The organism is Phytoactinopolyspora halotolerans, from assembly GCF_010550675.1.
Taxonomy (GTDB): Bacteria; Actinomycetota; Actinomycetes; order Jiangellales; family Jiangellaceae; genus Phytoactinopolyspora; species Phytoactinopolyspora halotolerans.
The window spans coordinates 1-56,825 of sequence record NZ_JAAGOA010000010.1 but is presented as its reverse complement, the minus strand read 5'-3'; the positions used below and the strand labels follow the sequence as shown (position 1 = coordinate 56,825).

Genomic DNA, 56,825 nt, shown 5'->3' with positions numbered 1-56,825 from the left:
GATCCCAGCCGACGGGGGTGACGTCGATCTGGATGCTCGGGTATTCCTGGTTGAACTCGTCCGCGACGTCCTGCAGGCGCTTGCCCTCCTCGCCCATGGCCCAGACGGTCAAGGTCTGCTCGTCCTCGGCGGACAGCTCATCACCGCCGTCGCTGCCACAGGCGGCGAAGGTCAGCGCGGGCAGGGTGCAAGCTGCCGCGACGGTACGGGCGCTACGAGACATCGGCTCCTCCTCGAGTCACGCGCTCGTGATGTAAGCGCATACATTCACACCTTGGTCGAGTAGCGCCGACCCTTCAAGGTCATCGCAGGTAACGGTTAGATAACGCCGCGCGCGGCCATGGCGAGACGGTCGGCTGTGCTATGACCCGTTCAAAGGCTGATGGTCATGCGAGACGCGGCAGCCGCAACTGGCCCGGCGAACCATGCTGACCTGGAGTAACCGCGACACCGGAGCCCGGTCGCGGTCGGCCACCCGGGCGAGTAGGAGATCGACGGCGTGCCGGCCCAGCTCCTGCATCGGCTGACGCACCGTGGTCAGCGCCGGGCGCACGAGGCGGCTGACCGAGATGTCGTCGAAGCCGGTCACCGCGATGTCCGCGGGCACGCGTAACCCTCGATGCTCCAGTTCCGGCAGTGCGCCGACGGCCATCTGATCGTTGGCGAACATCACCGCCTGCGGCCGCTCCGGGAGGGTCGCCAGCAATTCACCGATGGCGTGTCGCCCACTCGATGTCGTCAGGCCCGCGCGTATCCGCGGCTCGGCGGGGATGTCCAGACCGGCCTCGAGGTGCGCGGCCTGGAAGCCACGGAAACGGGCCTCGCCGTCGGGAGAATTCGGTGGTCCGCCGACGAACGCCAGCTTGGTGAGGCCGTGGTCGACGATGAGATGCCGGGTCATCGCGAGCTGCCCGTCGAAGTTCGCGACCTCCACGTGGTCGAGGTGATCCAGGGCGGGGTTCTCGCGCGGACCGGCCAGCATCACCACCGGCAGCCGTCGCGAGATCACCTCCAGCTCCGCGGTCGAGACGGTACCCGCAAGTACGGCTACGCCATCGACCCGGCCGGCGACATCGGCGACGGTGCTGGCCGGATCTCCGGCCACCGTGGCGGCGATGAGTAACCCGTACCCTCGCTCCCGTGCCGCGCGCTCCATGCCGCGGATCACCTCGTCGGAGTAGATCATGAGGTCCGCCTCGTCGTGGTGCGCCTCGTGGCCCAGCTCCTGCGTCTCTTCCCGATGCTCGTCGTACTGGAGGTTGTCCGGGAAGCAGAGCCCGAGGACGCCGGTGGCTCGGCTGGCCAGTCCGCGCGCGTTGCCGCTGGGTACGTAGCCGAGCGTCCGGGCCGCCGCCAGTACGCGATCGCGGGTCTCGGCGCGGACCGTGTCCGGGTTGCGGTAGACGCGGGACACGGTGGCGATGGAGACGCCCGCGTGGTTCGCGACGTCGTACACCGTCGGAGTGCTCAAGGAACCGCCTTCACATCGAGTGCTCGGTACCAGCGTAAGCGCATTCATTCGAAGACGCCGCCGGTGCTGGCCGATCGTGTCGAGGTGGGAGAAGGCCGGCGCCGTGCCGTATGGGCGGCCCCCGTAAGGTCGAGCACATGGTCGATCGGTTCCGCGTCGTCCCCGCGGCGTATGTGCTGCTCCGTCGTGAGCGAGGCGGGGCGGAGCAGGTGTGGCTGGAACTCCGGAGGAACACCGGCTACATGGATGGCTACTGGGCCGTGCCCGCCGGTCATGTCGAACACCGGGAGTCGGTGTTCGCTGCCGCGTGCCGGGAGGTGGCGGAGGAACTCGGCGTCACCGTCGCAGCGGAAGACTTGCGGCCGCTATGTGTCATGCATCGCACCGGCGGTAACGGCCTGGCGATCGATGAGCGCGTCGACTTCTTCTTCGAGTGCCGGCGCTGGGCCGGCGAACCGCACGTGGCCGAGCCGGAGAAGGCCGCCGACATGCGGTGGTTCCCGCTTGACGCACTGCCGGAGCCGATCGTGCCACATGAGTATCTGGTGATCGACCGTCTCCGCAAGGGCGATCTCCCGGCCGTGGTCAGCTTCGGCTTCGACGAGTCAGACGCGGGATGAAGATCTGGGCCCGGCCGATGCGGGCCGGGCCCAGCCTCCAGACTTCGAAGCGCTACTTGTTGCCGCGCCGACCGCGATACTTGGGTTGCGCGACCACCTGGCTGCTCCGACGCTGATCCTTCTGGAACAGTGTCGGCGCGGAGGCGTTGCCGGCCTTGCCCTTGCGCTTCGCGCGACGCTCCGCGCGATTCAGCGGCGCAGGGGCTGGCGCAGCGTCATCGGGCGTGGGCGAGTCGTTTTCGTGGGAGACAGTCATGGGGACCTCCTGAGGGTGCTCGTGAGCACTGGCCAGACCGCTACGTCTGCCATGAGCTGCGGCGAACCAGCCGATGCTCGATGGACGGCGGAATTGGCGTGGGCGCGTGACGCCGCGCGGAGACAGCGTGTGCGCGCTCAGGAGAGAATCACATGCTTGAACGTTAGCACCGTGGCCCAGTATGCGCCATGGGTTTCCGTCGCGCCTGCGCTAACACGCTCCGCGTTGCGCCGTGAGATCACACAGACCCGGCCCTCGCGCCCAGGTCAGTCCAGTCCGCGCGTTCGCACCGAACGGCCGGCGCGCCTGGACATCGGTGCTGGCGCCGGAGTCCGCCGCCAGCCAGTAGCGAAGCTCGACGGTTGCCGATCCGTCCAGGCGGATCACGTAGAACGGCGCCGCCACCGGTGAGCGCCCGCCGCCGGGCGCCGCCCACCAGGAAGCGCCCTGCGCATTCGCGGGATCGACGTAGAAGCAATCGTGCGCGGCGCCCTGATACCAGCAGCGGCGCGGCTTGGCCCCGCCATACCGTCCGATACCGTCGACGGGGGTCACCCCGTTCAGAGCCCGCTGAAACGTGTTCTCGCAGGCGCCTTGCCGGCACGCCACCCACGCTGTCCAGGCGTAGGCCCGCGCCTCTTTCCGCGTGTCGCCGCGGTTGATGGCGGTGCAGTACCGATGCACGACGTACGGCGCCAACCGGTTGGCCGCACCCTTGGTGTCCATCGCCTCGGCGGCCGTGAAGTTGGTGCCAAGCCCGGCCGAGTCCAGCTGCCACATGCCGATGCCCGGATGGAACCACAGGCCCGGTGCTCGATTCTGTGGATCGGCGAGGGTGGGCTGGGTGTCGTAGCGAGAGAGCGTCATCGGCGACGGCGCGGCTCCGGACGGCGACACCTCCGGCCACGTCATGGCGATGAGCAGGGCCGTCGCAGCCTGCGCGGAGATGTTGCAGTCGGCGTCCGCGGCCTCCGCGGCGGCGGCCTCCCGCGCGAATTCCAGCGGTTTCGCGCCGAATCGAAGCTCCTGGTCGGCCGGTACCCAGGCGTTGGCGAGCTTGAGATCCTCGGCGCTCTCCTCAGGCGACGCGGTGTCCGCGAACGTGTGGTCGACGCCTGCCGAGCCGACGGCCGCGGCGTCCGGCGACGGTGCGGCGGGCAACGTCGTCATGGCCGCCGTCGCGGCGGTGATCAGCAGGCACAGCAGCGGGCGCGGAATCTGGCGGGTCAACTGAACCCCTCCTCCTGCCAACAGGACCCTGGCACGGCGATCATGGCACAAGAGGTACTCCTCTACCAGCGGTTTCGTAGAAAGCACGGGGCAGAGGAGGTGCGGCCGCACGCGTCCGGAGCGCCCCGCCGCGAGATACGCTCGAGCCGATGACGTGGAAAGGTGCGGACGTGCCCGGACTTGGCGAGCTGTTACGTGACTGCCGGGCGGCGGGCGAGTCGTTACAGGAACTGGTGGAGAAGCTGGATGAGGCGTCGCTGCGCGCTCCGTCGATCCTCCCCGGCTGGACCCGCGGTCACGTGCTGGCGCACATCACCAACGTGGCGGACGGCGCGGCCCGCCAGGCGGAGTTCGCGGATCGGAACGAGCTCATCGAGTTCTACGACGGTGGCCGCGACGGGCGGGACGCCGCCATCGAAGCCGACGCGCACCGCTCCGTCGCCGGGCACGCCGTGGCGATCGACCAGGCGCTGGACCGTCTCGGCCGAGCGTGGCCGGCCATCGGCTCGCCCGTGTGGGACCGGCCGGTGACCTACCGTGACGGCACCTTGACGCACGTGGCGATGATGTGGTGGCGGGAGATCCGGATCCATCTGGTCGATCTGGACCTGGGCGTCGCGGCCGACAGCTGGAGCGACGGCCTCTGCCGGCACCTGCTGGACTTCCTCGCGCCGCGGTTGCCGGCGGATCGCCCGGTTGAGCTGCGGTTCGACGACGGATCCGGCTGGTCCGCGCCGGCGCGGCCGCCTACCGGAATCCCGCTGGTGATCGAGGGCGCGCTGCGAGACGTGACGCAATGGCTGGCCGGTCGGTCACCGGAACGGACGCCAGTGGCGTCCTGGGACGGGGATGCCATCACGTTGCCCGACCTGGAGCCGTGGCCGGCCGCTCGTCGGTGATCCGTGTCGTCAGCCGCCATCTTCCGAATGGCTGCCCGGCCGGAACGTCCACGGGACGCCGGCCCTCAGCGAGCAGGAGAAACGATCGGAACCGTGCTGGATCACGACGTCGGTGGCTTCCGGTGCCCGCAGGCGTGCCCACCGGAGCCGGCCGGCTGCCCAGGAGAGGTCTACATGGATACCCGGCCTGGCGACCAAGCCACGCACGGAGCCGGTGTGTAGCGCCGGCGGCAGAGCGGGGAGCAGCACGATGGCGTCGCCGTGACTGTGCAGCAGGACCTCGGCCAACGCACCGACGAAGCCCAGATTCCCATCGATCTGGAACGGCGGGTGTGCGGCGAAGAAGTTCGGATACAACCCGCCTCTTTCGCCGGCTTCCGCGCCGTCGGCCGGCCGGAACATGAGCTCCAGGAGATCCTCGACCTTTCCCGGCTGCTCGAGGCGTGCCCGCAGGGCGAGCTTCCACACCAGCGACCAGCCGGTCGAGTCGTCCCCTCGGTCGTCGAGGCTTGCGCTGATCGCGGACCTGAGGTGTGGATCCACCGGGGTGCGGCCGGGAAAAGCGAAGTACAGATGTGACAGGTGCCGGTGACCCGGTAGAGCTTGGGGAGGGTCGGCGGCCCACTCCTTGATCAGGCCGCCGGCGCCGACGGACGGGCCGGGAATGCGGTCGGCGATCCTGCGGGCGGCTTCGACGACGGGGTCAGTGGACGCGCCGACCCGTCGCGCCAGCCGATCAAGTGACGAGAACAGCTCCGCGATCAGCGAGAGGTCCATCGTCGAGGAGATGCCGGCGGAGAATCGGCCGCCGTCGGCGAGGAAGTCATTCTCGGGTGATGTCGACGGGAGCGTGGCGATCTCGCCGTTCACCTCCTGTACCCAGTCCAGATAGAACTCGGCCGCGGATCGCAGAAGCGGCCATACTCGTCGCTTCAGGACGTCCGTGTCGGCGCCGAACTCGAGCCGCTCCACCATGTGCCGCAGCAGCCACGGTCCGGCCATCGGCCAGAAACTCCATCGCGGCGGATGGAGACCGAGTCCTTCGGGCTGGGCGTATCCCCACGCGTCGGTGTTGTGGTGGACTACCCAGCCACGAGCCTGGTAAAGGTCCCGGGCCACCTGACGTCCGGTACGGGACAGCGCCTCGATCAGGTCGAACAGGGGCTCGGAACACTCCGCGAGGTCCGCGGTCTCGGCACCCCAGTAATTCATCTCGAGGTTGATGTTCGTCGTGTACTTCGAGCTCCATGGAGGTAGCAGGTCGGCGTTCCAGATCCCCTGCAGGGTGGCCGGCAGCCGCGCGCCGTACGAGCTGGTGATCAACAAGTAGCGTCCATAGTGGAACAACAGAGACACCAGATCAGGCGCACGTTCGAGCACACCGCCCGGGTGCGCCGCCGCCTCGAGCAGGCGATCATACGGCGGATCGCCGGCTGTGGTGTCCGGCACGGATTCGGCGTCCGGCACGGATTCGGTGAGATCCATCTCGACCCGGTCGTACAGCCGGCGGTGGTCTGCCTCATGCCGCCGCCAGACCTCGTCCACCTGCGACGACGCCACGCCATCGAGAATCGTCCGTGCGCGGCGCGCGGCGTCGTCGTCGGTTCCGGCGGGCGGCTCGGCGATGCCGGCGAATGTGGTGGACGCCGCTAGCGCGAGCACGACCGACCCGGATCCGCTGACGGCGATCGCGTCGCCGTCCTGTGCGCCCCGAATTCCGCCTGGCCCGGTGGGGCCGTCGAGGCCCGGTTCGAGGGCGCGCACGGCCACTGCCCCGCGCAACGCCTCGCCGGCGTGGTCGCTGTATTCGATGGCGTGGTCGCGGGTGTCCGGACGGCGGCAGATGTCGGACGGCATCGCCGTGCGCAACTCCGCATGCCCCGGCGCCGGCGAAGCGGCGATCGTCCGCAGCTGCGTGGTCAACTCGGCCCGGACCTGCACCGGGCACACCGGGTCGCAGTCCACACGGATGACAAGGACCTGGTCCGGCCGCGAGACGAAGGACCGGATGCGGACCGTCACGTCGCCCCGCCGGTAGGTCAGTGTGTGGGTCGCGCTCCGGAGGTCCAACTCGCGGCGGATGCCGGTGGCGCGTTCATGTCCGTCGAGGTGTGGGAGCTGAACGTCGAGGAGGAGATCGGCGAGCGGCAGATACGTCTGCGCGAAGCGGTGCTGGAGAACCGTGAGGCGTTTCTCCGCCGTCGCGTAGTCGCCCGAGCGCAACGCACGCCGCGCATCGGTCAGCGCCCGTGCAGCCGTCGCGCTCGATGGCCGTGGCTCTCGCGTATTGCTCGCCACCGAACCCGACCATGCGGTCTCGTGGTTGATCTGGATGAGCTCTCGGCCGGGGCGCCCGAATACCATCGCGCCCAGGCTCCCGTTGCCGAGCGGAAGTGCCTCCGTCCAGAGCTGAGCGGGCCGGCGTGACCATATGAGGTGACTCATGTCGCCGCCTGGTTCGTCCGCCACATCCGGTCGCCGACGAACCGGACGTTGTCGAATGTCACCCGGTCGCCGGTACTGCGCGCCGCGATCGCGTCGCCGTCGCCGTCATATGTGTTCTCGATGGTGAGGTCGGCGATGGTGACATCGTCGGCGAGGACCCAGAACGTGGGGCTTCCGTTCACGCCGTGCGTCCCGCCGTAGAACGTCTCCTGATCGACGCCGAAGCCGTAGCTGATCACCACGTCGTCGGGGTCTGAGGATGTACCACGGATGGTGACGTTGGACATATCCGTCCAGACACGGACCTGCTCGTCGTAGCGACCTGGTTCGACTTCGATCGTGATGTGGTCCGGGTGGTTCGGCGGCAGGGCCCCAAGAGCACCCTGGAGGCTGGCGTAGTCTCCGTCGCCGTCCAGGGAGACCGTGATGACGTCGGGCACTCGTGGCGGACGCTTTCCTCTCGGCCCGGCATGTCGGGCGACGACGCTCGGCACTGTCTCGGCGGGGTCGGCGGCGTATTCGTAGAACGAGGCCGGCTCGAACGCGTCTCCGGCCGAGTCGATGCGTCCCCACACGCCGTCGAAGACGTTGCCGCGCTCGACCAGCTCCGATTCTGGTTCCTTGGTCACGAGCGGATCAACGACGTCGGAGAAGTAATTGTGCTCGGCGACGACTTTCGCGGCGTTGCGGCTCATCGCTCCGTATTGGCTGATGCCGTCGAAGTAGTTGTTGTACAGGTGGGCGGCCGCGGTGTTGTCGATGCTGGGATTGCGCTGGTGAGTGTTCCGGAACCAGTTGTGGTGGATCGTCACCTTGGTCACGACGTTGTCTGTCCAGCCGATCCCGAACGTCTTGTTGTGGTCGGCGATGACGTTCCAGGAGACCGTGACGTAATCACTGTCCTTTCGAAGGTCGACGATGCCGTCACCGTGCCGACGGAACTCATTGTGGTCGATCCAGACGTGGTGCGAGGTGTCCACCCGGATCGCGTCGTTGTCGTTGTCCGGGAGCTTGCCGTCCCAGTCACCGGGGACGTAAGAGTCACGAAAAGTGAGGTTGCGGATGATCACGTTCTCGACGTGGTCCAAGAAGAACCCGCCCCCGACGATCTCCGCCCGGGGCCCGATGCCGATGATCGACTTGTCGGACCGAACCTTGACCAGGTGGCCGAGCGGCTCCAGATCGACCGTGCCGGCTACCTGGATGATGTACGGTTCCTCGGCCTCCGCGTAACGCACCAGTTCCTCTTGATTTCGCACGGTGACTCGTTCGCCGCCCGCGCCTCCGGTGGTTCCGTCCTGGCCGAGCGCTTCCAGCGAGGCGAATCCGACCGGTCCCTCGGCCCATGGTTCGGCCGTGGTAGGGGGTGATGCGGCGCTGTCCGCACCTGGGCGTGCGGATGTGTCGACGGTCGCCGTGGCGGTGGCCAGGGCTGACAGGGTGAGTGCTGAGGCTGTGAGGGCGGCGAGAGCTGATCGGTGGCGGGCGAGGGTCATCCTTGGGCCTCCATGCCTTCCTGGTTCCGCTGCGGCTGGCTCTGCGTGGAGATCGGGGAAGGGGCATTACGGGAAAGCGGTTCCCAGGATCGTGCCAAGATCTTTTATCGCTGTCAAACATGTGTGCATCACTTGAGCTTCATGGCAGTGACGAAACTGCAGGCAGGCCCCTTGTAATGTGAATCTCGGGGTTGCGTGACGTTGCGCCGAACGGCGGGAATCGGTTTCTCGCCGCTTCGCGCCACCGCTCCAGAACGGGCGCGGATCCCATGCCGGAGAACGCGTGGGGAGCAGGGACCTCGCTAGAGTGGACGCCATGCCGTCGCTCGAGCACCTGCTGGCGTTTGCTGTCGCCTCGTTCGTGATCATCATCATCCCAGGGCCGAGTGTGTTGTTCGTGGTCAGCCGCGCGTTGGCCTATGGCCGGCGGGCCGCCCTGATCTCTGTGGCCGGCGGCACGACGGGCTCATTCGTCCTCGCCATGACGGTGGCGCTCGGCGTTGGCGCGATCGTTCAGGCGTCGGCCGTGGCGTTCACGACGATGAAGCTCGTCGGGGCCGCGTACCTGGTCTACCTGGGCGTTCGGGCCGTCCAGCAGCGTCACCGGCTCAGGGCCGCGTTCGAAGCCCGGATCAGCGTGGTCGGCGATCGTCGAACCTGGTGGGAGGGGTTCGTCGTCGGCGTGACGAACCCCAAGACGGCGGTCTTCTTCGCCGCCGTGCTGCCGCAGTTCGTCGATCGCTCGGCGGGGCATGCGGGGTTGCAGATGGTGGCTCTGAGCGTGGTTTTCGCGGTGATCGCCCTGACCTTGGATTCGGTCTGGGGGCTGGCGGCGGGCACGGTTCGGACCTGGTTCGCCCGATCCGCACGCAGGCTGGATCTGGTCGGTGGTGCGGCCGGACTGACGATGGTCGGGCTCGGCGTCGGTGTCGCTCTGACCGGACGCAAGGACTGACCCACCGCGGTTCGCGGGCGGTGCTCAGGTCGAGAGCCGAGTTCGCAGTCTCAGGGCAAGCTGATCGCGATCATCCGCGCTGACCTGGTCATCGTCCTGCCGTCCGAGCAAGCCGAAGATGCCGGGGCCACGTCTCTCCACGGCCAGGTCGCGCGGACGTGGTACGACGTGGAAGTGCAGGTGAAAGCCGGGCGCTTCGCCGAACTCCGCGACGTACACCTTGGACACCCTGAGCTCTTCCGTCAGAGCCCGGGCCAGCCGCGCCTGCCAGATGCCAAGGTCGGCCGATTCGGCGTCGCTCAGCTCGGCCATTTCCATGACGTGCCGTCGTGGTGTCAGGATGAGCCAACCTAGCAGGGCGCTACCGGTCGCGTGGACGACGCGCCACTGCTCGTCGTACGAGATCAGCTCGCGCGGCGGCAGCTGGTCGAGCTCGGCCTCACGATTGCAGCTGTAGCAGTCGATCACCGTCATGGAGGTGACCATACGTGCCGTGCAGAGGACCGGCGCCGACCAGCCGGGTTGACCTCGACTTTGGTTGAGGTTGCATGCTGATCTCGATATCGGGACGAGAGACCTGGAGACAGCGATGCATGCGATCCGCCAGTACGAGTTCGGGCCGGCCGAGAACCTGCGATACGAAGAGGTCGAGGATCCGTCGCCGGGGCCGGGTCAGGTACGGATCGCGGTCCGTTCCGCCGGAGTGCATTTCATCGACACAGCGCTGCGGAGCGGGCAGGTCGGAGGCTCGTTTCCGTTGCCGGAGCTGCCGATGACGCCTGGCCGGGAGGTGGCGGGCGTCATCGACGACCTCGGCGACGGGGTGGACGCCGACTGGCTCGGTGCCCGGGTCGTGGCGCATCTCGGACCGGCCAGCGGTGGCTACGCGGAGCTGGCGGTCCGCGACGTGAGTGCCATCCATGCCCTGCCCGACGGACTCGGCTTCGACGTGGCGGTGGCGATGATCGGCACCGGCCGGACCACGATGGGGATCCTGGATGTGGCGCAGCTCTCGCCGGACGACGTGGTCCTCGTGATGGCGGCGGCCGGCGGGATCGGCAACCTGCTCGTGCAGACCGGGCGGAACCTCTCCGCGACCGTCGTCGGCGCCGCGGGCGGACCGGATAAGGTGCGGCTGGTGCGGCAGGCCGGCGCCACCATCGCCGTCGACTACAACCAGCCCGGGTGGACGGAACGGGTACGGGAGGAGCTCGAGGGCCGCGAGGTGACCGTCGTGCTGGAGGGACTCGGCGGCGAACTCGGGCGGCAGGCGATGGAGCTGCTCGGCCCCGGTGGGCGACTGATCATGTACGGGTGGGCCGCCGGCGCCGGGCAACCCACCCGCGTCACCACGGAGGACCTGACCGGACGGTCGCTGACCGCTTCGTGGGCCCTCGGACCGGCGATGTTCCGGCGGCGCGACATGCCGGCCCTGGAGGCGGCGTCGCTCGCCGAAGCGGCTGAGGGTCGGCTGATCCCGGCGGTACAGGCGTTCCCGCTCAAGGATGCGGCCGCCGCGCATGCCGCGCTGGAGACCCGCGCCACCACCGGCAAGGTCGTCCTTCACCCGTGATCATCAACCGCCGGCCGGACCATGACCGGTCTAGCCGTTGACGATCACGAGCGGCGGAGGGAGGGACGCAGTGGGCGTTCCCGGTAACCACCGTCGGCCAGGCCGGCGTGCCGCTCGAACGGGTTCCGGGCGGCGATATGGCCGGTGAGCAGCCAGGACCAGGCCGCGGCGAGCAGGTAGAGGACGAGCATGACCGGCCCCAGGCACCACGCGTACTGGGTGGCGTGCCGGGCCTCGTGCGCCAGCAGACGCGGGCGGCGGGCGAGTCTCGCGTCATCGATCCGGAGCAGCACGACGTTTCCGACGGTGAAGGCCGGAGCCGGTGGCAACGGGAAGCGGTAACCGCGGCCCAGGATCAGCCCGTCGTCGCCGTGGGAGAAACGGCTACGGCCGACCACACCGATCAGCAGACCCAGCAGAGTCGACAGGTTCACCCAGTTGACGATCTGCCGGAGGCGGTATCGGGTGGGCACACGGCTATTCTCGCCGATGCTGCAGCCGTTCTCGATGCCGATTCGGGTAATCCACGGGCGCGAACGCGCGTTCTTCTTTACCTTGATGCTGGGCGCACCTTTGCGCCATGACCGACCGTTCGTCTGGAGTCTGATGTGGCCGCATTCCTCTACCGGCTAGGCCGGCTCGCCTACCGACGGCGCTGGTTCGTCGCGCCTGCCTGGCTGTTGCTACTCGTTCTCACCGGCATCGGTTCGGCGACCCTCGCCGAGGACAACGTCGAGTCGTTCGAGATTCCGGGGACCGAGTCTCAGCAGACCATGGACCTGCTCGAGGAACGTAACCCTGGGATGGCCGCCGGCGGAGCCACCGGCCGCGTCGTCTTCGCCGCGCCCGATGGCGAGGCTCTCACCGATCCCGGCAACCGGTCGGCGGTCGAGGCCGTCGTCGCGGAGGTGGCCGAAACCCCAGGCCTGGTGAGCGTGGCGGACCCGTTCGAGGCCGGCACCGTATCCGAGGACGGCACCATCGCCTACGCCGAGGTCACCTACTCCGACTCCATCATCAGCGACGAGTCGCAAGAGGCCCTGTTCGAAGCCGCCGAGAGCGGACGCGATGCCGGTCTGACCGTGGAGATCGGCGGGGATGTGGCGTTCGAGGAAGAAGCCGGGGGCGGCAGTGAGCTGATCGGTCTGGCGGTAGCGGCCGTCGTCCTGGTCATCACCTTCGGCTCGTTCACCGCCGCTGGCATGCCGCTGCTGAACGCGATCATCGGTGTCGGCGTGACGCTGTCGGTGATCACCATCTCCACCCGGTTCTTCGACCTGTCCCAGGACTCCACCATCCTGGCGATGATGCTCGGCATCGCGCTGGCCATCGACTACTCGCTGTTCATCGCCTCACGCTATCGGCACGAACTGTCCATCGGGCACGACGGTGAGGAGGCGACCGGACGCGCGGTGGGCACGGCGGGGAACGCCGTGGTGTTCGCGGGGATGACGGTCATGATCGCCTTGATCGGTCTCTGGGTGGTCGGCATTCCGATGCTGACCCAGATGGGCCTCGCCGCGGCGTTCGCCGTCGCCATGGCCGTCATCATCGCGCTGACGATGCTGCCCGCACTCTTCGGTTTCGCTAAGCACCGGATCCTCGGCGGGCGCATACCCGGCCTGAAGATGCGCGACCCGGAGGCCGAGGAGGAGACCCTGGGGCTGCGATGGGTGCGGATGGTCACCAACCATCCGATCCGCGTCCTGGTGGTCGTCCTCGCCGCGGTGGGCTTGCTGGCCGTCCCGACGACGCGCCTGGAGCTCGGTCTCCCCGACGAAGGCAGCTACAGCGAGGAGATGACGCAGCGGCGAGCCTATGACCTTCTCGCCGAGGGTTTCGGCCCCGGGTTCAACGGGCCGCTGACCGTCGTCGTGGATGCGGCGGACAGCCCCGATCCCGAGGGCGCCGTCGCGGAGGTCCTGGCCGCCGTCGGTGAGCTGGACAACGTCGTCGCGGCCGCCCCGGCCACGCCGGACGGCACCGGTCTGAACGAGGCGGGCGACACGGGCATGGTGATCGTCATTCCGGCGACCGGGCCCAGCTCCGCCGATACCGAAGACCTGGTCCACGACATCCGCGACATGTCGTCGGAGTTCGAGTCGCAGGCCGGGGCCAGTGTGCTGGTGACCGGCCCCACAGCCGTGATCATCGATTTCAACGAGAAGATGGCCGATGCGCTGGCACCCTACCTCGCCGTCGTGGTGGGGCTGTCGTTCCTGATCCTGATCCTCGTCTTCCGGTCGATCCTGGTTCCGTTGAAGGCGGCACTCGGCTTCCTGGTCACGATGGCCGCCACCTTCGGTGCCACCGTGGCCGTGTTCCAGTGGGGGTGGCTGGCGGATGTGATCGGCCTGCAGCAGACCGGGCCGATCATGAGCATGCTTCCGATCATCCTGATCGGGCTCGTGTTCGGGTTGGCCATGGACTACCAGGTGTTCCTGGTCACGCGCATGCACGAGGAGCACGTACATGGCATGGCCGCCACACCGTCGATCGTGACCGGATTCCAGCACGGCGCCAGGGTCGTGGCGGCCGCCGCGATCATCATGATCAGCGTGTTCGGTGCGTTCATCCTTGGCGAGGATTTCATCAAGCAGGTCGGTTTCGCCCTGGCCTTCGCGGTCTTCATCGACGCGTTCGTCGTCCGGATGACCATCGTCCCTGCGGTGCTCCGTCTGCTCGGCGAGCGGGCCTGGTGGATTCCGCGCTGGCTCGACCGCGTGTTGCCGGACGTCGACGTCGAGGGCGAGAAGCTGCGCCGCATGCTCGATGAGGAAGCCGCGCAGCCTCCGACGGAACGCGCGTCACTGCCGTGATGGCCCGGGCGCGTGCCGGTGGTGTGGACCGTGCTCGCGCCCCGTACATCTGTGCTGGTCACGTAGGATTCCCCGTATGGGTTGGTACCGGCCGGTGGCCACATCACCGGATCTCGGCCACACACTGGTATGCAGTTGGACGGCGCACGTCGAAGGTCGACATCATCTGGTGCCCGACGGTTGCGTCGACATGTTGTGGCTCGCGGACGGCCGCATCGTGGTGTGCGGACCGGAGACGGCGGCGTGGTCGTTCGTGTTGCCGCCCGGAACGGAAGCGGCCGGTGTGCGGTTCCGCCCGGGCATGGCCGCGGGTGTCCTGCGCACGCCGGCGTCGGCCGTCGTCAATCAGCGAGTCGGCCTGGACGATGTGCTGGGTTCCGGGCCGGCTCGCCGGCTCGGGCAGCGCATGGGCGAGGCAGGAGACGCGTTCGTCAGGCTCAAGATCCTCGAGGATGCGGTCCGGCGGTGGATGGATGGGGGAGCCGAACCCGACCCCGTAGCGGCCCACGTGGTCCACGAACTGGCCCAGCGATCACACACAGTGCGCGATCTGGCTGATGCGGCCGGGCTGACCGAACGACAGCTGCAGCGGCGGTGCCGGGCGGCTTTCGGGTATCCGATCACGACGTTGCGGCGCATCCTGCGTCTGCAGCGATTCATGGCGGCGGCCCGCAGCCCGAGGTGGAGACAGGCCGGTCTCGCGGGCCTGGCGCACGCGGCCGGGTATACCGACCAGGCCCACCTGTCCCACGAATGCCGCCGGATCGCGGGTCTGACGCCGGCGGAGCTGCTGCTCAGCGAGGCGCCCGACTGGCACGGCGAGTCGGCGGTGGCGCCGCCACCGGCGGACGGCGCCGATGTCGGGTCCGTACAAGACGGGACGGGGAGCGACGGCCAGGCTATGCGGTATGTCTGATGTCGCCGATCGATACCGCCGCCTTGCCGCCCAGCTGACCGAGAAGGTGGAGGCCGTTCCTGCCGAGGCCTGGAACGCACCGTCGCCGTGCGAAGGGTGGACCGCTCGGGACGTTCTCCGCCATGTGCTGGATGTTCACGCCATGATGGCCGGTTACGCGGACCTCAGCCTCCCCGAGGGCCCCTCCGTCGACGATGATCCGGTGGCGGCGTGGCGGCATGTCCGTGACGCCATGCAGGACCTCCTCGACGACCCGGCTCGTGCCGGGCGGGAGTACGAGGGCTACCTGGGGCGCACGACAATCGAGCAGACGGCCGGGCAATTCCTCTGTTTCGACCTGGTCATCCACGGCTGGGACATCGCGCGTGCGACGGGCGGCGACGAGACCATTCCCACGGCTGACGTCGAAGACATGTTCGTATTCGCCCAGTCCATGGGGGAAAACCTCCGCCTGTCGGGAGTGTGCGGCCCGCCGGTGGCGGTCCCGGAGGATGCGGACCGGCAGACCAAGCTCCTCGCGTTCCTCGGACGTCACCCCGTCTGACCGCCGGCGACAGTGGACGACGGCGCACGCCGGTGGCGTGACCGAGAGTCGGCCGTCGTCCGGCAGCGGTGGGCAGCGATCTACCTGCCGATGTCAGGCGCGCCCACCGCTGGGCTGTGAGGCATCGACCGTCGCCAGGAAACCGGCCAGCACGTCGGCGACCGCGCCCGGCTTTTCAAGCGGAAGGAAATGGGTCGCGTCGACGTCCGCGTCCGTGCAGCCAGGGAACCACGAATGCAGGAGTTCCCGGCCTTCGGCGAAAAACGGTCCACTCGCCGAGCCGACGACGGAGAGTACCGGGGCGGTGATGTTCGACGCCCGTTCAGCATCGAACGACCACTGGGCCAACGCGGCGCTCTCGGCGCCGAAGAACGTCGGCGAGTCGCGGACCGCATCGTCGTAGGCGCTCGGCACCGACGCCACCACGCGGGGCCACTCCGGCCCGGCTACCGTCTCGAACATGATCCGTGCGGCGTCGGCCACGCGGCCTTCCTGGTAGGCCTCCATCGCGGGGGCGATGCCACCGAGGAAGGCCGGTGCACTCGGCACGTCTTGCAGGAGCGGTTCCATCAGCGTGAGCGAGCGGATCCGGTCGGGTGCTGTCGCCGCCAGCTCGAGGGCGATCTGCCCGCCCAGGGAGTGGCCGATGAGGTGAATTCCGTCCAGCTCGAGGTGATCGATCAGCTGCAGCGCATCCACGGCCTGCTCCGCGATGCTGGTCGACCCGGTGACCGGCGAGCTACCTGCATATCCACGCCGGCAATACCAGACCACCTGGTAACGGTCGACGAGCTCCGGCTGCCGTGCCAATGGCTCGAAGCCGCGTGCGGTGTTGCCTCCGTGGATCAGTAAGACAGGCGGGCCCTGACCCGCGGAGTGGAACTCGAGTTCTACGTCGGGCAGATTCACGTGCTGCATGGTGCTCTCCCGGCCAGCGCAATGAAGATCATCAAGCAGCCTAAACCATGGCATTCGTGCGACGACGCCGCGCCCCCGGCCGTAGGGCGGGCCACGTCGCAGCGCCGGCCGGGTCGCTCCGGGGCGTCAGCCGGCGAGGAACGAGAGGCGTAGATTCCGGTCTTTGTTGTCGGCATTCGAGTCCACGATCACCACGCTTTGCCAGGTGCCGAGGGCCGGCGTGCCGGAGAGCACCGGAATCGTCAGCGACGACGAGATGAAAGCCGGGAGCACGTGGTCGCGCCCATGTCCGGGACTCCCGTGCCGATGCCGGTAGATGTCCTCCTTGGGGAGCAGCCGGTCGACGGCGTCGGCCAGGTCCGGCTCGCTCCGCGCGCCCGTCTCGATCAACGCGAGTCCTGCGGTCGCGTGGGGCACGAATACGTGGCACAGGCCGTCGCCTCGGCCACGGCAGAACTGGGCCACCACGGATGTGACATCCGTGACCATGTCGGTTCCGGTATGCACGTCGAAGATCTCACTGTCCATCCCACCCATTGTGGCCCGTACGGTCGGCCCGGTGCAGCGTCGTCCACGCAGGACCGATCCTCCGTCGTGCCGCGCCGACAACTGGTCAGACCAGGGCGCTTTGCATCTTCTGGCCGTGCCACCTGTGACCTGACCAGTGTGGACGCTTGAGCGGAAGGCCGGGCTGGGGCAGGCCGCGTCGGCGCCCGCCGGCATTCTCGGCGTTTGCCTGAGCAAGAGGGTGGAAATGATGTTGCACGAACTCAATAGCCAAAGACGAGCATCGGCATCGTCGCCAGTGTGCCCCCGGGCCACGCGCCGGACGAACGGGCCGGATGGAGGACTTGATCATGATAGTGCTCGCCATAATTCTGCTTGCGGCCGCGATCGCGCTGGTCGCCGTCGTTGTCCTGGAAGGCGGAGAAACGGTGACGATGGACGTCTTCGACACCGCCTTCGACATCCCCGCGTGGGGCGTGTTCCTCGCCGGCGCCGGAGCGGGATTCGTCGCTCTGGCCGGTGTCGCCATGCTCCTCTTCGGCATCCGCCAGGTTCAGGAGCGCCGTCGGGAGCTGGAGTACCTGCGAAAGAAGGTCAGGGAGCAGGAGCGTTCGGAGCCTGACATCGCCGATGACGAGCCGTCCGGTCCGGACACCACCGGGAGCTGGTCCGCGTACGGCCGACGTGGCCGTCCAGTGGACATCTCCTAGCCGGCCAGTGCCGTCACCGCAGTGATCACCGGACCGTAGGGCACGAGGGCGGCCGGGTCAGGCCCGTCGACCCCTGCCAGTGCGTCGTCTGTTGCGATCCGGTAGATCAGTGCACGGATCAACATCTGCTTCCACCCAGCGAGGTGCGACCAGCGCCGCACGAGATCCGCCGGCGCTGCATGCCAGGTCAGTGCGTCGCAGACGGCGACGGCAGCCGCCCATGTGGTCGGCCGGTAGTACACGACCCAGTCGATGATCGCCGGGGGCAATCCCGGGGCGAACAGGACGTTGCCGAGAAGGTCACCGTGGACGGGTTGGGAGCGCAGGTCGACGGAGCGGCGATGTGCGACCAGTTCCTCCAGCAACGGCATGACCGTGTCGCTGCCCGTCAGCGGAAACTCATCGAAAGCCATGCGGTCGCCGCGCGTCCACGGATCATCGCGGGTGTCCAGGAAGGCCGGCCGTGGAATGTCCGACAGAGCCGCGTGGAATGCGGCGCCGGCGCGCAGCACGTCGTCGGGCCGGCGGTGATCCTCGCGCCCTTCGACGACATGCCAGGCTTCCCACCCGTCGACGATCCAGCCGCCGTCGGCTGTCCCGACGGGTCTGGCGACGCGGAACTCAGCGGAGTCGGCGAGTGACGCCAGGACGTCGGCGCGCCATTCGGTCTCGCGCGGGTCGCCGGTCGGTTTGACGACGATGTCACCGGCACGCCAGGTGTGTCCCTGGCCGCCGTCAAGGAGACGTGGCGTGGCCGTGGGGGCGCCGAACGCAGCAAGAACCTCTGTGGTGGGTGCTGTGGTCACCGCGCCACCCTGGCATGCGGTGGCGGCCGCCGACGAGCCATTTTGCGCGCAGACGACGCCGACGCACGGCGGCTTACGCCACCGGCGAGCCGGTGATTCAGCGCGGCTGACCTGATGGGCGGATGTTGCCTAGCCAGCCTCGGATGTTGCCGGCCGCCCACCCGCCGGCGAAGGCCGCGGCGGCGACGATGGGCGCGAGCAGGATCACGGCGCGGAACAGCAGGACGACCGGGAACGCCTCGCTGAAGGAGACTCCGGCGACGACGAGCCCGGCCACCAGCGCAGCCTCGGATGAGCCGATCCCCGCGGGCGTCGGTGTCGTGGCCGACACGGCTGTGCCGGCCATGTAGATGGCCATGGCGGTGCCCACGGTTACCGGGACGGCGAAGGCGGTCACCGCCGTTGCGAAGCCGATGGCCAGGCACAGCATCGACGCGAGCTGGGCGAGCAGTGCTCCGATGGCTATCGCCGGGCGCGCGCGGACACTGGATGCGAGTTGCCGGGCCGTGTCCGCCACGTCAAGCGCGCGGCGGCGAACTGCACGTTGTACCGCGGTGCGCGGACGCCGCTGTGCCGAGCGGCGGCGTCGCCGACGGAGCCGCTCGAGAACCGCCGTCGAACGTGCTCGCCTCAGCATCGTGGGAGTCAGCAAGGCGAGCGAGGCGGCGACCGCGGCAACGACGACCAGGCCGGCCGTCCCGTAACGCAGCCAGCCCAGACCGAACGCGAGGCCGGACGCATGGATAACGCCTCCGGCGGCGGCCCACAGCGCGACGATGCTGGATGCGAGGCACGTCGATGCGCCTCCGCGGCGAAGAGCGGCGATGAAGACGCCGGCAGAGCCGACGCCGGCGGGTACGACGCGGTTCGCGACGGTGCCGCTGACGTGACATGTGGTCGTGTCCAGCCAGCCCAGATGGCCGACGGCGATCAGCCGTTTGCCGGCGACGGACGCGACGGTGGCGGCAGCCCAGCACCCGGCGACCAAGAGCAGCGCGACCGGCTGTTGCCGGGTTGCGTCGACCGCGTCGGGCAGGGCCGACGGGAAGACCGTCAAGCCGGCGACGACCATCACGCCGACGAAACACAGCGTGCCGATGAAACGGCACACCCTACGGACGCTCAGCGTCCGCCGAGCCTCCGAGGCAACGTCCTCAACCGCCCCGTGGGCCATCCGGCCGGGCGAATCCGTGTAGATGCTGATCGCTTAGGATAGGGGTGGAAATACGCGGAAACGCAAATGCGGATTCGATCTTGGCTTGTCGGTGTGTTAATGAACCGGCGCACGCGGCGGTAGGCGCGTGCCGAAAATATGTGACTTTCGCGACATTTGGCCGGGTTTTGGTCGATCCATGTGACGTTTTGCCAGCGTTGCTTATGGAGAAACGCGGCCCTGAACGCGCTCCTGTCGGCCGTTCGTTCGGCTGAACCCTGTGCCGACGAGGTCGCCGTAGGTCTGGAACAGCCGGCGAGACTCGGCGAGCAGATCGCCTACCGGTTCCGGTGACGGGTCGCATCCGTCGCGGATGAACAGCTCACTGTGTGTGCGCAACGCTGCCGTCAGGCGCTCGTCCTGGCTACCGGGACGGGAGATCGCCGCGTCCAGACCGTCCGCCCACAGTCTCCACCGCGACTTGTAGTAGCCGCCGACCATGCCCCCCCAGATACGTCCGGCGTAGTCGTCGAGCAGCGGGCTCTCTGCGGAACCCCACACGGTCAGCATGCGTCGCGCGTTGTCGGCCAGGACCGCGTGATCGTCCGCGCAGGTCGACCATGCCAGAGCCTGCGACTCCCAGTGCTGGAAGGTGAACTCCGCACGTGTGGAAAGCAGACGGTCGAGATCGTCGAAGAGCCGTAAGAAACGTTCGACCGACGGACGGTCCGCGTGGCGATGCCGGACCGACCGTTCCACGGCGTCCAGGTAGAGAATGTCCGCCGCCCTCGACATGGCCGCGACCGCGACGTCGATCAGGTCCCGTCCGAACGGGCCGTGGACGAGCGAGCCGTCCTGCTCGGCACTGGCGATCATCCGGCGCCACGCATCGGTCAGCGTGGCCGGCGGATACCACAGCGCCCCCTCGACCTCGGCTCGGAGTTCGGCGAGGTGGTGCGGAATCCGTGCGTACGACGGTTTCGCGGTCAGCACACCATTGAATTGCTCGGGAAAGATGCGCACGTCAGCAGCGTTGTACACGGTCTGGACGAGGTTCCGCCAGGCACGCAACAGCTCGATGCCGGGCACGCAGCCGTACCTCTGTGCGACGAATCCGCGCAGCCATTCGTCCAGGTCGCCGACCCGGCCCCACAAGTGATCGGCAATCAACGCGAAGAAGACCGGATTGTTCCGGGTACCTTCCATCGCCAGGCCGATGCCGGCCGGCGGGTTCTCGCCGGACAATGCTTCGTCCACGGCAGGTGGTACGGCATGCAGATCCGCGATCGGGTCGGTGCGGCCGCCGAAGTTGAGCAGCGCACACCACAGCCACCGCTTGCCGGCGAACCGGCCGAGACGCTTCCACTGCGGATCGTGCTCCGCCCAGAGATCGGCGATCATCATGCCGTCGTCGGGTGCGGCGTCGAGAAAGGCGGCGACCCGATCGGCGGTCCAGAACTCGCGCTGATATGAGAACGGCCATGCCTGCAGCACCCACGTGGCCTGTGGGTCCGCAGCACGCAGACCGTCGATGGTGGCCGCCGCGACGGCCGCCGGGTAGCCGGGATCGGTGTCGACCGGCGCCATCTCGATGAACGGATCCGCCGCATACAGGTGGTCGGTCCCGAATATCTCGGACTGTGCGTGGACGAACTCCGCGACGATCCGCCGGTACAGCGGATCGAGCGGGTCGATGACGTAGGTCTCGAATCCCTGCCACAGCCGCGACCGCACGCGTTCCGGCGCGAGCTGTCGTGGCACGTGCCCGGTGAAAGCGGGCAGAACCGGGGTCATGCCGAGCGCTCGCTGTCTCTGCAGAATTCGCCGGCCCAGCTCCCGGTGGCTGCTCAGCCAGCTGGCCGGCAGCGGCCCCGCGAATCCGTCGACACAGCCCATGAAGCCGAACGGCAGGTAGCCGGGTCCGCCCAGGAAGCGTCGGATCTCTCGATCGTCGAGCCCTAACCGGGAGTAGACGGCGTGCACGGCGGCTTCGTGTCCGGTGACGGCGAGCGGCATCGTGATGCCGTGCAGGGCCATCCAGTCGATCTCGCGCTCCCAGTCGGCCCAGTCCCAGTACGGCATCGTGTAGCTGAACGTGCAGAAGTTGAGGTAGTAGCCGTCGGCGACGGCCGGTCGACCGCTGCGCACCGGCGTGTCCGGGAGTGAACGGACCGGCAACGGGAGCGTGGTGTCCCAGTGCACCGCCAGCCCGCACTGTTCGCGTAGATAGTGATGGAGACCGACGCAGGCTGCGACGGCGTCGGTCGCGGCGATGGTCAGTGTGCCGCCGGCGGCGCGGTACTCATAGCGGCGCCCGGCGGAGCGATCACGCGTGCGCAGCACGACCGACGCGCCAGCGGGTCCCATGACCCGCCCCGCGAGATCTCGTACGGCGAAGCTCCACGGAGCCTCGCCGCAACCTGCGTCGTCCGTCACCCGTGTCCTTGCTTGCTCGGGGCGTGCCTCAGCCGCCTGGCGGGCACCCGACGACGGTAGTACGCCCAGGTGAGGACGAGCAGCAGCGGCCCCCAGAGGTTCAGGGGCGCGTAGCACGCGATCATCAACGCCGCCCACCCGTCACTGCTGAACGGTAGCGGCAGTCCTTGGAAGTTGAAGAACACGTCACGGAATCCGTAGGTCCAGATGGCGATCAGCGCCAGCGATCCGAGAGTGGCCGGAATGACCGCCGCCATGGGCGGCACGCGGCGCCCGCCGATCACGGGGATCCACCGTGGAAAGACCTCACCCCAGGCTCTCACCAGGCCGAAGGCGGTCAAGGCCACGACCTCGGCGAAGACGCTGAGGCCGAGGATGTAGACGGATTCCCAGCCCTCGACCTGGATCGGACGTCCGTCATCATCGGTCGTGCCCATGGAGTGCCCGAACGCGAACGGCACCCGCCATAGACCGGACGGAAGCGTCAACAGCGGGATGATGTGCGCGATGACGTTCGCCCAGTGGGGTACCGGACGTTCGGTCCGTCCGCGGTGGCGCGTCGGCGACGCGGGGCCACGGACGGTGCCGGTACCGGTCTGTGCTGTTGTGTGCACGCTCGCTCCTCGGTCACTCAGTGCTGTTGCACCGAGCATCCGTCCAGGAGCTGAGCCGAGGCCTCACCTGCGTCGGTGAACCCGCTCCCTCGCGTGGGGGATAGCGGTTCGCGAGGCCGTCACATGGCATGGGGCGTGATCTTCGATTTCGGTTGTGCGATGCAAGAATGCCTGTGAGAGTAGCTTTCAGAACATCATGGGTGATCTTCGTCGAAGCAGTGGTTGATATGGAGGACGGACATGCGGGTGGGCCGTGATGTCCACGACAAGCTCAAGAGCCGGGTGCAGAGCGGGTTGAAGCTTGCGCCAGGTGAGCGGATCGAGTTGATGGTCCGCCTCAACGGGAGGAAGCCGGAGGCGGACTGCCTGGTGATCACCAACGCCCGGGTGATCGCCTTGGAGTCGGTCGTCGAGCCCTTGACCTGGGTGCGTCGGCAGGCGCTCGCCGACGAGATCCGGACGTGGCGGCTGTCGCGCAAGTTCCGCAGCCGCCTGACGATCACCACCGGCTACGGCCGGACCGACGTCTTCGGCTCGAGCCTGAGCCTCTACGACGACGACCTCGTCGACGAGCAGATGGCTGCCCTGGTCAGCGGCCGGAGCACGGCGGACACGATCAGCGTGATCAAGGCCCTGCGCGCCGAGGCACATTGGATGTCCAGTGTGTACGGCCGGTCGGTGTACGTGCTTGACCGTGCGGCGGTGCCGTCCGCGACGGCCGAGGCGATCGATCTCGACATGGTGGAACGGCAGCTGAGCCACTTCGACTACTGGCCGAGTAGCGAGGTGCGCCGTCATCTGGCGGTCTGCCTGCTGGTCGGCGGGTGCTGGTTCGCCAACACCGAGGTCGCCGCCGGCGAGATGACAGGCCCGGCGCCTATCGAGAAGGCACACGTCAAGGCGGTCTCGGACGCGCTGATCACGGTGGACACGGCGAAGATCAAGAAGGGCGGCGGCCGGGAGGGCGAGGTCCTGACTCAGCTGATGTCCGTGGTGGCGCACATCCGCGCGACGCCCGGGTGGCGCTCGCCGCATCTGGACGAGAACGAGCTCCGCATCGACCTCGACGACGAAGTCCGCCACATCGCCCTGGGTTGCTACCGGGTGGCGGAGCTGCGCATGGAGATCGGCGGTAAACCGGACGCGCGCTCCGAGACGGGCAGGCGGGCGGCGACCGTCCACGACACGTCCATGCTTTCCCTGGATGTGGTGGTGCGTCGGCTGGAGGACCGTGTCGATACGCTCGCGTCGTACCGTGACCGGCTCCGGACGCTCTCCCGCGAACTCGCCGACCTGGACGATGCGACTCGCGTCGCCGGTGTGGCGGAGAAGGTGGCACAGCTGGCTGCCTCCACGATGAACGTCGACGATCCGGGCGGCAGCCTGGCAGAGCTGCTCCCATCGCCGCGCGACTCCGCGGACGCCGTGCCGGACGTTCTGGACGCGCTGCGGGGCGACGTGGAACGTCTCCGGCATCCGGACAGCCAGCTGGTGTCCTAGGTCTCCCGGGTTCCCGGATGTCCTAGGGGGACATGCTCGCATCCTCTCGGGCGTGCGTGGGCGTGGCGGCGATGATGGCGTCGAGCATGCCCCGCGCGGCCTGGAGTTCGTCGATGCACTCATCGATCCGGTTCCGCTCGCGGATGAACTCGTCGAGCGTGTCGGCGCAGGTGGGCGTCACGGTCGTCCCGTCGTCGTCCAGGCACGGCAGGACCTCGGCGATGGTCGACGTGGTGAGACCGGCCGCGAGCAGCGTCCGGATGCGCCGGACGACGTCGACGTCGGATCCGGTGTACTCGCGGTAACCGCTGGGCTGTCGGTGCGGGCTGAGCAGGTTCTGTTCCTCGTAGTAGCGCAGCAACCGCACGCTGACGCCGGTGCGGCGGGACAGCTCACCGATGCGCATCCGAACCCCTTCGACGACTTGACTCTCACATTGATGTGAGAGTCTAGCGTGGCCGGCATGTCGATCTCCGCGCCTTCGGACCTCGCCTCCCGCCGGCCCTGGATGGGCCTCGTCGTCCTGCTGCTGCCGACCCTGGTGCTCGCGATGGATATCAGCGTGCTCTTCCTCGCGACCCCACACCTGGTGGAGCAGCTGACGCCGACCGCGCCACAGTTGCTCTGGATCACCGACATCTACGGATTCCTGATCGCCGGATTCCTGGTGACCATGGGGACGGTCGGAGACCGCATCGGCCGCCGTCGGATGCTCCTGTACGGGGCGGTGGGATTCGCCGGCGCATCCCTGATCGCGGCGTTCGCGACGAGCGTCCCGATGCTCATCACCGCTCGGGCGTGCCTGGGCGTCTTCGGCGCCACTCTGATGCCGTCCACGCTGGGGCTGATCAGCACCCTGTTCGGGTCTGCCCGGCAGCGCTCCGTCGCCATCGGCGCATGGGTGACCACGATGTCCGTGGGCATCACCGTCGGACCGCTGATCGGGGGAGTGATGCTGGAGCACTTCTGGTGGGGCTCCGTCTTCCTTCCCGGAGCCGTGGTCATGCTGGCCGTCGTCGCGGCGGCGCCCCGGCTGCTGCCCGAATCCGAACGCTCCGGCACGGGTCTGCCGGACGTCCTCAGCGCCGTCCTCTCCCTGGCCACCATCCTGTCGCTGGTCCACGTCCTCAAGGAGGCACCTGTCGACGGATGGACGCTGGGAACCACCGCGACGACACTGTGCGGCCTGGTGTCCGGCGCGCTGTTCGTCCGTCGCCAACGCCGGCTCACCGAGCCGTTCATCGACCTTCAGGTCTTCCGGAATCGTGCGTTCAGCGCGGCGCTGGTGTTGCTGCTCTTCGGTACCTTGGCCATCAACGGGATCGAGTACGTGTACCCGCAGCACCTCCAGCTTGTGCGAGGGTTGTCACCGTTCGAGGCGGGGCTGTGGACCGTGCCGGGGGCGCTGGGCGTCGTGCTGGGGTCCATGGCCGCGCCGATGCTCGCCCGCCGCTTTCCGGCCGGCTCCGTTGTCGGTGCCGGCGCCGGCCTGGCCGCGTTGGGTTTCGGGATCATGGCCACCGTGGGCACCGCAACGACGCTGACCGCGGTGGTGGCCGGCCTCGTCGTCGCCCAGATCGGCATCGCGCCGATCATCGTGCTCGGCACTGATCTCGTGGTGGGCTCGGTGCCGGCCGGACGGGCAGGATCCGCCTCGTCGATCTCGGAGACCAGCGGTGAGCTGGGCGTCGCTCTCGGCATCGCCACCTTGGGCACGGTGGTCACATCGATCTACGCCCGTCGGCTGCCCGCTGAGATCGTCGCTGGCCTGCCGGACGGCATGGCGGCGCCGGCCGAGGAGTCCTTGAGCGGTGCGCTGAGGGTGGCGGATCGGCTCGCCGGCGAACGGGGACACGCGTTGGCGCTCGCCGCCATGGACGCGTTCTCCGACGGGTTCGCCGTGGCCGCGACGGTCAGCACCGTCATCGCGGGGGTCCTGGCGGTGCTCGGGTTCACCGTGCTGCGCCGCACACACAGTGGCACATGATTGTCCGCTCCGCGGGTAAGCGTCTGAATCGTCGCTCATGCGTTTGCTTGTCGCCGTGTGGAGGAGCCGTGCCGAGACCATCGACGCCGGAACATATCGCCGATCCATGGGGTGCCAGGACGCCGTACGCACGTGGTGAGACCTGGCCGGAGCGTGTCGATGCCGTGCTCGAGGACGGGCTGAGCGACGACGAGGTTGACCGATGGGTGCAGACCGCCTCGTTGCTGCACTCGAACGGGGACGCCATGGACATCGCGGTCCGGAACGGCCGCATCGCCGGGGTTCGCGGGCGAGCCGGAGACCGGGTCAACCGCGGTCGGCTCGATCCGAAAGACGCCTACGCCTGGCAGGCGAACGCCTCGCCGGACCGCCTGACCAGGCCGTTGGTGCGGCAATACGGGCGGCTCAGTGAGGCCGACTGGGACACCGCCATGTCGCTCGTCGTGGACAAGGCCCGGCATCACCTGGATGGGCAGGGCCCGAGCGCGCTCGGCTTCTATACCACCGGTCAGCTGTTCCTGGAGGAGTACTACGCACTCAGCCTGATCGTGCGCGGAGGCATCGGATCCTCGCACCTGGACGGCAACACGCGGTTGTGTACCGCAACCGCGGCCACCGCATTGAAGGAGTCCTTCGCCTGCGACGGCCAGCCGGGCTCGTACACGGATATCGACCATGCGGACACCATCGCGCTGTTCGGGCATAACGTGGCGGAAACCCAGCCGGTGCTGTGGATGCGCATGCTTGATCGTTTGAACGGCCCGAACCCGCCCGCGCTGGTCTGCGTCGACCCGCGTTCCACACCGGTGGCGGAGCACGCGACCGTGCATGTGGCACCGCTGCCCGGCACGAACATGGCGCTGGTCAACGCGTTGCTGCACGAACTGATCGAGAACGGCTGGTATGACCGGGACTACGTGGACGCGCACACCGTCGGCTTCGACGAGCTAAAGTCGACGGTCGAGAACTACCCGCCGGAGCGTGCGGCCGAAATCTGCGACGTTCCGGCCGAACAGATCCGACAGGCCGCCCGGATCATCGGCACCGCCGAGCGCCTGCTGTCGACCGTTCTCCAGGGCTTCTACCAGTCGAACCAGGCGACAGCGGCAGCCGTTGGGGTCAACAACATCCACATCATCCGTGGGATGCTCGGCAAGCCGGGCGCCGGCGTGCTGCAGATGAACGGGCAGCCGACCGCGCAGAACACCCGGGAGACGGGCGCCGACGGCGACCTTCCCGGCTTCCGGAACTGGGCTAACGACGCGCACGTGGCCGAGCTCGCGGACATCTGGAATGTCGAGCCGAAGCAGATCCCGCACTACGCCGAACCGACCCATGCCATGCAGATCCTCCGATACGCGGAGCAGGGCTCTATCCGGTTCCTGTGGATCACCGGCACGAACCCAGCGGTCTCCCTGCCGGAGCTGGGCCGTATCCGCTCGATTCTGGAGCAGGAGCGGCTGTTCGTCGTCGTCCAGGACCTCTACCTCACCGAGACGGCGCAACTCGCCGACGTCGTCCTGCCCGCGGCGACGTGGGGAGAGAAGACGGGGACCTTCACCAATACGGATCGGACGGTGCACCTGTCCGAGAAAGCGGTCGAACCGCCGGGCGAGGCGCGCGCGGACCTGGACATCCTGCTCGATTTCGCGCAGCGATTGGATCTGCGGGACAAGGACGGCGAACCACTGGTGCCCTGGTCGGACGCCGAGTCGGTGTTCGAGGCGTGGAAGAGCTGCAGCGCCGGCCGGCCGTGTGACTACTCCGGGCTGTCCTACGAGAAACTACGCGGCGGCAGCGGAATCCAGTGGCCGTGCAACGACGAGCACCCCGACGGGACTGAGCGCCTGTATGAGGACGGGCGGTTCTTCGCCGACCCGGACTACTGTGAGACGTACGGACACGACCTGGTGACCGGCACCACCATGGAACCGACCGAATACCGTGCGCTCAATCCGTCCGGACGGGCGCTGATCCGTGCCGCGCATTACCAGCCGCCGCACGAGCCGACCGATCGGACGTACCCGTTCCTGCTGACCACAGGCCGCACGATCTTCCATTTCCACACCCGGACCAAGACCGGGCGCACGCCGGAGTTGCAGGCGGCTGAGCCGGACGTGTGGGTGGAGATGTCCGCCGGCGACGCGGACTCCTGTGGCTTCTCTGAGGGTGAGTTGCTGGAGATCGGCACACCCCGGGGCAGCATCGTGGCCCGACTGCGCATCGGTACCACCCGCGACGGCGTCATGTTCCTGCCGTTCCACTACGGCTACTGGGATACCCCGGGCGGGCATGAGCCGGACGGGCCGGGCAGAGCCGCGAACGAGCTGACGCCGACGGACTGGGATCCGGCCTCGAAGCAGCCGATCTTCAAGGTGTCGGCCGCCCGGGTGCGGCGCGCTCCCCGCTCGGGGACGGAACGACGGGCGCATGACGCCGAGAGCGGGAGGGAAGAGCGGTGAACAAGGTCAACGCCCTGCTGCGCATCGTCTACGGCGCCGAGAACAACCTCGCACGACGACTTCGGGCCATCGGCGACCGGCACAGCTCGGACCATGAGATCTACCACGTGAGCAGGGATCTGGCCGGCTGGTCTGAGGAACATGCCCGGCTGCTGGCGGGACACGCCCGCGAGCGGGGCTATGAACTCGGCGGCGCCGATCGGCGGATACCGCGGCCATGGCACATCCTGCGGGCGAAGGCAGGCGAGCTGACCGGCCGTCGCCCGGAAACCGGCCTGCTGGCGGTATGGGACATGCGCAAGCTTCATCTGGACGCAGTCGGGCTCTCCCTGGATTGGGAGATCGTGGGCCAGACGGCCCAGGCGCTCAAGGACGAGGACCTGCTCGCCCTGTCGACGCGGTGCCATCCGGACACGTTGCGGCAGGCGCGATGGGCCAATCACATGGTCAAAACCCTCAGCCCGCAGGCGATGGCGAGCTGAGACGATGGCCGACGAACCGGCACTGCCGGCCCGTATCGTCCTACGTCCGATCGCGAATCCGTTGCCGCTCGGGGTTCTCGGCCTCGCGCTGGCGACGACCATGTACGCCGCGCTGCAGCTTGCCTGGCTGGACCCGGAGCACGGCCAGGTCGCCGCTGTCGCCGCGCTGTTCTTCACCGTGCCCGTCCAGCTGATCGCGTCCGTCTTCGGCTTTCTCGCGCGTGACGCCGTCGCCGGCACGGGAATGGCGCTACTCGCCGGGACCTGGGCGACCGTTGCCGTGATCACGTTGACGTCGCCGCCCGGTGCTACGAACGCGGGCCTCGGGACCGTGTTCGTGATCGCGGGAGTGGCGATGCTCGTCCCGGCGGCGCCGGCGTGGGCCGGGCGTGCCGTTCCCGCTGCGGTGCTCACCACCACGGCTATCCGCTTTGCCGTCACCGGCGGATATGAGCTGACCGGGTCGGGTGCATGGGAGGCCGCTGCCGGGGTGGTCGGACTCGCGTTGGCGGCCCTGGCCGTCTATGCGGCCTTGGCGCTGGCCTTCGAGGACATGAAGTACCGCACCGTGTTGCCGGTCGGACGACGCCATGCGGGTGCGGCTGCGATGTCCGGATCGGAACATGCGCAAACCGAGACGTTGACCTATGAGGCCGGAGTGCGACGGCAGGTGTAGAGCCGCTGCGATCTGCTTATGCGGGCGTGCGGATAACGGCCCATTGATAATGCAAGCCTCGTCGTCCCGGTGCGGTAGCCCAGTGCTCGATCGTGCCGTGCCGCTCCAATTCAGCGCGGAGCGTCCGGTCGGTGCGGAGGTTGAAGTACCGCGGCGGTCCGAAGCCCGTTCCGTCGTCCCACGAGGCCTGCCGGTCTTCGGCTGCGCCCCAGACACCCACCGCCAATGGCGAACCCGGCCGCAGTACGCGCATGATCTCCTTCAGGGCACGGGGCAGGTCTCCGGGCACGAGGTGCATCAGCGTGCTCATAGTCCAGGCGGCATCGAAGGACGCCGCGGCGAACGGCAGGTCGAGCGCCGAGGCGACCTGTGCGTCGAGTCCCAGGGCGCGGGCTTGTGCTGCTTGCGCCGGTGAGAGATCGACGCCCCGGTAGGTCAGGCCCGCGGAAGCGAAGGCTGCGCCGTCGCGGCCGGGGCCGCAACCGATCTCCAGAACCGTGGTCCGGTTCTCGCTGTGCAGCAGTTCGGTGTACTGGGCTCGCCATGCGTGCCGTTCTGGGGACAGATCGCGTTGTGCACGGGTCGTGGCCTCCTGGTCGTAGTACGTCACCAGGTCCTGTTCGACGGACGGCTGATCGAACGTCATGTCCGCATCGTGCCACAGATGACCGCTGCCGGCTGCGGCGCTCGCTTGGGCGGCCCCGGCGCCGGGTACCGGATATCGGGTACCGGAGAAGCCTCGCTCCGTCGTCGTAGGCAGGGGTACCGTGAGGAGAGAAGCCGACCCAGGAGGCCCGTCATGATCCGCGGTCGCCCGACGGCCAGCTGGCCGTTGCCGCCGGAGGTGCCACCGAATCGGCCCTCGCGGCCTGATCAACCAGGAGCGCCGCAGCCGGCGCGGCAAGACCCTCGCGTGCCGTCGTGGGAGGAGCCGTACACCACCGAGCGTGATCTCTCCGACCGCCTGCTCGACATGCGGATCGTCCATCTCGGCGGCGCGCTCGACGAGGATTTGGCCAATCGCGGCATTGCGCAGTTGCTGCTGCTCGACCGGCGCGGCCGGAACTCGATCGAGCTGCACCTGAATTGCCCGGAGAGCGAACTGGACGCGTCGCTCGCGCTGGCCGGAACTGTCGAGACCGTGTCCGCGCCGGTGCATGTGATAGTCCACGGCACTCTGGTCGGCCCCGTCATCGCGGCGCTCTGCGCCGGTGAGGAGCGCGGCGCCCACAGGGGCGCTAGCCTCGTGCTCTCGGTGCCGGACGCGTCGGCGCAGGGCACCGCCCACCAGATGACCGTCCATGCGGAGCAGCACGAGCGCCAACTGGCACGGCTACGGGATCACATCGTGCGGGCGACGGGGCAGTCCGCCGACGACGTTGAGCACGACCTGCGGACCGGCCGGGTGCTCTCCGCCGATGACGCCTTGACCTACGGTCTGCTGACGCGACTTCTGTAAGGGCAGCACGCCACGCACCGGCCCACTCTGCGTCGGTCTTCTCCGGCCTGCGCGCCGGGAATCAGCGGCTGTCAGGGCCAGCCGGTCACACCGTGGTGGGTCGTGGCTGTCCGGCTGCTGGTCCGTGAATCGACTTGCCTCAGCTCTAGCCCGGACGTGAACATGAGGCGGTGAACGGGCCAAGAGCGGCGGCGACTGCGGAGTGGCTGGATCTCGTCCGTCACGAATACTCCCTGACCGAGGTCGCGTCCGCCCGTGACCTCGGCGGAAATTTCAACTTGAATCTACGTGTCTCCACCGCCGAGGGCGCCTTGGTCGTCCGCGTCTCACCAGAGTGGGTCGATGCGGAGCGGCTGGCCGCCGTGCAGGCGGTGCGTGAGTACCTCCGTGGCCGGGGCTGGCCGATTCCCCAGACGGTCCGCACGCCATCAGGCGGAACGTGGGTGTCATTGCATGGTCGACTCGTGGAGGTCGAGCGGTACGTGGAGCCACGCGGCGCGAGCATGACCACCTGGTCCGCGATCCGCGCCGGCATCCCGTGGCTCGCCCGTCTGCACGAGGACCTTCGCGCCGCGCCGACATCACCGGCAGCGGCGAATCCCCCGATGGCGAACCATGTCGAACCCGATGCCGAGTTCGCCGCCACGATCAGCGAGATCCGTAGCTGGGTCCTCTCCGCGGAGGAGAGGGCTTACCTCGATGCTGCCGAGCTGTTGGCCGAGAGTCTCGCACAAGAGTCCAGCGAACCCGCTCTTCCGCGCCAACTGGTGCACGGCGACTTCTGGGCTACCAACGTCTACCTCGCCGGCGATCAGGTCTCCTTGCTCCTTGACCTGGACTTCCTCGGTGAACGCCCACGGGTCGACGACTTGGCCCTCACTCTGTTCTTCATCAATGAGCACCTGGGTCGCGCCGACATCTCGCCCGCCCGTATCCGGGTGCTCCGCGATCTGGTCGATCGGTATGACGCCGCGCTCACCACGCCGCTGAGCCCGGCAGAGCGCGCAGCCCTTCCCTTCGCGATCCTTCGTACGCCACTGACGTTCCTCCGCGACCTCGCCCACCGTGGCCCTTCCAGCCGTCGAGAACTGACGAGCCTGCGTGGCCCAGAATATGAATGGGCGCTCCGCCTGCTGAACGCCCCGGTGTGGCGAACCGCCTTCAGATCAGGACCGCGCTATCGGTGATGGATTCGATCTGCGCGTCGTGAATCACAGTCATCCCTGTTGGCGTGACCAGAAGCCTGTTGTCAGGAGGCTGGATCGACGGCTCGACTACACTAAGGCGCTGCTCAGAGTCGTACCGTCAAGGCTGAGAGGCAACCGATGCTCATCGCTCCGGCTCCGGAGATGCTCTGGGAAAGTGCGGATCCGGACACGGAGCTGCGCCGGCGGTTCGGCTTCGACAGCGCGGGCGCGGCCGTCGGCTGGGTGGCCAACCTGCTCGACGGCGACTATGGAACTGAGGTCCGTACCGTCGACCGAGTGGTGATCAGCGCGCAGAACCTGATGGTCTGGGTGACCACCACCGACGAACGGTTGATGGTCAAGGTGTGTCGGCTCGCGGAGGCGCACGAATGGCTCGCGACGCGCGCTGCCATGGTCGGCTGGCTCGCCGATCGCGGCCAGCCGGTTGCCCGGCCGCTTGTGTCCGTCAGCGGTGAGCGACAACTCCTTCGCGACGACAGATCCGCCGGGGTTCAGCCGATAGTGCCCGGGAGTCTCCTGGACGCGACCGACCATGACCAGGTCCGGGCTGCCGGCCGCGCCCTGGCTGCGCTGCACGAAGAGCTCGCGGCCTGGCCGGATGCGTCGTCGCTCGAGAGTATCGGACCGGTGGCCGGCGAGCGGGGCAAGCTGTGGGCCCTGCCGGAGAGGCGGGCCGAGACCGTGCCGCGAGAGCTGCTTGATCGCCTTGACAGGCGGATCGTAGAACTGCCCGAATCGCCTGGGCGACAGCCGGTGCACACCGACTTTCGCGGCGCCAACCTGCTCTGGCAGGGCACGGGAATCAGTGGCGTGCTCGACTTTGAGGAGGCCCGCATCGACCCGGCGGTGGTAGACCTGGCTAACACCGTCTGCCTGCTCGGCACCTGGTATTCCAATTGGCAGCCGATCTCGCTCGAGGCGCAGCGACTTCTGATCGACAGCTACACCGATCGCCGTCCCCTTACCGGGGCCGAGCAAGCCTGGCTCCCGCCCTTGATCGCTTGGGGCATGATCGGGCTTGGTTGGAGCCAGGAAGCCGAACGCTGGCTGTGAAGCTCGCAGCACGACCGAGCTCCGTACGCGGTGATTCAACTGAGCACCAAGGAGATCCGAGCGTGCTGCATCGGCTGGTGCTGCAGCCGAAGAAATGCTCGGCATGACGCCACATTTCCAGGCTGGTGCGCTCGTGGCGGTGTGCTGCGCGCGTCGTCAGAGCTTCGAGGGCTAGGCGTAACCAACCCATCACGGGCTCAAGGTAGCTATCGTGACCCACCGTGAAGATCCTCATCATTGGCGGCAGCGGCTTCCTCGGCTGTGAACTCGCACGCCAGGCTCTGGCGACGGGCAACGACGTGATCGCGACTCACCTGACTGGACCGGGAGAGGTCGACGGCGTTGAATGGAAGCCGCTCGATGTTCGTCGCCGAGATGACGTTGCGGCCCTGGTCGACGTGCTCCGCCCGGACGTTCTGATCAATGCTGCTTACCGTCAGACGAACTGGGCGACGACAGCCAATGGTGCCGTCCACGTAGCGCTCGCCGCCGCGGCGACCGGCGGGCGTCTCGTTCATGTCTCCAGCGACGCCGTCTTCTCCGGTGCCGCTGTTCATTACGATGAGACGTGTGTCCCGGATCCGATCACGCCGTATGGTGCGGCGAAGGCGGCGGCCGAAACAGCGATCCAGGTAATAAGCCCGGAGAGTGTCATCGCGCGTACGTCGCTCATCATCGGTGACGGCGGATCGACCCACGAGTCCTTTGTGCACGCCTTGGCCACTGGTCGGCGTGAGGGAGTGCTGTACACCGACGATGTGCGGTGCCCGGTGCACGTGGTCGACCTTGCGGCGGCTCTCCTCGAACTCGCGGCGTCGGATCTGTGCGGAATGCATCATGTAGCAGGTGTGGACGCCGTAAGCCGGTATGATCTGGGGCTTCTCATAGCACGGCGGGACGGCGTCGACTTCGATACACTCCCAGCGGGCTGTCGTGCGGGTACCGACGTGCCGGTTCCGCTCGATGTGCGCTTGGACTGCAGGGCGACCCAGCGACGCCTCCGCACCAGGCTCCGCGGTGCACGAGAATTCCTCGCTTCTGGTTGACTGAGTGGCAATGTCCTACTCCGCGCCAGAACGCAGCGCTCGACCCTTCTATGCCAGCTTCGGCTGGGCGTACGACTACCTCGTCACAACTCCGGAGGATCCGTGGGTCGCGGCCGCCTCAACAGAACTTGAGTACGTCGGGATTCGAGCGGGCGCGAAGGTGCTCGACGCAGGTTGCGGTACGGGTCGCTACGCTGCGGCTCTGGCCGCACGTGGCTATGAGGTCGACCTCGTAGATGCCTCGGCTGAACTGCTGTCGCAAGCGACCGATTGCCTGCCTGCCTCCAACGCTCAAGTCGGAGATCTCTGCGAGCTCAATCTTGGGAGGCAGTACGACGCCATCGTGTGCCGCGGCGTACTCAACGACATGACCAAGGACATCGAGAGGCAAGCAGTCCTCGACCGTTTCGCTTCATACACCCGTTCTGGCGGCGGTCTCGTCCTTGACGTCCGCGAGCGGGCCGGATCCGAACGCCGCATCGGAACGGGCCATCGTATGGAGAAGGTGGTCGAGACACCGCGTGGGACGCTCGTCTTCAAAATCGAAAGTACGTTCCAGGACGGTCTCATCTATACGCACGAGGAACATGAGCTGCGCCCCGGCACGGGATCTCCGCGGCTTGCCTCCTACGACTTCACGATGCGCCCGTGGACACGAGAGGAACTCGACGAGCGCCTACGGATAGCTGGGTTTCGTACCAAGAGAATCACGGAACCCAATGATCGAGGATCGAACGACCGACTTCTCTGTCTGGCTGTCCTCGATACGGCAGCCGCGTAACAGATCTGAAGAGGCCATTGGCCGGGTGTTCCGCCGAACCTGGTCGCAGGACGGCGGCCCTGCCGCGCGAGAGCGGGTACGCCTCGGCAGCCCGGCGGGGACTCTCATCTTGTTGCTGTCGGTCGCAGAACATAGACGAGGGAGGCCAGCTTGCCGATGAACTGGTAGATCTCCCAATGCAGGTTCGCCTCGACATGATCAACAATGTCGGATCCGTGCAACGCATCGAGACGTGCCCGATCGCGACGCAGCCGCGCCAACCGCAAGAGCGCCGTGGACGCCGGAGCGTGGCGTTCCTCAGCCCACTCCCGCCACTCGGTTCCGATCTCATGGCACTGAATCACATCCAGGCCGGCGGCGGGGAACGCGTCCTCGACCGCCGACCGGGACAGATTCGCCGGCACGTTTGCCAAGTGTCGCTTGAGCATCGCCGCCTCGTCTGGTGACAGGAGATCGGTGGCCACCGTCGTGAAGACCAGCAATGTGCCCGTGGGTCGCGTGAGCGAGGCTAACGCTCGTGCGGCAGTCTGCAGATCGGCGACCTGCTCCAGCACATCCCGACACCAGACGAAGTCGAACTGTTTGCCTGTTGTAGCCGCCGACTCAATGTCACTCAACATCACCTCGACTCTGTCCTGCAGGCCGTTCTCCACTACCAGCGACTGCGCCTTCTCGACGTGTAGTGGGACCGGGTCTATCCCGAAGCCGCGAGCACTGGGGTGGGCGCGCATCAGCTGAACGAGGTGCGCAGCATCGCGGCACCCGGCATCAATGACGTTGCCATTAGCCGGGATCAGGTCCGCGGCCAGATCGTGCAACCAGTCAGGGCCCCGAGGATTCAGCGAGATGTCAAGCTCGTCGTAGACCTGCCACGTCGCCGGACCGTACACCCGCACCAAATCCTCGTCGTGCGTGGACGCATCGATCCTGGCCATGCCCTGCAGCCTAAAGCCACAAACGCCAGCAACTCGGCTCGTCCGGCCGACCGGAATCATCGGGAGCGTCTTGGTCATCCGGTTACCTTCATCGGTCTTTGCGTTCCTCAGCCGCTCAGAGCTGTGGGATACCCCTCGGCCTTGGTGGTGAAGTGTTCGAGCTGGCACAATGCGAACTCGATGGTGGCGTGCCACGCCTCGACACCGCGTTTTCCAGCGGCGACACGGCTGATCGCTGGTAGATCCGCGACGATCCACGTGCCCTTCCCTCTGATGTGTCCGCATCTGCCGGTGACGCCTGAATGCGCCCCGCCGATATTCCGTCCAAGGCGGATGGTGCAGGATCTTATGGTCGGGACCCGGCGCTAGGAGGCAGGCCATCACCATCATCCACGTACGAATCCCCGAGCAGCAGGGTCCCCGGCACCCGCGACAGTCGTGACGTCCTTCCTGCTCCAACGCCTGCACGCGGCCGGCGTGACCGACGTCGGCGGGATCGAGCCAGCCACTGGGGGCCTCGCCGCGACCGCAGGCCTCGCGCGCCGCGGTGATGGCACGCCGGTGTTCGTCAAGGCGTTCGGCGAGCCGCCGTCGGACGACGCCTTCCTCGCGGAGGCCGAAGGACTCACCACGCTGCGCGAGGCGGGCGGCGTCGCTACGCCCGAGGTTATCCTCGCGGACCGCGACCTGCTCGTCTTGTCCGCGCTGCAGCCCCGCCCGGGCACCGAGGCCTTTTGGGAGCAGCTCGCGCATGCGCTCGCTCACCTGCACACCACCACGCGATACCCCCGATTCGGGTGGCACCGGGACAACTGGCTGGGCCGTCGTCGGCAGATCAATACCTGGGATGACGATGGGTTCGAGTTCTTCGCCCAGCATCGTCTGCTGCGCTGGCTCGGCGAGCCTCGCGTCCAGGAGGCGCTCGACCCCGAGGACCGGGCGGCGCTGCAGCGGCTGTGCGATCGGCTGCCCGAGCTGCTGCCGGTGAGACCCGCGTGCCTGACGCACGGCGACCTTTGGGCACTGAACGTCATGGCCACCTCCGATGGGCGGCCCGCGCTGATCGACCCCGCCGTGTCGTACACCTGGGCCGAGGTCGACCTGGCCCATCTGTGGTCGACGGCGCCGCCGCCGGAGGCGCATGTGTTCTTTGAGCTGTACGCCGAGCTGGCCGGGCTCGACCGCGATTGGCGCGAACGCATGCCGATCCTCCAGCTACGCCAGCACCTGGCTGTGATCGCCCAGTTCGAACCCGACTGGGGCGCCGCCGACCTCGTGCGCACCACGCTCGCTCCATTCCGGCAGCGGCACTGAGCTCAGACGGGAACCGAGCTGACGGAGGATTTCGAGGAGCTGCGCCCGTTGCTGTTCTCGATCGGCTACCGGATCCTCGGCAGCGCGAGCGAGGCCGAGGACGCGGTCCATGAGACCTGGCTGCGCTCTGCAACCACGCCGTCGCAACCCACGTCGACCAAGGCGCACCTTTCGGCGGTGGTCACCCGGATATCGATCAACGTGCTGCGCTCGGCCCACGTCCGGCGAGAGGAGTACGGGGGCGGTGGCTGCCTCGGCCCGGTATCGGCTGCTGGTTCTGCTGGCGGCGTTCGGAACCATGAGATGGGGCGAGCTGCTGGGCCTGCGCCGTGGTGACATCGACCTGGACGCCCGCTTCATCCAGATCAGCCGGTCGGTTCAACAGATCTCGGGAGCGCCCGTGGTGACGTCGCCCAAGAGCTGGGCGGGTCGGCGTCGGGTTGCCATTCCTGAGGCGCTCGTGCCCGAGATTCGGTGGCATCTGCAGGTGTTCGCGGAGAAGGGTCCAGATGGTCGGGTCTTCCTCGGCCCGAAAGGCGCTACGCCGAGCCGGACGAACTTCCATCGGATCTGGCGTCGGGCAACTCGTGAGGTCGGCCTGCCTGAACTGCACTTTCATGACTTGCGGCATTCCGGGGCCACATTGGCGGCGAGTACCGGGGCGAGCCTGTGTGAGCTGATGCAACGGCTCGGTCATTCCAGCGCACGGGCGGCGCTGATCTACCAGCACGCAACCAGCGGCCGGGATCACGCCATTGCGGCCGCTCTGGACAGTCTGATCGCCGGTCTCAAGACCACTGGGCCGGGTGACGGCGACGAAGATCCTCCGCTCGTCGGCGCTCGATCGGGCACGTAGCGGGCACGAAGGGCTGAGAGGAGGTGGAACGATGAAGGCCCAGACCAGCGGAAACTACCACCTGACCTGGGCCTTCGTGCGTGGAGCGGGTGACCGGGATCGAACCGGCACAACCAGCTTGGAAGAACGGCCAGGAGGCGAGCACTGGGGTGCTGATCAGCGCGGACAGTGACCGTGGGTGTCCGCGCCAGCTCGCGATTGGCCGGGTCTTATCGCACGCGAATCGCACGACGTAGGGCGCGACTCCTGGTACCCGTTCGCTATGCGCCCAGCACGGCTCGTAGTCTGTTCGTGCCTCGGACTACGACGGGCAGGCCGAGAGAATTGCAGCGCTTCCAACGGGACTACTCTGATCGCCCCATTTGCCGGTCGTGGGCAGCCAGCATAAGTTCGGCCACATGGGCGGCTTCCCGGATCACGTAGCGACCAGCTTCCGCGTTTACGCCAGTTGGAAGTGTTCTCCCGTGACCGGTGCCCTGTAGGTTGCGAAGCTCGTTGACGGTGGACGCGGTCGTCTTAGCTGATTGGTATATGGCCCGGAGCTGCTTAGCGCCAGGCACCTCCGTATCAACCAGTTTGGGTAGCAAGCCGAGTTGGTCTAGGGCCAGGTGGAGTGCTTCATCGAAATCGAGCCGGCGGTCAGGCAGCATCATCCGTTCTTCCAGCACGAACTTGCTGATTGACTCGAGGAGGTCCTTGGCACCGCCCAGAAGGGCAGCGGGGTCCTCGCTGTTTCGCTGGAGCCGAGCAAGCTGCTCGTCAAGGGCTGAACGTCCGCCGGTCTCAAGGTTTATCACTCCGACCGTTGTCATGTAGCCGTCGGCGTCGAGCGCCCAACCAGCCCTGGACAACGCACGGCCAAGCGCCTGCCGTTGGCTCGTCAAGGACGGGTCTTCGAGGCATCCCTCCATGCGAAGGGCAGTGAGGAGCTCGTCAACCAGCCGCCGGGCCCCAGCAGGCCGTCGGCGCGCTGCGTTCACGACAGCCAGTACGCGCTGCTGCTTATTGGGCGCGCCGGCGGCCTCGTCGTAGGGATCGTCCTGCCCGTAGCCAGTGTTGAGGAACGCTCTAGTGAGAGTGCTGTGGCTCGGCCCGGCCCCAGCGAAGAAGAACTTCCCCAGCGCGGCGGCGATCTCGCTACTGACCGGAGGGCTGGGCATGGTTCATTATGCCCTGAGCCGTCACCTGCGGTGCGCCCACATGGCGCGTTGAGAGGCGCAAAGCTCTTCCGGCTGAGTATTGTCAGGTCATGGCGCAGCCCACGTTGTCGAACGCCAATCAGGAGTCCTACGTCGCGCAGGGACTTGCCCTGGCGGTGCTGTATGAGGGTGTGTACGCCATCACTGCCGACAAACTGAAGTTCGAATTTGCATTTGGCTACGCCTGGCGGAGGTTCCCTCATATGGATCGATTCCGGCGCGTACTTGCTACCGGCGCTGCCGATCCGTACCACGCCGTAATCGGTCGGAGCGAGCGGCGTCGTGGATCACTCCTGGCAGCTTGGGCGTCACATGGGCCGAATCTCGAACCTTATGTCTGGAACGAGGGGTGGTCCATCGAGGAGTCCGGCCAAATGCTGGCCGACTGGAGCGGCGTGCCCTGGACGGACTGGCAGACGCTTGGCCGGAACCTGCTGGCGCACTTGCGAGGCGAAACCGAGTATCAGAATGGAAGCGGAGATGGCCGGGGAGCAGCCGGGCACGCATAGGCCGTGCAGGAGCGGTTGATCGGATTCAACTCCAGGCTCCAATTGTGTTGTGTGGTGCACGAATGCCGTGTTACCGAGGAATACATGAATCAAGCTCACTCCCCTATGCTGCCCTTGCGGCTTTGCGGTGAGGAGATCCATTGCGGCCCGTGTGTCATCGCCCTTCGTGACCCCAACGATCTTTTATTGACAACGCGGCCGTGGCCCAGTTCGCCTGATACCACACCAGTGCCAACGGTGTTGATCCATGACCGCGGCGAGCGCTCTGATGTTGACCAGCGTGAACAGTGTCCGTAGCTGTTTGGGCCGCGCTCTATGGTTGGCTATATCCAATTGGACGCCCGGCAGGTTCTCGCTTGCTCTCGGTCCGAGCAGGCTCGTCCGGATGCGAGTGATGCAGCGGAGCTTCTTACCGAGGAGGTTCCCAACCGCGCCCAAGTAGGTGCTCGATCGGGGCGCCGGGTTGGTCCAGGTGTGAGCTCTTGTTCTTAGCCACTTCCTCCATTAAAACGTCAATATCTCGCCGTAGCTCTGTAAGATATTGTTTGAGTTCCTCTTGATCTATTGCTCCTGATCTTGCGCTCGATTCATAGAGAATTCTATTTAGTCTACATAGCCGAGTAGCGCCTTGGGTATATATATGCCTTTCATTGGTCGGGATGAATCCGAGGACATCCAGGAGTGCGGCCGTGTCTTGATTCGAGAGGTCCAACCCTCTCGCTACGACATCGAGACGTAGCTCGATGGAACGGTCGACTGCAAGCGCAATGCTTAATGGATCAGCGGGCGAGTTATGTGTGGTGAGCCGGCGGATAGCTGAGATGCCTCCGTCGAATGCCTTTTTCGCGCCTGTGCATATGTCGCGAACGGCCGATACGCCGCCGTAAATTGCCCCCAGTACTATGAGGTGGTCTCGCGTGGACTCCAATGCGTGGAGGAAGAGTGGCCAATCTATGCTCTCCAGACCACCGTATCCGCCAGTCAGGATTAGAGAAATCCCCTCGCCCGGATCTGCACAAAATCCCGATTCTGCTGTCGTGACAAGTTGCTTGTACGTGAGGGCGGGCCGGAACGTTTCCCACAGGAATCGGCCGTTCTCCTCGACAACGACGGGTAGTGCGCGGGAAATCGGACTCCATGGATCATCGTCCGCTGTTGGAAGCCCGATAGCGACGCCCGCATAGTAGAGTTCTATGTCTGGATATTCAAAACCAAGTTGTTCTAGTGCCTTCTGGGCAACCCCGATAAGCTCGTGTTCTCCATTTATGTCAACTATGGTCGGGTTGCAAAGGATCGCGCCGTCTGAACGGTGCAGGAGGCTGAGGGCGACAGGCACTAGAGGCATGGGTGGCTCTCTCCATTCGGTGGGTGGGCGGCTCGGGGGTCATTGCCTAATATTATGGTGTTCTCAGTCGCCCTCGCCTCGCTTGGCCACTCCAAGAGTGCGCATGCGGCCAAGCTTCGGAGATCCCTCACGGATTTCGTGAGAGCCGAATCTCCTCCGTCTACGGCAACAACGTCAGTGCTTTGACGTGCTTGGGTCTGACCACGTTGAAATGTCGCAGATCGAGCGTCGCTAGCTCTTGAATATTGAGTCTCTCTGTCACTGTGAGGACCGCGGCGTCGGTTGTCCCTAGTGGGAGGTCGGCGTACTGCTCGACGAGTTCGGCCATGCGCGAGTAGTCGCTGACCTTGAGTTCTTCAACGTGGAAGTCTTCGTTGGCCAGCGACTCTAGAAAGCCAGCCTCAACGTGCGGGCTGGCCTTGGTTGCCAGGAGGTACCCGACTTCAGCGATTACCGGGCTGGGAATGATCATCTCGCGCTGGGCGAGGTGTAGGCCGGTGAATAGTTCTACGCATCGGTGATGATCCGGGTCCTTCGACAATGCTGCCGCGACCAACGGGCCCGTGTCGCATACGATCACTTGTACTGGCCGAACCCGTCGGCGAGGTGCTCTTCGCTGTTCGCCCCGACTGCGGTGCCGTCGCCTGGTGCGCTCCCGAACCACGCGGGCGGCCATGGACGGTTTCGGACGGGGCGGAGGTGCTTGCGCATTTCTGCGAGCGCACGCGGAACCTGCTCATCGGGGATCTCCTCGACGAGCCGCGCCAACTCCTCGCGTTCTCCGCTCATGCGAGCAGTGTACTTGGATCGGGAGTCGTGGATCGATAGCGCGACTTCACGAGTGTTGCTCCGCCGTGCCGGTACTCGCGTCCACGGTGCTGTCGTCATGACTTCACCTGCTTCGGACTGAGTAACTGATGGGCGCGTTGATGGGAAACTCCGAGGGCGGTTCCGATGTCCCGGAGTGAGAGTCCCTCTTTGTTGAGGATGTGCGCGGCTGTGCGTGTGTGGACGGCTGCTGCGTGATTGGCCTTAGCTGCCGTCCGGCGGAGTTGTTTGGCAAGGTTGAGGTGCTCGTGAACGGCCGTGGGTAAGACAGGCCGGACGTCAACGGCGACCTGGTCTTCGGGCACGGCGAGGCTGGCGGCGAGCGCTCGCTTCATCTGCGGAGCGGCTTGGGTGAGGATCCTCACTATGGTGCAAGCGGCCGGGAGCTGATCGCATTGGATGAACCAGCTTCGGTCATTTCGGGTCGCGGTGCAGGTGAACGTATGTTGTTCCATCGCCGGTCACCTACTTCCAGCGACGTAGGTGCCCTTGGCGGGGATCTTGACGACCAGCCCGCGTGCGCAGAGGTCGCGAACGGCGTGGCGCAGCGTCCCGACGGAGACGTCGTACGTGCGTGCCAGCTCCGCCTCGGCGGGGAGCCGCGTGCCGGGCTTCAACGTACCTGCATTGATGAGCGTAGCGATGTGGTCGGCGAGCTTATGGTAGACGTAGCCAGGCGGGCCAGTATGCGGGTCGAACGGTTCGGGCGAGGCGTGGGTCATGGCCGGTCACCGCACAACCGGGCATGGTTGGGTAGCGTACTCACGGGTCTCCTCCAGGCTGGTTCTGGTGGGGATCAAGGGACCGTTCGGAGCTGCTGACTCCGGGCGGTCCCGCCTATTCGGTTATGACGCGTCGTCGCCAACGGCCGGCATCACATGGAGACGGTCCAAGGCGGCGGCACCGTCACGATACTGCGATTAGCAGTACAGCGCAACGCAGCATACTAGGGTGGCTTGCCGTGGCCGAGGACGACGAGATCTGGAGCGTTACAGAGGTTGCCGCATACATTGGGGTCACCCCGAACGCGGTGCGCACGTACCTCAGCCGCGGTCAGATGCCGGACCCGGATTTCCGGCCGGCGGTAGGCCCGTTGTGGTGGGCATCGACAATCAAGACGTGGCACCAGGACCGGCCCAGCCAGCGACGAAAGCCCTGACTCCGGACCCCCGGCGCTGTGCTGATCCACCTCTGAGGATGCGCCTGCCCTAGAGGGCAGGGCCGCTGATGCGGATGGGCCTCCTCTCATGGGCGATTCCACCAGCCAGCGTGTCCACAGCTGCAGAAGCGTGTCGGACAGCGTGGAGTGCTTCGGCGGCGCGCCGTCGGTCGCTGCGGTAGGCCCAGTCGTCACGGCGATGCTGATCGCCGAGGGCGTCCGGGCCGGTGATTTCGTGGCGTTCGCGGTAGGCGGCGATGGTGGTGACACAGCGCATCCAATGTTTCCGCTGCTGCGGGTTTGGCGGTGCAGGACCGATGCCGGTGAGCCAGGGTGACCGTTCAGTGATGGCTTGCTGGACCAACGCTGCGGCTCGGTGCTCGATGAGGGCCTCTCTTTCGTCGAGCGCTCTCCGCATCTCGGGGTCGACGACGTGGGTGGCAGCGGGGATGAGCCCGACGATCATGCGTCCGCGCGTGCGGGCGCGCCCGGTGGCGGCGGCACGATCGGTGACCTCTTCCAGGCGACGGCCAAGCAGGTCGAGCGGGTCGTCGTTGGCGTGGAGTTCGTCCCGGTCCGCCAGGCGCGGTAGGAGCGTCGTGGGGTTGAGGCCGTGGGCGTCGGCGCGGCGCATCGCGGAGACGAGTGCGGCGTAGGCAGGTGACCCCGCCGCGTCGGCGTCGGGGAGTGGGTAGGTGCTGAGGAGGCCGGTCCAGTGGTGGGTGGCGGCTTCGCGGGCGAGGGTGTCGTACTCGGCGGCGAGGCGGGCGATGGTGGTGGCGTGGTCCTGCTCGGCGGTGATGGTTTCGCGGGCGGACAGCTCGGCACCTGTGCGGCGGATCACGTCGACGAGGACGCCGCCGGCGTCGCGGACCAGACCGTCGGGGAGCTCGTCGTCGTGGTCGGTGATGACGTAGGCGGTGTTGGCGTGCCGCCCGCGGGTCATCCCCACGTACAGCGATTCCCGTGTCGTGGCGATGGGGTCGACGATGGTGTGGGCGGTGTCGACGGTGGCGCCCTGTGCTCGGTGGGTGGTGGTGGCGTAGCCGAGTTCGACATGCTCGGCCACATATGCGGCCGGGAGCGTGACTGCATGGCCGCCAGCGGCGCGGGTGACGGTGAGGGAGCCGTCGTCGTGGCGGTGCTGGACGGTCCAGTGGTCGCCGTTCTTCACCCACGACCTTGCCCCGGTCACCAGATTCCGGTTGTTGCGGCGGGTCACGACCCTGTCCCCACGGCCCGCCGTGGTGCCGTCATGCAACGCGACACCGTCGGGTTCGATGTCACCGGCGGTCACGCGATCGGCGCGGGCGCGGGCGTTGAGGTCCCGCACGGTGGACGCGTCCGCGGCGATCAACAACGACGTGAGGCCGGCGGCCATGTCGACCCTCCAGGCGTCGTACGCAGCGTCAACGGCCTCTTCGCTGTCACCGGAATGGACCCGGTCGTGCTGGAGATAGGTGTCGACGACGTCGGTGTCACCTTGGCGGAGGCGGATGGTGGCGTCGCGTTCCCAGGCATGGGTGAACCGCCGCACGCCGGTCAGCTGCGGAGCATGGTCGCCGAGGTGGCGGGCCAGGAGGCCGAATGCGCCGCCCGCGTCGACGGCGGACAACTGCGCTGGATCGCCGACGAGCAGCAGCTTCGCCCCAGCCCGTTCGACTTGCGCATGCAGCGTGTCGAGGGTGAGTGTTCCGGCCAGGGATGCCTCGTCGACGATGACGAGCTGTCCTGCGTGGAATCGCCAACGCTGCGTCGCTTCGTTGAGCTGGGCGAGTGCAGCGTCGAAGGGCGCGGTCGACCTGCCGGCGGCGAGGGCGGCGGCGCGGCGTTCACGCATGTGCGCGGCGCGACGCAACCGGTGTTCCGCTGCTGGTCCGGTGGATTCGTGCAGCCATTTCGTGGTGTTCTCGGTCGCGATACCCAGGCTCTCGCGCAGCACGTCGGCGGCTGCCGCGGACGGAGCCAAACCGACGACGGAACCGTCACCGTGCTGGTCCTCCCACACACTCCGCAGGGCGGCGAGGGTGGTGGTCTTGCCGCTGCCTGCGGGCCCGACCAGTACGTCCACCACTCGGCCGCTAATCGCGATCGCTACCACAGCGGAGCTTTGCTCGTCGGACAGGGTGCTTTGCCGCGACGTCGACGCGGTGACCGTCTTCGGTATGACGTCGTCGTCGACCACGGGCGCGGTAAGGGACTCGGCAGCGGCGAGCAGGTGGTTTTCGGCGGTGAGAATGGTCGTGGTGGTGTAGACGTCGGCGTGGGAGCGTTGGAACGCTGAGGTGCCGTCGGCGCGGCGGAACACTTTCGGTGTGTCGGCGAGCTCGGGTGGGGTGATGCAGACCGACAGTTCAATCACCCGGCGGGTGATCGCCTCGATCAACGAATCCCGGTCCGATGTCGTGGGAAGTCGGTAGGGCATGGAGACACGCGCGGCGGCGGCCCGGATGTTCCAGGTGCGCCAGGTCGAGCGCTCGGTGCTCAACTCGGTGAGCGCCTCGGTAGCGAGTCGATCCACCAAACCCGCAACGGAGTTGGGGTGCGTCGGCGAAGCCGCCGCGCGATCGATGAGCGAAGCGGCCCACTGGCCGGGATCTTTCCCGAGCACGTGAGTCGCCCGTGCGCGCCAGTCGGTGCTCATCTCGGCGAGTGAGCGAAACTGCTTGCCTGGGCGGGTGGCGTAGGTGGCTTGCTGTCGCAGCCGGAGGATCGTGGCGTCGTCCGGGTCGCGGCCGTGCGCCTGCCGGTAAGCGGCGATCAAATCGTCTTTGACCGCTTCGATGCCGTGGGCGCGTTGGGAGAACTCTGTGATCAGCTGGTCGGGGATGCCGGTGATCTCCCAGGACTGGTTCTTCGGTTTGCGTGGTGTGCCGCGCCGCTCCCAGCCGACACCCAGCTCTTGGGTGAGGTGGTCGGCGAGCAGGGTGTCGTACAACTCGCTCATCGCGACCGCGGCCGGGAACAACGACCCTCGCGAGTCCAAGGTGCGCCAGGACCCGTCCGGGCCCTGGACACGGTTGGCGATCACCACATGGGTGTGTAGTTGCGGGTCACCGGCGCGGGAGTCGTAGTGATCGAACGCGGTCGCGATGACCCCGCGGGTGTCGACCTGGGCGACACCACGGGTGCCGATGCGGGTGCGGGCGACGTCACGCTCGATCACCCGCAACACCTCGGCGAGCGCGTCGTGGTGGGCGTGCTCGATCTGCGCGCGCACCTGATCGGGTGCGAGCGCCCAGAGCGCGCTCACCGATTTCGGTGGGGAGAACACGCAGTCGAACCCGGCCACCGGCCGCCGTGCCGGGCGGTCGCGTTCCTGCGTCTCGATCGCCGCGATACGGGTCGCCCGCTCGTGCCCGGTCAGGTCGGTGGGTAGTGCGTGGATGCGGGCGTCTGCGCGCTCGCGCCACGACTTCGGTTGCGCGAACCGGCGACCGAGGGGTACGGCGGTGGCGGGGTCGGTGCCGTGTTTGAACAGCCGCTCCATCTGCGCCTCAGTCACGACTGACCCAGCGTCGATTCCGCTGCCGTGGGCGAGTCCGGTGAGGCCGGTGCCCATCCACCATCCGGGTGGGTTACCGGACTCGGCGTAGTACCGCGACAGCGGCGACACCGTCCCGGCCATGCCCTCGGCGTCGACCACGTGGCGAAGCAGATAGGTGTAGCCGTCACCGGCGTGCAACTCCTTCAGCGACATCATGACCGCGGCGCCCCCGCGGTCACATGCTCGGCGGCAGGTCCGGGCGTCGCCGTGGGGGCCGACGCGTAGAGGCTGGGAGAATCCCGCTGACAGGGGATTGCGCCGAGAGGACGCGACGTGTCTGTGCGGCGCGTGTCACCGGCTGGGCGTGGTCGGGGACGTAGAGCCGCCCAACCCGCGACCACGCCACGCCGAACTGCCGGTTCGCGCTCGCCATGTGGGTATCGGCGTCAGCCAGAGACCTGGCGGCCTCCCGCGCCAAGGTACTGGGGTCGGTGGGTTCGCCCAGCTCGTCGACCCGCAACCCAGGCGTCTTGGCCAGGGCCTCCACGTGCAACCGAATCCGCCGAGACAGGGATCGCACGCCACGCGTCAACTCGTCAACGTCCCCGAGTGCGGCGTAGAGCTCCGACAGGTCCCACTCGGTATGCTCATGCAGCACCACACGGATCGAATCCGCAGCATCACGTATCGAATTCATGGCAGCTCCTCCCGCCAGTAGGCCGGGCGCTGAAACCAGAGCCCTCTACCAGACAGGGAGCCCCAGGAACGCGCACAACCGAATCGCCGGAGCTCGAGGTGCCAGACGTGTCCCGGGGTTCGAGCGGATCGGAGGAACTGATATCTCGGACCGGGCAGGTTTAAGACGTGGAGCGGTTCTGTCCATGTCTCTCGGACCGTGGTCCGAGCGGAAAGGATGGAAGTGAGAGAAGAACCAAGTTCTCCGTAAGACGACGACAAGCTTGAGATGTATCGCCCTCGTACGATTCCGCAGCGTCGCCGAGGCCGTCCTCATCTAGCCGATGACAGGGGCAAAGGCCGACCTGCGCCTCCCTGGCGCAGTTGTCAGAAAGGCGGTTCGTCAGCTGTCGTTGGAGCGCTCGTCTCCACGGAGTCGGGACTGGACTGGTCTGGGGCAGACGGTTCCGGCGCGGGTTCTTTCGCCTCGTTGGCGTCTGCCTGTTCAGCGGGCTTCCCGCGGATCGCCTGGATGAGTGCGTCGAGCGTGGCGGCTGCGTCTCCGGTGAAGTCTCCGCCGCCCAGGTGCTGGGCAGCGTAGCGGGCGCGAAGGGACTTCGAGTCACCCACGAGTGGCGCGGCATCCACGTAGAGCTCCGACCATCGATCGCCGAAGAGCGCGGCCAAGGCACCCTCGAAATTGGGGTTCAGCGTGGCGTAGCCGTCCTCGACCGAGATGGGGTGGGTCGAGAGGTTCTCGGCCTTCGCTTTGTCTGCGTCGTGTCCGAGCGCCGCCATGATGTCTTGGCGATTCGCGAGCAAGTCTCTGGCGTTCGTCCCGGTCTTGTTCGAGTCCGTGTCGAACACGCAAAAGCACTCGATGCCGAGTGTGGTGAAGAGCCTGTGCCATTTGGCAATGTTGCTGATGCCCTCGACGGAGACGACCGCGATACCCTCTTGAAGGACATCAAGGCCTCGCGCTCGCAGCAGTTCAGGGAGTGCCAGAGCCTCCGTCGGTCCTTCGACTAGGACACAGCGCCTGGCGAAGAGCCCGCTGATGATCTCCGTAGTTGCGCCGGCCGCGTAGAAGGGACCGATGGTTTCGGCATGGGTTCGCTCCGGGTGGGCGCCCCGTCCAAGCAGTAGCTGACGCAACTCTTCGCGTGTCCGCTGCATGACAGTGGTGGCACCGTTCTCCTGTTTGCGGACCATGACCAGGTTCTCCGGATGGACAAGATCGACGAAGTGCGGCGAGTGAGTCGTGAGGACCACCTGGAGACCCGGTTCCGCCAGGCCATTCAGGCGCGTGGCGAGCCACTGCTGGGCCAGCGGGTGGAGGTTGGCCTCAGGTTCGTCGACGACTAGGATCGTCCCGTCGGACTGGCCGTAGGCCATCGCATACGCGTAAGCGAACGCGAGCGCCAACACCTGCGACTGACCCGTGCCGAGTTCGTCGAAGTTCCGCACGTCGCCCGACAGCGTCGGGTGGATGCGCAGTGACCGGAAGAAGTTGCTCGGGTCGTACGCGCTGAAATCGATGTCGAGCCGGTATGGCAGGTTCTGCCCAAGATCCGCTGCAGTCTCGGCGAGGAGCCGCTTGAACTCGGCGAACTCGGGTACACCGCCGAACTCCGCGAGCAGGCTGGAGAAGACCTGGGCAAGCTGTTGCTTTCTCACGGGGTCGGCGAGCAGACGCTCGTGGAACCGGTGCATCAGCTTCGACAGCATTGTGTACTTGCTCGCATAGCTGAGCTGGTAGTCGAGACGGCGGTCCGCGTCGAGGACAGCGGCAGAGAGCGCGGACCGCATCTCGTTCTTCACGTAGGACCTGTTGCAACGCTGGTTGCTGCATGTGAAGCGGTACGTAACTGGGCTGCCGCCCTCCGACGGATTCTGTGGGTCGTACGACCAGCTCAGGTACGCGACTTCCCCGCCGTTGCAGTACGTGCACGGGATGCCGGACACGGCAGCGCCGACCTCGACCGCGATCCCGTCACTGTCGCGTTCGTGGAAGTCGTGGTCCTCCAGCCGTCGACTGCCGGGCCAGGTGTCGCCAAAGAGGATGTCCAATGCCCTGGTGACGTTGCTCTTTCCGGCGTTGTTCTCGCCGAGCAGTACGAGGACCCCGCTCTCTGGGAATCGGACGGTCACACGCTCATCACCGACAGAGCGCAGGTTTCTGACCGAGAGGCTCTCTATCCGCGGCGCCATCCCAACCTCCGTCTCGGAAGCACAGACCGCCATTCTGCACCTGAGACCGGACACTTGGCCGGGTGAGCCGCAGTTCCAAAGCGGCGGCTAAGCGGCCGCGCCGCCGCCGGTTCAGTAGTCTTCAGACCATCGGCCACGTCTCGGACGTCGCATGGCCCAGGACCTACAGATCAGACCGCGCTCGCCGCGCGGGCCCACCCGCTCTCCCCGTAGCCGATGCCGATCTGCTTGGGCGTGCCTTGATGCGGTTGCGGGCGGCTCGGTACCACGGTGTCAAGGGTGCGCATCCCCACCACGCCTCTCCAGAGATTCAGGGGGAAATCCGGTGAGTTGTCCGTCCGCCGCTGACGCGTGTCGGTAGCGGCTCAGGCCTCTCGTTTGCCAACGTGTCTGGCCCAACGAATTCGACGGCGGGCTTGGTGTGCCTCACAACAGTACGTGGCCGAACACGGAGACCTTCACGCAAGCCTCGGATGGTGTAGGCGTGGACGCGGCTTACGCCGCCCCGGGCTCACGAGCCGATGGCTGAGTCGATCGCAACAGATCGGGTATCCGCTCCGCATGTGCAGTTGGCCCCCAGTGTTCCTCCGTGACCAGGCGATTGATCTTCCAATCGCTCGTGAACCTTTCAATCAATCGAAGTCGAGCGTCGACACGGTGCCGGCCGCCGAATTGCCATCGTGGAAGAACCATCTCCTACTGGATACGCCTAGAGAATCACGATCCGCGTATGGGACGAGGTCGAGCGGTTCCATAAATGCGCTGACGAGGTGCGTATGGAGGTGGAGGGTCATCGGAAGTAAGATATCTTGATCTTTCCACGGCTTTAATGAAAGCAGTGAAGATCCAGGCTCGGGATAGGGGGTCGGATGCCCCGTCGATCCCGTCCAGTTGAACCATCCCTTGCCCAATATCCATACGCTGTCCGGCAAATGTTCGGAAGGATGATTGAGCGACCACTCTGCTAATGCGTCGCCCAAGGCGTGGAGCGAGGCGCCATCGTATCCGAAAATAACACCCACGGTCGGAAAGTAGTCGTAGCTTCGACCGTAGCGTTTGATGACCTGGCCAATAGGCTGTCTCACGAATGCCCGCTTCGGTCGTTGTTTCACGCTGAGAATATTCTCGCACGCTTGGTTCAGTTCCGATACCGTAAGGTTCGACTTTACCTCGATTACCATATACACGCACTCGGCCGGAACGATGCTGTGCTCATCGCTTTCCCCCACATAGAGAGGAGGGTGCGAGGGATCGACGACAAGGAGGTCGCATTGCCGTGAACGCCCACCGTCCACATCAATGACCTCCCCGCTGCCGACTGGGAGCACATTCCGCGGCATGTATTTCTTCAAATAGCCGTTTAAGATGCCTTCTCGCACGGTCCCCTTTGATGCGTTGTGGCCTACGGCATTTGCGCTCGCTTCGAAGTCGAGCCGCATTCGTTGCGCTGCCTGTCTCATCAGACTACCCAGCATGCTGTGCGCCATGGGCTGCACACTACCTTGCACCTACGACAGCGACGTGCGATGCCAACGCTTATCCCTCGGCCCCGACCGCGGTGAACGCCCGCCTATTCTTGTCTGCTCGTGACGGACCCGCCGGTGTCGTGGGACGTGTGCTGCTCCTCACCATCTACGACGTCGCGGACAGCACCTGGAGGGTGAACTCGCTCACCTGCTGCGTTCGCCCTGGAATGTCGAGGACGGTTCGCCCCATCGGGGGCGTCGAAGGCGGTCAACGGCTGGCCGCAAATCAACACGCGATAGCTCCCGCCGCTGGCGGAAGCTATCGCTTTGCCGAAGACACATCGGAGACGCAGCCGTGTGCGCGCGGCGGCGGCACCCAAGAGGTGTCGGGAGATCTGAAAACCCAGGCGCATCGGTTGGACCGGGGTGATGTGCGCGGGTTTGGGGCTCCCTATAGGCGTAGGGAGTTCTGGGCGCCGGGGGAAGGAACCGTCGATGGTGGAGCGCTTGCTGTCCGTGGCTGAAGTCGCTGAGTTGCTCGGCACAACTGAGAGGTTTCCGCGCAGGTTGATCGCCGGACGCCGTATCCGGTTCGTCCACGTGGGTCGCCACGTTCGTATCCCGGAGAGCGCGGTCGCCGAGTTCGTCGAGAAAGGCACCGTCGAACCTCGCGTGACGCGGCGAGGGGTCGTGGCGTGATGGCCCGACAGGGCCGTCGCCGGTTCGGCTGGGTGCGCAAGCTTCCGTCGGGTCGGTTCCAGGCCAGTTACCTCGGCGACGACGGGCAGCGTCGCTATGCTCCGGACACGTTCGAGCGGGAGGGCGAGGCCAGCGACTGGCTCACGTTGCGGGAGTCGGAGATTCTTCGCGGCGAGTGGATAGACCCGCTTCTCGGGCAGGTGAAGTTCAGCGAGTATGCGTCTCGGTGGATCGCGGAGCGCGAGGTCAGCGAGCGAACGAGGGAGATTTACCGGTCCCTGTTCCGGCTGCACCTTGAGCCGTTCCTTGGGCAGCGAGCGCTGACGGAGATCTCGACGGAGGTGGTGCGGTCCTGGCGCGCCGAGTTGCGGGATGCGGGACGGAGCGAGATCCGGGTCGCCAAGTCGTATCGGCTGCTGCGGGCGATCATGAACACGGCGGTGGACGACGGTCGGATCAAGCGCAACCCGTGCCGGATCAAGAGTGCGGACAAGGAATACTCACCGGAACGGCCCGTTGCGTCGATACCTCAGGTGTACGCGCTGGCGGACAACATGCCCGAGCGGTTCAGACTGCTCATCCTCGCGGCCGCGTTCACTGGGCTCCGGTGGGGTGAACTTATAGCGCTGCGCCGCAGCGACGTCGACCTTTCAGCGCCGAGCATCCGGGTGCCGCGAAAGCTCGCTCAGCTTGACTCTGGCCAGCTCGTCCCGGGCCCGACGAAGTCCGCAGCGGGATTCCGCACTGTCGCGCTGCCGCCGATCCTGGTTCCCGAATTCGAGCGCCATCTGGTCACATACGTCGCGTCGTCGTCGGAAGCGTTGCTGTTCACAGGGGAGAAGGGCGCGACGCTGCGGCGCGGGAACTGGCACCGCAGCGCGAACTGGGCGGCGGCCGTCCGGAAGGCAGGCCTGCCCGACGGCTTCCGGTTTCATGACCTCCGGCACACTGGCAACCACCTCGCCGCACTCTCCGGTGCCACCACGCGCGAGTTGATGAACCGGATGGGGCACGCCAGCATGCGCGCCGCGTTGATCTACCAGCACGCCACCAACGAACGCGACCGGGAGATCGCCCGGAGACTGAGCGCCGCCATCGGCGAGCAGCACACCGCCACGAGCGGTCCGGCAACCGGCCCCGACGAGGCCAAAGCCAGCAGCACGGGCCAGAAAGCCCGACGAGCTAATCGCACGTGGATCGCACGAACCTCGCAAACACCACAAAGAAGGTCGAAGCCAAGATCAGGGCCAGACCTATTCTGACCTGCTGTTTCGCTGTGGAGCGGGTGACCGGGATTGAACCGGCACAACCAGCTTGGAAGGCTGGGGCTCTACCATTGAGCTACACCCGCGCGGCGGCTGCGAGCACCCGCCGGTTAAGACTATAGCGCGTCCTACCGTAGACTTGGTGAGGCACGCGGGGCGTAGCGTAGTGGCTAGCGCGCCTGCTTTGGGAGCAGGAGATCGCAGGTTCGAGTCCTGTCGCCCCGACCAGCCAGCGGGTACGGTGGTGGGCCTGACACATGGGTCCACCACTGACCTGTGACATAAGCCACGTAGCAAACACAAGGCCACCCACTACAGGAGACACGTCAGCGTGAAGAGCGTCGTCGAGACCCTCAACCCGACGCGGGTCCGGCTCGCAGTCGAGGTTCCGTTCACCGAACTCGAGCCGAACATCAAATCTGCGTACAAGCGCATCAGCGGCCAGGTCAACATCCCCGGCTTCCGCAAGGGCAAGGTGCCGCCGCTCGCCATCGACCAGTTCGTCGGGCGCCCCGTCGTGCTGGAAGAGGCTATCAACGACGCCATCCCGAAGCTTTACGGCGATGCCATCCGGGAGAACGACCTCCAGCCGCTCGGGCAACCGGAGCTGGACGTCTCCGAGCTCAACGACGGCGAGGAGCTGAAGTTCACCGCCGAGGTCGCCGTCCGGCCGAAGATCGAGCTGCCGGAGTGGGAGGGCCTGGAGGTCCAGGTCGATGACCTCGAGGTGACCGATGAGGACGTCAACAAGCGTCTCGACGACCTTCGGGCGCGTTTCGGCACCCTGGCGGGTGTCGAGCGGCCGGCGGCCGAGGGCGACTTCGTCCAGATCGATCTCAACGCGACCGCAGACGGTGAGCCGATCGAGGGTGGCCAGGCAACCGGCGTGTCGTATCAGATCGGCAGCGGCGGCATGATCGAGGGTCTGGACGAGGCGGTGACCGGCCTGTCCGCGGGCGAGTCCGCCACCTTCCGGACCACGTTGGTCGGAACCCACGAGGGTGAGGAAGTCGACTGCGAGGTGACCGTCACCGGTGTGAAGGAGCAGCAGCTCCCGGAGCTGGACGACGAGTTCGCGCAGCTGGCCAGTGAGTTCGACACGCTCGAGGAGCTGACCGAGGATCTGCGTGAGCAGGCCCTGCGGGAGGCGCGCATCGAGCAGGCGACGCAGGCCCGGAACAAGGTTCTGGAGGCGCTGATCGAGAAGGCCGGCGACGTTCCGATCCCGGAGGAGATCGTCCAGGCCCAGGTGGAGCAGCACTTCAGCGACGGCCACGGCGACGACGATCATCGGCAGGAGTTCGAGAAGCAGTTCCGCGACAGCCTGGTCCAGCAGTTCGTCCTGGACGAACTCGTCAAGGCCGAGGAGCTCGAGGCCAGCCAGGAGGAACTGTCCGCCTACGTGGTTCAGCAGGCGATGCAGCGCCGGATGGACCCGAATCAGCTGGCGCAGCGGCTGGTGGAGAACGGCGAGCTTCCTGCTGCCGCCGCTGACGTGCGCCGCGGCAAGGCGCTGGCCATGGTCGTCGAGAAGGCGACGGTCGTTGACGCCTCGGGTGAGACGGTCGACCTCGACCGGCTGCTCGAGGACGGCAGCCTGGTGGACGAGAGCGAGGCGGAAGGTGGTGTCGAGGCGGCGACGGCCGGTGGAGTCGAGTTCGCCGAGATCGACGAGACCGAGGCCGACTCTGACGAGGCTCAGTCGGAGGATGCCGAGCCCGCGGGCGCCGAGTCCGCGGACGCCGAACCGGGCGGCTCGGCCTCGGACGACGAGAACGCGTCCAAGCCTGAGGCCTAAGTCTCCAGCTGGACTCTGACACTTTGCACGCTGACGCCGGTGCCGAGTATCTCGGTGCCGGCGTCAGCCGTTTTGTGAACGCTGTGAGCGAACGTCAGCAGGGCCGCGCACGCCATGAGCGAACAGGGGCCGGGGCATGGAAGGTGCGGGTGGTTCAGTTGGTTAGTGTCAGTGCTGCGGCGTTGAATCCCACTAGGCCCGGTACCGGATCGGTGTGGAGCGGCGCCGGGCAGTACAGATAGGACACCAGTGTCACTGACAACCGTGACCATGATCGGCAAGAGCCTGAGGAGCGTACGGTGAACCCACGTCTGGAGACGCCAGATTCCGTCTCTTTCCCGCAGGCCCAGACGCCCTCTTCGGGCATGGGTCTGGACGACCACATCTACAACCGCCTGTTGCGCGAGCGCATCATCTTCCTCGGTGCCGAGGTGCGCGACCAGAACGCGAACGCGATCTGCGCTCAGCTGCTCTTGCTGGCGGCTGAGGATCCGAACCGGGACATCCATCTTTACATCAACTCGCCTGGTGGGTCGGTCTTCGCCGGTATGGCGATCTACGACACGATGCAGTACATCAAGCCCGACGTCGTGACCGTGGCGATGGGCTTCGCCGCCTCCATGGGCCAGTTCCTGCTCTGCGCCGGGGCGCCGGGCAAGCGTTACGCGCTGCAGCACGCCAAGATCCTGATGCACCAGCCGTCCGGTGGTGTGGGCGGCACGGCCAGCGACATCCGCATCCATGCCGAGTCGCTGGTTCGGACCAAGCGCGAGATGGCTGCCCTGATCGCCCAGCACACAGGGCGTGACGTCGAGGAGATCGAGCGCGACAGCGACCGCGACCGCTACTTCACCGCCGACGAGGCGCGCGAGTACGGCTTCGTGGACCAGGTCATCACCAGCGCCTCCCAGCTGCCCAGCAACGAGGCCTGACCAGCTTCCACGTCACACCGAGACAAGAGAGACGACGCGATGAACTACTACATCCCGCAGTGGGAGGAGCGCACCTCCTACGGTTTCCGGCGCATCGACCCGTACGCGAAGCTGTTCGAGGAGCGGATCATCTTCCTCGGCACGCCGATCTCCGACGACGTGGCGAACGCCGTCATGGCGCAGCTGATCTGCCTGGAGTCGATGGATCCGGACCGTGACATCGAGATCTACATCAACTCGCCGGGCGGCTCATTCACGGCGATGACCACCATCTACGACACCATGCAGTTCATCAAGCCGGACATCCGGACCGTCTGCATGGGCCAGGCGGCGTCCGCGGCTGCCGTCCTGCTAGCGGCCGGTGCGCCGGGCAAGCGGCTCGCCGTGCCGAACGCACGGGTCATGATCCACCAGCCTGCGCTCGCCGAGGGCATGTTCGGCCAGGCGAGTGACATCGAGATTCAGGCCAACGAGATCGAGCGCATGCGGCGGCTCATGGAGGAGCTGATCGCCAAGCACACCAACAAGACACCCGAGCAGATCCGCGCGGACACCGAGCGGGACAAGATCCTCACCACCCAGGAAGCCATCGACTACGGACTGGTGGACAACTTCACCTCCTCGCGTAAGGCGAGCCTGGTCGGGTAGGTCCAGCGACGCGCCCGGCTGCGGGGTTGAGTGCCACGCAGCCGGGAAAGGATGTACCGTCGAAGGACGCGGCGCGACGTCCGCGGTTCGACAGGCATGTCAGCACCTGAGACGACGGAAGGACACTCCGCGTGGCACGTATCGGCGACGCCGACCATCTGCTCAAGTGCTCTTTCTGTGGCAAGAGCCAGAAGCAGGTCAAGAAGCTCATCGCAGGGCCTGGCGTGTACATCTGTGACGAGTGCATCGACCTCTGCAACGAGATCATCGAGGAAGAGCTCAGCGAGAACCCGGAGACGGGTGGGTTGTCGGAGCTGCCGAAGCCGCGTGAGATCTACGAGTTCTTGGAGCAGTACGTCATCGGTCAGGAGGTGGCGAAGAAGGCGTTGTCGGTTGCGGTGTACAACCATTACAAGCGGGTGCGTGCGCGGCAGTCGGGGGCGTCTCGGTCGTCGGGTAAGGATGAGGCTGTTGAGG

Annotated in this window: 52 protein-coding genes, 2 tRNA genes and 2 pseudogenes (1 of these 56 running past the window's edge); 29 read left to right on the top strand and 27 right to left on the bottom strand. The window is 66.7% G+C overall.

Features of this window, described 5'->3' with window-relative positions; all coding sequences use genetic code 11:
* Together G1H10_RS15355 and G1H10_RS15350 are read right to left on the bottom strand one after the other, a co-directional pair.
* Positions 1-223: the 5' end (the start) of a sugar ABC transporter substrate-binding protein gene (locus G1H10_RS15355; protein WP_163739317.1), read on the bottom strand. 1,019 nt of this gene lie to the left of the window's left edge; the window shows 223 of its 1,242 coding nt (coding positions 1-223); the start codon lies at positions 221-223; its stop codon lies beyond the left edge, outside the window.
* A 138-nt stretch (positions 224-361) separates the two neighbouring features.
* Positions 362-1,471, bottom strand: coding sequence for a LacI family DNA-binding transcriptional regulator (locus tag G1H10_RS15350; protein WP_163739315.1), 1,110 nt, complete (start codon positions 1,469-1,471; stop codon positions 362-364).
* A 137-nt stretch (positions 1,472-1,608) separates the two neighbouring features.
* On the opposite strand from G1H10_RS15350, the gene G1H10_RS15345 reads away from it, so the two are divergent.
* The gene (locus G1H10_RS15345; protein ID WP_163739313.1) at positions 1,609-2,091 is read left to right on the top strand and encodes an NUDIX hydrolase; all 483 of its coding nucleotides are present in this window, start codon (positions 1,609-1,611) and stop codon (positions 2,089-2,091) included.
* 52 nt (positions 2,092-2,143) lie between these two features.
* Here G1H10_RS15345 and G1H10_RS15340 read toward each other — a convergent pair whose 3' ends face one another.
* Positions 2,144-2,347 carry a hypothetical protein gene (locus tag G1H10_RS15340; RefSeq protein WP_163739311.1) on the bottom strand — a complete coding sequence of 68 codons (204 nt, stop codon included), beginning with the start codon at positions 2,345-2,347 and terminating at the stop codon, positions 2,144-2,146.
* A gap of 210 nt (positions 2,348-2,557) precedes the next feature.
* Positions 2,558-3,577 (bottom strand): hypothetical protein, encoded by a 1,020-nt coding sequence (locus G1H10_RS15335; RefSeq protein WP_163739309.1) that lies wholly within the window; start codon positions 3,575-3,577, stop codon positions 2,558-2,560.
* 149 nt (positions 3,578-3,726) lie between these two features.
* On the opposite strand from G1H10_RS15335, the gene G1H10_RS15330 reads away from it, so the two are divergent.
* On the top strand, positions 3,727-4,476 hold the full coding sequence (locus G1H10_RS15330; RefSeq protein ID WP_163739307.1) for a maleylpyruvate isomerase family mycothiol-dependent enzyme: 750 nt from the start codon (positions 3,727-3,729) through the stop codon (positions 4,474-4,476).
* Between the two features lie 9 nt (positions 4,477-4,485).
* Here G1H10_RS15330 and G1H10_RS15325 read toward each other — a convergent pair whose 3' ends face one another.
* Both G1H10_RS15325 and G1H10_RS15320 read right to left on the bottom strand, forming a co-directional pair.
* A complete protein-coding gene (locus G1H10_RS15325) occupies positions 4,486-6,921 on the bottom strand; it encodes a glycoside hydrolase family 95 protein (RefSeq protein ID WP_163739305.1) in 2,436 nt (811 codons plus the stop codon).
* Positions 6,918-8,417 (bottom strand): pectinesterase family protein, encoded by a 1,500-nt coding sequence (locus G1H10_RS15320; protein ID WP_163739303.1) that lies wholly within the window; start codon positions 8,415-8,417, stop codon positions 6,918-6,920. Before G1H10_RS15320 ends, G1H10_RS15325 begins: the two co-directional genes overlap by 4 nt.
* Positions 8,418-8,733: 316 nt before the next feature.
* Here G1H10_RS15320 and G1H10_RS15315 point away from each other — a divergent pair, with 316 nt between their 5' ends.
* Complete coding sequence (locus G1H10_RS15315; RefSeq protein WP_163739301.1) at positions 8,734-9,372, top strand: LysE family translocator; 639 nt, start codon at positions 8,734-8,736, stop codon at positions 9,370-9,372.
* Between the two features lie 24 nt (positions 9,373-9,396).
* Here the strand turns inward: G1H10_RS15315 and G1H10_RS15310 are convergent, their stop codons facing one another.
* Entirely contained in the window at positions 9,397-9,846 is a 450-nt protein-coding gene (locus G1H10_RS15310) for an HIT family protein (protein WP_163739299.1), read from the bottom strand.
* Between the two features lie 115 nt (positions 9,847-9,961).
* Between G1H10_RS15310 and G1H10_RS15305 the strand changes: the two genes are divergently transcribed.
* Positions 9,962-10,945, top strand: coding sequence for a zinc-binding dehydrogenase (locus G1H10_RS15305; RefSeq protein ID WP_163739297.1), 984 nt, complete (start codon positions 9,962-9,964; stop codon positions 10,943-10,945).
* A 44-nt stretch (positions 10,946-10,989) separates the two neighbouring features.
* On the opposite strand, the gene G1H10_RS15300 is transcribed toward G1H10_RS15305, so the two are convergent.
* Entirely contained in the window at positions 10,990-11,418 is a 429-nt protein-coding gene (locus G1H10_RS15300; RefSeq protein ID WP_163739295.1) for a hypothetical protein, read from the bottom strand.
* A 135-nt stretch (positions 11,419-11,553) separates the two neighbouring features.
* Between G1H10_RS15300 and G1H10_RS15295 the strand changes: the two genes are divergently transcribed.
* The 3 genes from G1H10_RS15295 to G1H10_RS15285 all read left to right on the top strand — a co-directional run bounded on the left by G1H10_RS15295 (position 11,554) and on the right by G1H10_RS15285 (position 15,224).
* A complete protein-coding gene (locus G1H10_RS15295) occupies positions 11,554-13,764 on the top strand; it encodes an MMPL family transporter (protein ID WP_163739293.1) in 2,211 nt (736 codons plus the stop codon).
* A 76-nt stretch (positions 13,765-13,840) separates the two neighbouring features.
* Positions 13,841-14,680, top strand: a complete 840-nt coding sequence (locus G1H10_RS15290; protein ID WP_163739291.1) for a helix-turn-helix domain-containing protein — start codon at positions 13,841-13,843, stop codon at positions 14,678-14,680.
* Positions 14,673-15,224: a TIGR03086 family metal-binding protein gene (locus G1H10_RS15285; protein WP_163739289.1), complete on the top strand. Its 552-nt coding sequence runs from the start codon at positions 14,673-14,675 to the stop codon at positions 15,222-15,224. Before G1H10_RS15290 ends, G1H10_RS15285 begins: the two co-directional genes overlap by 8 nt.
* 93 nt (positions 15,225-15,317) lie before the next feature.
* Here G1H10_RS15285 and G1H10_RS15280 read toward each other — a convergent pair whose 3' ends face one another.
* Together G1H10_RS15280 and G1H10_RS15275 are read right to left on the bottom strand one after the other, a co-directional pair.
* Entirely contained in the window at positions 15,318-16,142 is an 825-nt protein-coding gene (locus G1H10_RS15280; RefSeq protein WP_163739287.1) for an alpha/beta fold hydrolase, read from the bottom strand.
* A 126-nt stretch (positions 16,143-16,268) separates the two neighbouring features.
* Positions 16,269-16,670, bottom strand: a complete 402-nt coding sequence (locus tag G1H10_RS15275; protein WP_163739285.1) for a YjbQ family protein — start codon at positions 16,668-16,670, stop codon at positions 16,269-16,271.
* Between the two features lie 329 nt (positions 16,671-16,999).
* Here G1H10_RS15275 and G1H10_RS15270 point away from each other — a divergent pair, with 329 nt between their 5' ends.
* On the top strand, positions 17,000-17,359 hold the full coding sequence (locus G1H10_RS15270; protein WP_163739284.1) for a LapA family protein: 360 nt from the start codon (positions 17,000-17,002) through the stop codon (positions 17,357-17,359).
* Here G1H10_RS15270 and G1H10_RS15265 read toward each other — a convergent pair.
* The 4 genes from G1H10_RS15265 to G1H10_RS15250 all read right to left on the bottom strand — a co-directional run bounded on the left by G1H10_RS15265 (position 17,356) and on the right by G1H10_RS15250 (position 22,368).
* The gene (locus G1H10_RS15265; RefSeq protein ID WP_163739282.1) at positions 17,356-18,165 is read right to left on the bottom strand and encodes a TIGR02569 family protein; all 810 of its coding nucleotides are present in this window, start codon (positions 18,163-18,165) and stop codon (positions 17,356-17,358) included. The two genes, G1H10_RS15270 and G1H10_RS15265, sit on opposite strands and share 4 nt — an antisense overlap.
* A gap of 97 nt (positions 18,166-18,262) precedes the next feature.
* Positions 18,263-19,276 carry a lysylphosphatidylglycerol synthase transmembrane domain-containing protein gene (locus tag G1H10_RS15260; protein WP_163739280.1) on the bottom strand — a complete coding sequence of 338 codons (1,014 nt, stop codon included), beginning with the start codon at positions 19,274-19,276 and terminating at the stop codon, positions 18,263-18,265.
* A 264-nt stretch (positions 19,277-19,540) separates the two neighbouring features.
* Positions 19,541-21,754 carry an alpha-N-acetylglucosaminidase gene (locus tag G1H10_RS15255; protein ID WP_216853292.1) on the bottom strand — a complete coding sequence of 738 codons (2,214 nt, stop codon included), beginning with the start codon at positions 21,752-21,754 and terminating at the stop codon, positions 19,541-19,543.
* Positions 21,751-22,368: a hypothetical protein gene (locus tag G1H10_RS15250; RefSeq protein ID WP_216853291.1), complete on the bottom strand. Its 618-nt coding sequence runs from the start codon at positions 22,366-22,368 to the stop codon at positions 21,751-21,753. Before G1H10_RS15250 ends, G1H10_RS15255 begins: the two co-directional genes overlap by 4 nt.
* A gap of 240 nt (positions 22,369-22,608) precedes the next feature.
* Here G1H10_RS15250 and G1H10_RS15245 point away from each other — a divergent pair, with 240 nt between their 5' ends.
* Positions 22,609-23,868, top strand: a complete 1,260-nt coding sequence (locus G1H10_RS15245) for a hypothetical protein (RefSeq protein ID WP_163739278.1) — start codon at positions 22,609-22,611, stop codon at positions 23,866-23,868.
* A gap of 22 nt (positions 23,869-23,890) precedes the next feature.
* Here G1H10_RS15245 and G1H10_RS15240 read toward each other — a convergent pair whose 3' ends face one another.
* Positions 23,891-24,274: a MerR family transcriptional regulator gene (locus tag G1H10_RS15240; protein ID WP_163739277.1), complete on the bottom strand. Its 384-nt coding sequence runs from the start codon at positions 24,272-24,274 to the stop codon at positions 23,891-23,893.
* A gap of 57 nt (positions 24,275-24,331) precedes the next feature.
* Here G1H10_RS15240 and G1H10_RS15235 point away from each other — a divergent pair, with 57 nt between their 5' ends.
* The 4 genes from G1H10_RS15235 to G1H10_RS15220 all read left to right on the top strand — a co-directional run bounded on the left by G1H10_RS15235 (position 24,332) and on the right by G1H10_RS15220 (position 29,475).
* Positions 24,332-25,855, top strand: coding sequence for an MFS transporter (locus tag G1H10_RS15235; protein ID WP_163739275.1), 1,524 nt, complete (start codon positions 24,332-24,334; stop codon positions 25,853-25,855).
* 68 nt (positions 25,856-25,923) lie between these two features.
* A complete protein-coding gene (locus tag G1H10_RS15230) occupies positions 25,924-28,317 on the top strand; it encodes a molybdopterin oxidoreductase family protein (RefSeq protein WP_216853290.1) in 2,394 nt (797 codons plus the stop codon).
* The gene (locus G1H10_RS15225; RefSeq protein WP_163739270.1) at positions 28,314-28,799 is read left to right on the top strand and encodes a hypothetical protein; all 486 of its coding nucleotides are present in this window, start codon (positions 28,314-28,316) and stop codon (positions 28,797-28,799) included. The genes G1H10_RS15230 and G1H10_RS15225 overlap by 4 nt, the downstream gene beginning before the upstream one ends.
* A gap of 4 nt (positions 28,800-28,803) precedes the next feature.
* On the top strand, positions 28,804-29,475 hold the full coding sequence (locus G1H10_RS15220) for a GPR1/FUN34/YaaH family transporter (RefSeq protein WP_163739269.1): 672 nt from the start codon (positions 28,804-28,806) through the stop codon (positions 29,473-29,475).
* 16 nt (positions 29,476-29,491) lie between these two features.
* On the opposite strand, the gene G1H10_RS15215 is transcribed toward G1H10_RS15220, so the two are convergent.
* Positions 29,492-30,121, bottom strand: a complete 630-nt coding sequence (locus G1H10_RS15215) for a class I SAM-dependent methyltransferase (protein ID WP_163739267.1) — start codon at positions 30,119-30,121, stop codon at positions 29,492-29,494.
* 153 nt (positions 30,122-30,274) lie between these two features.
* Between G1H10_RS15215 and G1H10_RS15210 the strand changes: the two genes are divergently transcribed.
* The 5 genes from G1H10_RS15210 (at position 30,275) to G1H10_RS15190 (ending at position 35,022) form a co-directional block, all read left to right on the top strand.
* Complete coding sequence (locus G1H10_RS15210; RefSeq protein ID WP_163739265.1) at positions 30,275-30,934, top strand: ATP-dependent Clp protease proteolytic subunit; 660 nt, start codon at positions 30,275-30,277, stop codon at positions 30,932-30,934.
* Between the two features lie 170 nt (positions 30,935-31,104).
* Positions 31,105-32,121, top strand: a complete 1,017-nt coding sequence (locus G1H10_RS15205) for a phosphotransferase (protein WP_163739263.1) — start codon at positions 31,105-31,107, stop codon at positions 32,119-32,121.
* 243 nt (positions 32,122-32,364) lie between these two features.
* A complete protein-coding gene (locus G1H10_RS15200; protein WP_163739260.1) occupies positions 32,365-33,195 on the top strand; it encodes a phosphotransferase enzyme family protein in 831 nt (276 codons plus the stop codon).
* 221 nt (positions 33,196-33,416) lie between these two features.
* Positions 33,417-34,241, top strand: coding sequence for a sugar nucleotide-binding protein (locus G1H10_RS15195; RefSeq protein ID WP_163739258.1), 825 nt, complete (start codon positions 33,417-33,419; stop codon positions 34,239-34,241).
* 10 nt (positions 34,242-34,251) lie between these two features.
* Positions 34,252-35,022, top strand: coding sequence for a class I SAM-dependent methyltransferase (locus tag G1H10_RS15190; RefSeq protein ID WP_163739256.1), 771 nt, complete (start codon positions 34,252-34,254; stop codon positions 35,020-35,022).
* 104 nt (positions 35,023-35,126) lie between these two features.
* Here the strand turns inward: G1H10_RS15190 and G1H10_RS15185 are convergent, their stop codons facing one another.
* Positions 35,127-36,017 carry a class I SAM-dependent methyltransferase gene (locus tag G1H10_RS15185; RefSeq protein WP_163739254.1) on the bottom strand — a complete coding sequence of 297 codons (891 nt, stop codon included), beginning with the start codon at positions 36,015-36,017 and terminating at the stop codon, positions 35,127-35,129.
* 378 nt (positions 36,018-36,395) lie between these two features.
* Here G1H10_RS15185 and G1H10_RS15180 point away from each other — a divergent pair, with 378 nt between their 5' ends.
* The 3 genes and pseudogenes from G1H10_RS15180 (at position 36,396) to G1H10_RS15170 (ending at position 38,127) form a co-directional block, all read left to right on the top strand.
* The gene (locus tag G1H10_RS15180; protein WP_163739252.1) at positions 36,396-37,271 is read left to right on the top strand and encodes a fructosamine kinase family protein; all 876 of its coding nucleotides are present in this window, start codon (positions 36,396-36,398) and stop codon (positions 37,269-37,271) included.
* Between the two features lie 18 nt (positions 37,272-37,289).
* Positions 37,290-37,531 (top strand): annotated as a pseudogene (locus G1H10_RS35040) (sigma factor); the annotation flags it as partial.
* 38 nt (positions 37,532-37,569) lie between these two features.
* Positions 37,570-38,127 (top strand): tyrosine-type recombinase/integrase, encoded by a 558-nt coding sequence (locus G1H10_RS15170; RefSeq protein WP_246219560.1) that lies wholly within the window; start codon positions 37,570-37,572, stop codon positions 38,125-38,127.
* Positions 38,128-38,471: 344 nt separating this feature from the next.
* Here the strand turns inward: G1H10_RS15170 and G1H10_RS15165 are convergent, their stop codons facing one another.
* The gene (locus G1H10_RS15165; RefSeq protein ID WP_163739248.1) at positions 38,472-39,287 is read right to left on the bottom strand and encodes an abortive infection family protein; all 816 of its coding nucleotides are present in this window, start codon (positions 39,285-39,287) and stop codon (positions 38,472-38,474) included.
* 89 nt (positions 39,288-39,376) lie between these two features.
* On the opposite strand from G1H10_RS15165, the gene G1H10_RS15160 reads away from it, so the two are divergent.
* Positions 39,377-39,835 carry a hypothetical protein gene (locus G1H10_RS15160; RefSeq protein ID WP_163739246.1) on the top strand — a complete coding sequence of 153 codons (459 nt, stop codon included), beginning with the start codon at positions 39,377-39,379 and terminating at the stop codon, positions 39,833-39,835.
* A gap of 409 nt (positions 39,836-40,244) precedes the next feature.
* On the opposite strand, the gene G1H10_RS15155 is transcribed toward G1H10_RS15160, so the two are convergent.
* The 8 genes from G1H10_RS15155 to G1H10_RS15120 form a co-directional block, all read right to left on the bottom strand.
* Complete coding sequence (locus G1H10_RS15155) at positions 40,245-41,180, bottom strand: hypothetical protein (protein WP_163739244.1); 936 nt, start codon at positions 41,178-41,180, stop codon at positions 40,245-40,247.
* Between the two features lie 160 nt (positions 41,181-41,340).
* Positions 41,341-41,856, bottom strand: a complete 516-nt coding sequence (locus G1H10_RS15150) for a type II toxin-antitoxin system VapC family toxin (protein ID WP_174264382.1) — start codon at positions 41,854-41,856, stop codon at positions 41,341-41,343.
* Entirely contained in the window at positions 41,757-41,969 is a 213-nt protein-coding gene (locus G1H10_RS15145; protein ID WP_163739240.1) for a hypothetical protein, read from the bottom strand. The genes G1H10_RS15150 and G1H10_RS15145 overlap by 100 nt, the downstream gene beginning before the upstream one ends.
* Positions 41,970-42,469: 500 nt before the next feature.
* Positions 42,470-42,730, bottom strand: a complete 261-nt coding sequence (locus G1H10_RS15140; RefSeq protein WP_163739238.1) for a winged helix-turn-helix domain-containing protein — start codon at positions 42,728-42,730, stop codon at positions 42,470-42,472.
* 486 nt (positions 42,731-43,216) lie between these two features.
* Complete coding sequence (gene mobF / locus G1H10_RS15135; RefSeq protein WP_163739236.1) at positions 43,217-46,870, bottom strand: MobF family relaxase; 3,654 nt, start codon at positions 46,868-46,870, stop codon at positions 43,217-43,219.
* Positions 46,871-46,889: 19 nt separating this feature from the next.
* A complete protein-coding gene (locus G1H10_RS15130) occupies positions 46,890-47,351 on the bottom strand; it encodes a hypothetical protein (protein WP_163739234.1) in 462 nt (153 codons plus the stop codon).
* A gap of 365 nt (positions 47,352-47,716) precedes the next feature.
* Positions 47,717-49,573 (bottom strand): ATP-dependent nuclease, encoded by a 1,857-nt coding sequence (locus G1H10_RS15125; protein WP_163739232.1) that lies wholly within the window; start codon positions 49,571-49,573, stop codon positions 47,717-47,719.
* Between the two features lie 599 nt (positions 49,574-50,172).
* Positions 50,173-51,027 (bottom strand): DUF6602 domain-containing protein, encoded by an 855-nt coding sequence (locus G1H10_RS15120; protein ID WP_163739230.1) that lies wholly within the window; start codon positions 51,025-51,027, stop codon positions 50,173-50,175.
* Positions 51,028-51,501: 474 nt separating this feature from the next.
* On the opposite strand from G1H10_RS15120, the gene G1H10_RS15115 reads away from it, so the two are divergent.
* Both G1H10_RS15115 and G1H10_RS15110 read left to right on the top strand, forming a co-directional pair.
* A complete protein-coding gene (locus G1H10_RS15115) occupies positions 51,502-51,705 on the top strand; it encodes an excisionase family DNA-binding protein (RefSeq protein WP_163739228.1) in 204 nt (67 codons plus the stop codon).
* A complete protein-coding gene (locus G1H10_RS15110; protein WP_174264389.1) occupies positions 51,705-52,967 on the top strand; it encodes a tyrosine-type recombinase/integrase in 1,263 nt (420 codons plus the stop codon). Before G1H10_RS15115 ends, G1H10_RS15110 begins: the two co-directional genes overlap by 1 nt.
* A gap of 15 nt (positions 52,968-52,982) precedes the next feature.
* Here G1H10_RS15110 and G1H10_RS15105 read toward each other — a convergent pair.
* A tRNA-Gly gene (locus G1H10_RS15105) sits at positions 52,983-53,056 on the bottom strand.
* Positions 53,057-53,122: 66 nt separating this feature from the next.
* Here G1H10_RS15105 and G1H10_RS15100 point away from each other — a divergent pair.
* The 5 genes and pseudogenes from G1H10_RS15100 to G1H10_RS15080 form a co-directional block, all read left to right on the top strand.
* Positions 53,123-53,198, top strand: a tRNA-Pro gene (locus tag G1H10_RS15100).
* 103 nt (positions 53,199-53,301) lie between these two features.
* Positions 53,302-54,768 (top strand): trigger factor, encoded by a 1,467-nt coding sequence (gene tig, locus G1H10_RS15095; protein WP_163739224.1) that lies wholly within the window; start codon positions 53,302-53,304, stop codon positions 54,766-54,768.
* A 299-nt stretch (positions 54,769-55,067) separates the two neighbouring features.
* Positions 55,068-55,700 carry an ATP-dependent Clp protease proteolytic subunit gene (locus G1H10_RS15090; RefSeq protein WP_312856583.1) on the top strand — a complete coding sequence of 211 codons (633 nt, stop codon included), beginning with the start codon at positions 55,068-55,070 and terminating at the stop codon, positions 55,698-55,700.
* Positions 55,701-56,348: pseudogene (locus G1H10_RS15085) on the top strand (ATP-dependent Clp protease proteolytic subunit); the annotation flags it as partial.
* Between the two features lie 131 nt (positions 56,349-56,479).
* Positions 56,480-56,825: ClpX C4-type zinc finger protein (locus G1H10_RS15080; protein ID WP_312856582.1), on the top strand; the 346-nt coding region annotated here is incomplete at its 3' end.

Coding starts and splice junctions, on each gene's coding strand:
- G1H10_RS15150 (WP_174264382.1), bottom strand. CDS start 41,856: ATGGCCGCCCGCGTGGTTCGGGAGCGCACCAGGCGACGGCACCGCAGT.
- G1H10_RS15345 (WP_163739313.1), top strand. CDS start 1,609: ATGGTCGATCGGTTCCGCGTCGTCCCCGCGGCGTATGTGCTGCTCCGT.
- G1H10_RS15310 (WP_163739299.1), bottom strand. CDS start 9,846: ATGACGGTGATCGACTGCTACAGCTGCAATCGTGAGGCCGAGCTCGAC.
- G1H10_RS15285 (WP_163739289.1), top strand. CDS start 14,673: ATGTCTGATGTCGCCGATCGATACCGCCGCCTTGCCGCCCAGCTGACC.
- G1H10_RS15280 (WP_163739287.1), bottom strand. CDS start 16,142: ATGCAGCACGTGAATCTGCCCGACGTAGAACTCGAGTTCCACTCCGCG.
- G1H10_RS15145 (WP_163739240.1), bottom strand. CDS start 41,969: ATGAGCGGAGAACGCGAGGAGTTGGCGCGGCTCGTCGAGGAGATCCCC.
- G1H10_RS15270 (WP_163739284.1), top strand. CDS start 17,000: ATGATAGTGCTCGCCATAATTCTGCTTGCGGCCGCGATCGCGCTGGTC.
- G1H10_RS15155 (WP_163739244.1), bottom strand. CDS start 41,180: ATGCCTCTAGTGCCTGTCGCCCTCAGCCTCCTGCACCGTTCAGACGGC.
- G1H10_RS15325 (WP_163739305.1), bottom strand. CDS start 6,921: ATGAGTCACCTCATATGGTCACGCCGGCCCGCTCAGCTCTGGACGGAG.
- G1H10_RS15220 (WP_163739269.1), top strand. CDS start 28,804: ATGGCCGACGAACCGGCACTGCCGGCCCGTATCGTCCTACGTCCGATC.
- G1H10_RS15110 (WP_174264389.1), top strand. CDS start 51,705: ATGGCCCGACAGGGCCGTCGCCGGTTCGGCTGGGTGCGCAAGCTTCCG.
- G1H10_RS15170 (WP_246219560.1), top strand. CDS start 37,570: ATGAGATGGGGCGAGCTGCTGGGCCTGCGCCGTGGTGACATCGACCTG.
- G1H10_RS15340 (WP_163739311.1), bottom strand. CDS start 2,347: ATGACTGTCTCCCACGAAAACGACTCGCCCACGCCCGATGACGCTGCG.
- G1H10_RS15115 (WP_163739228.1), top strand. CDS start 51,502: ATGGTGGAGCGCTTGCTGTCCGTGGCTGAAGTCGCTGAGTTGCTCGGC.
- G1H10_RS15185 (WP_163739254.1), bottom strand. CDS start 36,017: ATGATTCCGGTCGGCCGGACGAGCCGAGTTGCTGGCGTTTGTGGCTTT.
- G1H10_RS15215 (WP_163739267.1), bottom strand. CDS start 30,121: ATGACGTTCGATCAGCCGTCCGTCGAACAGGACCTGGTGACGTACTAC.
- G1H10_RS15160 (WP_163739246.1), top strand. CDS start 39,377: ATGGCGCAGCCCACGTTGTCGAACGCCAATCAGGAGTCCTACGTCGCG.
- G1H10_RS15275 (WP_163739285.1), bottom strand. CDS start 16,670: ATGGACAGTGAGATCTTCGACGTGCATACCGGAACCGACATGGTCACG.
- G1H10_RS15320 (WP_163739303.1), bottom strand. CDS start 8,417: ATGACCCTCGCCCGCCACCGATCAGCTCTCGCCGCCCTCACAGCCTCA.
- G1H10_RS15305 (WP_163739297.1), top strand. CDS start 9,962: ATGCATGCGATCCGCCAGTACGAGTTCGGGCCGGCCGAGAACCTGCGA.
- mobF (WP_163739236.1), bottom strand. CDS start 46,870: ATGATGTCGCTGAAGGAGTTGCACGCCGGTGACGGCTACACCTATCTG.
- G1H10_RS15330 (WP_163739307.1), top strand. CDS start 3,727: ATGACGTGGAAAGGTGCGGACGTGCCCGGACTTGGCGAGCTGTTACGT.
- G1H10_RS15240 (WP_163739277.1), bottom strand. CDS start 24,274: ATGCGCATCGGTGAGCTGTCCCGCCGCACCGGCGTCAGCGTGCGGTTG.
- G1H10_RS15130 (WP_163739234.1), bottom strand. CDS start 47,351: ATGAATTCGATACGTGATGCTGCGGATTCGATCCGTGTGGTGCTGCAT.
- G1H10_RS15315 (WP_163739301.1), top strand. CDS start 8,734: ATGCCGTCGCTCGAGCACCTGCTGGCGTTTGCTGTCGCCTCGTTCGTG.
- G1H10_RS15125 (WP_163739232.1), bottom strand. CDS start 49,573: ATGGCGGTCTGTGCTTCCGAGACGGAGGTTGGGATGGCGCCGCGGATA.
- G1H10_RS15235 (WP_163739275.1), top strand. CDS start 24,332: ATGTCGATCTCCGCGCCTTCGGACCTCGCCTCCCGCCGGCCCTGGATG.
- G1H10_RS15140 (WP_163739238.1), bottom strand. CDS start 42,730: ATGACCCACGCCTCGCCCGAACCGTTCGACCCGCATACTGGCCCGCCT.
- G1H10_RS15290 (WP_163739291.1), top strand. CDS start 13,841: ATGGGTTGGTACCGGCCGGTGGCCACATCACCGGATCTCGGCCACACA.
- G1H10_RS15210 (WP_163739265.1), top strand. CDS start 30,275: ATGATCCGCGGTCGCCCGACGGCCAGCTGGCCGTTGCCGCCGGAGGTG.
- G1H10_RS15190 (WP_163739256.1), top strand. CDS start 34,252: ATGTCCTACTCCGCGCCAGAACGCAGCGCTCGACCCTTCTATGCCAGC.
- G1H10_RS15245 (WP_163739278.1), top strand. CDS start 22,609: ATGCGGGTGGGCCGTGATGTCCACGACAAGCTCAAGAGCCGGGTGCAG.
- G1H10_RS15165 (WP_163739248.1), bottom strand. CDS start 39,287: ATGCCCAGCCCTCCGGTCAGTAGCGAGATCGCCGCCGCGCTGGGGAAG.
- G1H10_RS15120 (WP_163739230.1), bottom strand. CDS start 51,027: ATGGCGCACAGCATGCTGGGTAGTCTGATGAGACAGGCAGCGCAACGA.